The sequence below is a fragment of the Paenibacillus sp. OK003 genome (assembly GCF_900109515.1).
Classification (GTDB): domain Bacteria; phylum Bacillota; class Bacilli; order Paenibacillales; family Paenibacillaceae; genus Paenibacillus; species Paenibacillus marchantiae.
Genome location: NZ_FOBD01000030.1, coordinates 1 through 45,758, shown reverse-complemented (window position 1 = coordinate 45,758; position 45,758 = coordinate 1). Strand labels below are relative to the sequence as shown.

38 protein-coding genes, 9 tRNA genes and 1 rRNA gene are annotated in these 45,758 nt (G+C 47.0%); 46 read left to right on the top strand and 2 right to left on the bottom strand.

Annotation, left to right across the window (positions count from 1 at the left end; genetic code table 11):
• The 40 genes from BMW94_RS29020 to BMW94_RS28820 form a co-directional block, all read left to right on the top strand.
• Positions 1-88 (top strand): 23S ribosomal RNA (locus BMW94_RS29020); the annotation flags it as partial.
• 86 nt (positions 89-174) lie between these two features.
• Positions 175-266, top strand: a tRNA-Ser gene (locus BMW94_RS29015).
• A 47-nt stretch (positions 267-313) separates the two neighbouring features.
• A tRNA-Met gene (locus BMW94_RS29010) sits at positions 314-390 on the top strand.
• 9 nt (positions 391-399) lie between these two features.
• Positions 400-475, top strand: a tRNA-Val gene (locus BMW94_RS29005).
• Positions 476-480: 5 nt separating this feature from the next.
• Positions 481-556 (top strand) — tRNA-Thr (locus BMW94_RS29000).
• 9 nt (positions 557-565) lie between these two features.
• Positions 566-643, top strand: a tRNA-Asp gene (locus BMW94_RS28995).
• Between the two features lie 20 nt (positions 644-663).
• A tRNA-Phe gene (locus BMW94_RS28990) sits at positions 664-739 on the top strand.
• Positions 740-748: 9 nt separating this feature from the next.
• Positions 749-834, top strand: a tRNA-Tyr gene (locus BMW94_RS28985).
• Positions 835-841: 7 nt separating this feature from the next.
• Positions 842-914, top strand: a tRNA-Lys gene (locus BMW94_RS28980).
• Positions 915-1,079: 165 nt separating this feature from the next.
• Positions 1,080-2,276: a PucR family transcriptional regulator gene (locus BMW94_RS28975; RefSeq protein ID WP_254790406.1), complete on the top strand. Its 1,197-nt coding sequence runs from the start codon at positions 1,080-1,082 to the stop codon at positions 2,274-2,276.
• A gap of 103 nt (positions 2,277-2,379) precedes the next feature.
• Positions 2,380-3,504: an ABC transporter ATP-binding protein gene (locus BMW94_RS28970; RefSeq protein ID WP_091002082.1), complete on the top strand. Its 1,125-nt coding sequence runs from the start codon at positions 2,380-2,382 to the stop codon at positions 3,502-3,504.
• A 262-nt stretch (positions 3,505-3,766) separates the two neighbouring features.
• Positions 3,767-4,705, top strand: a complete 939-nt coding sequence (hprK, locus tag BMW94_RS28965) for an HPr(Ser) kinase/phosphatase (protein ID WP_063566521.1) — start codon at positions 3,767-3,769, stop codon at positions 4,703-4,705.
• A gap of 126 nt (positions 4,706-4,831) precedes the next feature.
• Positions 4,832-5,869 carry a prolipoprotein diacylglyceryl transferase gene (gene lgt / locus BMW94_RS28960; protein WP_091002080.1) on the top strand — a complete coding sequence of 346 codons (1,038 nt, stop codon included), beginning with the start codon at positions 4,832-4,834 and terminating at the stop codon, positions 5,867-5,869.
• Positions 5,870-5,875: 6 nt separating this feature from the next.
• Positions 5,876-6,526, top strand: a complete 651-nt coding sequence (ppaX, locus tag BMW94_RS28955) for a pyrophosphatase PpaX (RefSeq protein ID WP_091002078.1) — start codon at positions 5,876-5,878, stop codon at positions 6,524-6,526.
• Positions 6,523-7,113: an acyltransferase gene (locus BMW94_RS28950; protein WP_254790405.1), complete on the top strand. Its 591-nt coding sequence runs from the start codon at positions 6,523-6,525 to the stop codon at positions 7,111-7,113. The genes ppaX and BMW94_RS28950 overlap by 4 nt, the downstream gene beginning before the upstream one ends.
• Before the next feature lie 416 nt (positions 7,114-7,529).
• The gene (locus BMW94_RS28940; RefSeq protein ID WP_091002075.1) at positions 7,530-8,744 is read left to right on the top strand and encodes an ATP phosphoribosyltransferase regulatory subunit; all 1,215 of its coding nucleotides are present in this window, start codon (positions 7,530-7,532) and stop codon (positions 8,742-8,744) included.
• Position 8,745: 1 nt separating this feature from the next.
• Positions 8,746-9,405: an ATP phosphoribosyltransferase gene (hisG, locus tag BMW94_RS28935; RefSeq protein WP_063566516.1), complete on the top strand. Its 660-nt coding sequence runs from the start codon at positions 8,746-8,748 to the stop codon at positions 9,403-9,405.
• A 125-nt stretch (positions 9,406-9,530) separates the two neighbouring features.
• Positions 9,531-10,835 carry a histidinol dehydrogenase gene (gene hisD / locus BMW94_RS28930; RefSeq protein ID WP_091002073.1) on the top strand — a complete coding sequence of 435 codons (1,305 nt, stop codon included), beginning with the start codon at positions 9,531-9,533 and terminating at the stop codon, positions 10,833-10,835.
• Positions 10,828-11,457 carry an imidazoleglycerol-phosphate dehydratase HisB gene (hisB, locus tag BMW94_RS28925; protein WP_091002072.1) on the top strand — a complete coding sequence of 210 codons (630 nt, stop codon included), beginning with the start codon at positions 10,828-10,830 and terminating at the stop codon, positions 11,455-11,457. Before hisD ends, hisB begins: the two co-directional genes overlap by 8 nt.
• A 3-nt stretch (positions 11,458-11,460) precedes the next feature.
• Positions 11,461-12,081, top strand: coding sequence for an imidazole glycerol phosphate synthase subunit HisH (hisH, locus tag BMW94_RS28920; RefSeq protein WP_091002070.1), 621 nt, complete (start codon positions 11,461-11,463; stop codon positions 12,079-12,081).
• Positions 12,082-12,427: 346 nt separating this feature from the next.
• Positions 12,428-13,162, top strand: a complete 735-nt coding sequence (gene hisA, locus BMW94_RS28915) for a 1-(5-phosphoribosyl)-5-[(5-phosphoribosylamino)methylideneamino]imidazole-4-carboxamide isomerase (RefSeq protein ID WP_091002068.1) — start codon at positions 12,428-12,430, stop codon at positions 13,160-13,162.
• A 190-nt stretch (positions 13,163-13,352) separates the two neighbouring features.
• Complete coding sequence (hisF, locus tag BMW94_RS28910; RefSeq protein WP_091002067.1) at positions 13,353-14,114, top strand: imidazole glycerol phosphate synthase subunit HisF; 762 nt, start codon at positions 13,353-13,355, stop codon at positions 14,112-14,114.
• Positions 14,107-14,835 (top strand): bifunctional phosphoribosyl-AMP cyclohydrolase/phosphoribosyl-ATP diphosphatase HisIE, encoded by a 729-nt coding sequence (gene hisIE, locus BMW94_RS28905; RefSeq protein WP_091002065.1) that lies wholly within the window; start codon positions 14,107-14,109, stop codon positions 14,833-14,835. The genes hisF and hisIE overlap by 8 nt, the downstream gene beginning before the upstream one ends.
• An 11-nt stretch (positions 14,836-14,846) precedes the next feature.
• Entirely contained in the window at positions 14,847-15,671 is an 825-nt protein-coding gene (hisJ, locus tag BMW94_RS28900) for a histidinol-phosphatase HisJ (RefSeq protein WP_091002063.1), read from the top strand.
• A gap of 136 nt (positions 15,672-15,807) precedes the next feature.
• Positions 15,808-16,755 carry a ribose-phosphate diphosphokinase gene (locus tag BMW94_RS28895; protein ID WP_090904967.1) on the top strand — a complete coding sequence of 316 codons (948 nt, stop codon included), beginning with the start codon at positions 15,808-15,810 and terminating at the stop codon, positions 16,753-16,755.
• Between the two features lie 294 nt (positions 16,756-17,049).
• Positions 17,050-19,302 (top strand): helix-turn-helix domain-containing protein, encoded by a 2,253-nt coding sequence (locus BMW94_RS28890; RefSeq protein ID WP_091002062.1) that lies wholly within the window; start codon positions 17,050-17,052, stop codon positions 19,300-19,302.
• A gap of 334 nt (positions 19,303-19,636) precedes the next feature.
• On the top strand, positions 19,637-21,223 hold the full coding sequence (locus BMW94_RS28885) for an extracellular solute-binding protein (RefSeq protein WP_091002061.1): 1,587 nt from the start codon (positions 19,637-19,639) through the stop codon (positions 21,221-21,223).
• Between the two features lie 140 nt (positions 21,224-21,363).
• Positions 21,364-22,263, top strand: a complete 900-nt coding sequence (locus BMW94_RS28880) for an ABC transporter permease (RefSeq protein WP_091002060.1) — start codon at positions 21,364-21,366, stop codon at positions 22,261-22,263.
• Between the two features lie 70 nt (positions 22,264-22,333).
• The gene (locus BMW94_RS28875; protein WP_091002059.1) at positions 22,334-23,206 is read left to right on the top strand and encodes a carbohydrate ABC transporter permease; all 873 of its coding nucleotides are present in this window, start codon (positions 22,334-22,336) and stop codon (positions 23,204-23,206) included.
• 96 nt (positions 23,207-23,302) lie between these two features.
• Positions 23,303-25,057, top strand: coding sequence for a hypothetical protein (locus BMW94_RS28870; RefSeq protein WP_091002058.1), 1,755 nt, complete (start codon positions 23,303-23,305; stop codon positions 25,055-25,057).
• Between the two features lie 201 nt (positions 25,058-25,258).
• A complete protein-coding gene (locus BMW94_RS28865) occupies positions 25,259-26,992 on the top strand; it encodes a tetratricopeptide repeat protein (protein ID WP_091002084.1) in 1,734 nt (577 codons plus the stop codon).
• Between the two features lie 170 nt (positions 26,993-27,162).
• Positions 27,163-28,122: a thioredoxin-disulfide reductase gene (gene trxB, locus BMW94_RS28860; RefSeq protein ID WP_091002056.1), complete on the top strand. Its 960-nt coding sequence runs from the start codon at positions 27,163-27,165 to the stop codon at positions 28,120-28,122.
• Between the two features lie 160 nt (positions 28,123-28,282).
• Positions 28,283-29,314: an AI-2E family transporter gene (locus BMW94_RS28855; RefSeq protein WP_091002083.1), complete on the top strand. Its 1,032-nt coding sequence runs from the start codon at positions 28,283-28,285 to the stop codon at positions 29,312-29,314.
• Between the two features lie 494 nt (positions 29,315-29,808).
• Positions 29,809-30,759 carry an ROK family glucokinase gene (locus BMW94_RS28850; RefSeq protein ID WP_063566497.1) on the top strand — a complete coding sequence of 317 codons (951 nt, stop codon included), beginning with the start codon at positions 29,809-29,811 and terminating at the stop codon, positions 30,757-30,759.
• Between the two features lie 51 nt (positions 30,760-30,810).
• The gene (gene rapZ, locus BMW94_RS28845; protein ID WP_090955391.1) at positions 30,811-31,710 is read left to right on the top strand and encodes an RNase adapter RapZ; all 900 of its coding nucleotides are present in this window, start codon (positions 30,811-30,813) and stop codon (positions 31,708-31,710) included.
• A gap of 13 nt (positions 31,711-31,723) precedes the next feature.
• Entirely contained in the window at positions 31,724-32,710 is a 987-nt protein-coding gene (yvcK, locus tag BMW94_RS28840) for a gluconeogenesis factor YvcK family protein (RefSeq protein WP_091002055.1), read from the top strand.
• Positions 32,711-32,716: 6 nt separating this feature from the next.
• On the top strand, positions 32,717-33,655 hold the full coding sequence (whiA, locus tag BMW94_RS28835) for a DNA-binding protein WhiA (protein WP_063566495.1): 939 nt from the start codon (positions 32,717-32,719) through the stop codon (positions 33,653-33,655).
• A 260-nt stretch (positions 33,656-33,915) separates the two neighbouring features.
• The gene (locus tag BMW94_RS28830; protein WP_017691248.1) at positions 33,916-34,185 is read left to right on the top strand and encodes an HPr family phosphocarrier protein; all 270 of its coding nucleotides are present in this window, start codon (positions 33,916-33,918) and stop codon (positions 34,183-34,185) included.
• Between the two features lie 147 nt (positions 34,186-34,332).
• Positions 34,333-35,088, top strand: a complete 756-nt coding sequence (locus BMW94_RS28825) for an SIMPL domain-containing protein (protein ID WP_091002054.1) — start codon at positions 34,333-34,335, stop codon at positions 35,086-35,088.
• A gap of 371 nt (positions 35,089-35,459) precedes the next feature.
• Positions 35,460-36,557: a PdaC/SigV domain-containing protein gene (locus BMW94_RS28820; protein ID WP_091002053.1), complete on the top strand. Its 1,098-nt coding sequence runs from the start codon at positions 35,460-35,462 to the stop codon at positions 36,555-36,557.
• 398 nt (positions 36,558-36,955) lie between these two features.
• On the opposite strand, the gene clpP is transcribed toward BMW94_RS28820, so the two are convergent.
• Both clpP and BMW94_RS28810 read right to left on the bottom strand, forming a co-directional pair.
• Entirely contained in the window at positions 36,956-37,552 is a 597-nt protein-coding gene (clpP, locus tag BMW94_RS28815) for an ATP-dependent Clp endopeptidase proteolytic subunit ClpP (RefSeq protein WP_072735760.1), read from the bottom strand.
• Positions 37,553-37,731: 179 nt separating this feature from the next.
• A tRNA-Arg gene (locus BMW94_RS28810) sits at positions 37,732-37,806 on the bottom strand.
• A 483-nt stretch (positions 37,807-38,289) separates the two neighbouring features.
• On the opposite strand from BMW94_RS28810, the gene BMW94_RS28805 reads away from it, so the two are divergent.
• From BMW94_RS28805 to eno, 6 genes are all read left to right on the top strand, one after another.
• Positions 38,290-39,315, top strand: a complete 1,026-nt coding sequence (locus tag BMW94_RS28805; protein ID WP_091002051.1) for a sugar-binding transcriptional regulator — start codon at positions 38,290-38,292, stop codon at positions 39,313-39,315.
• 107 nt (positions 39,316-39,422) lie between these two features.
• Positions 39,423-40,430 carry a type I glyceraldehyde-3-phosphate dehydrogenase gene (gene gap / locus BMW94_RS28800; protein ID WP_056695277.1) on the top strand — a complete coding sequence of 336 codons (1,008 nt, stop codon included), beginning with the start codon at positions 39,423-39,425 and terminating at the stop codon, positions 40,428-40,430.
• A gap of 149 nt (positions 40,431-40,579) precedes the next feature.
• Entirely contained in the window at positions 40,580-41,761 is a 1,182-nt protein-coding gene (pgk, locus tag BMW94_RS28795) for a phosphoglycerate kinase (RefSeq protein WP_091002049.1), read from the top strand.
• Between the two features lie 33 nt (positions 41,762-41,794).
• Positions 41,795-42,547: a triose-phosphate isomerase gene (gene tpiA / locus BMW94_RS28790; protein WP_091002048.1), complete on the top strand. Its 753-nt coding sequence runs from the start codon at positions 41,795-41,797 to the stop codon at positions 42,545-42,547.
• Positions 42,547-44,091, top strand: a complete 1,545-nt coding sequence (gpmI, locus tag BMW94_RS28785; protein WP_091002047.1) for a 2,3-bisphosphoglycerate-independent phosphoglycerate mutase — start codon at positions 42,547-42,549, stop codon at positions 44,089-44,091. Before tpiA ends, gpmI begins: the two co-directional genes overlap by 1 nt.
• A gap of 242 nt (positions 44,092-44,333) precedes the next feature.
• Positions 44,334-45,620 carry a phosphopyruvate hydratase gene (gene eno / locus BMW94_RS28780; protein WP_024629499.1) on the top strand — a complete coding sequence of 429 codons (1,287 nt, stop codon included), beginning with the start codon at positions 44,334-44,336 and terminating at the stop codon, positions 45,618-45,620.
• Positions 45,621-45,758: the final 138 nt, after the last annotated feature.

Genomic DNA, 45,758 nt, shown 5'->3' with positions numbered 1-45,758 from the left:
CTTGAAGACGACGAGGTAGATAGGCTGGGGGTGGAAGTGCAGCAATGCATGGAGCTGACCAGTACTAATCGGTCGAGGGCTTATCCAAATATGCAAGTTATAAATCGCGAATTTTGTTTCGGATCTAGTTTTCAGGGAGCAATCCTTGTAAGCATTGTTCATGATTGTCTATTTGGAGAGATACCCAAGTGGCTATAAGGGGACCCTCTGCTAAGGGGTTAGACTGCGTAAGCGGTGCGAGGGTTCGAATCCCTCTCTCTCCGCCATCTTTATCTTAAGATGGACAAGCAATCAAGTACAATATTATTAATATGGCGGTGTAGCTCAGCTGGCTAGAGCGTACGGTTCATACCCGTGAGGTCGGGGGTTCGATCCCCTCCGCCGCTACCATATTACCCAGGAGGCTTAGCTCAGCTGGGAGAGCATCTGCCTTACAAGCAGAGGGTCGGGGGTTCGATCCCCTCAGCCTCCACCATATACGCCGGTGTAGCTCAACTGGTAGAGCAACTGACTTGTAATCAGTAGGTTGGGGGTTCAAGTCCTCTCGCCGGCACCATTAATGCCTGGAACCGTGGTGTAGTTGGCCTAACATGCCTGCCTGTCACGCAGGAGATCGCGGGTTCGAATCCCGTCGGTTCCGCCATTAATCTAAAAATTAAATAAGGCTCGGTAGCTCAGTCGGTAGAGCAGAGGACTGAAAATCCTCGTGTCGGCGGTTCGATTCCGTCCCGAGCCACCATGTAATCCTGGAGGATTAGCGAAGTGGCCAAACGCATCAGACTGTAAATCTGCTCCCGTACGGGTTCGGTGGTTCGAATCCATCATCCTCCACCAGTTTTTCGAGTCATTAGCTCAGTTGGTAGAGCACCTGACTTTTAATCAGGGTGTCGAAGGTTCGAGCCCTTCATGACTCATCTTTTGAAAAAGAGTGATTGATCATTAATTTGATTAGTCGCTCTTTTTTTGTTATAGATAAATAAATTCATAATGCGGAAACTCAGGGTAAGGACTGAAAAAGGCGATGCTGCGCAAGATATGATAAGATAATAGAAAAAAAGCAGAGTGGTGGCGTTCATTATATGAAGCTCATACCTGATTTAAAACAACAAATCGAAGCAATTATAGGTACTACATTGGACGAATCCGTGATAACTATAAAAGAATGGAATCAATATGGATTAAGCTCAGCTCAACATAGAACTGTTCCAGAGGCTCATAATACAGTTATAAAAGAAGCCGAAGATCTCATACGGGATGATGAGATGATGGATGGTTTGGCTACGGATGTAAGCAGTTGGCGTACAGAAGACCATATATATTTTAAAGTCGGGATCAACGAGGAAGAAGGGACTGTTGTATATTGGGGATGCTCTGTTGAAGCCGTTACGCTGGAAGTGCAGCGTTTAATTGAACTTCTCATTAGTAGTCATAGGGAATTGCTAGATGAAGAACAGCCTGTGATATATGAAAATGATAGAGAACAACAGCTTGCTGAACTGGGACAGTGGCTTCGCAAGCAGGTTGAGCAAAATATCCAGCAGGAACCTATTCCAGATCATTTTTTACTGGATGGAGAATTGAACACAGAGAAAATCCCTTTTTTGCTGCAATGTGAGACACCTGATGCTCATCGCATTCGTTCGAAGGAATTGAACAAGTTACTCGAAAGTTACTTCGGTGAAGAGATTATACTGATTCCTGTAGGAGAGCAGGAGTGGGTTTTTCTAGGTGATGAACAGATTGTCACTGGCGAAGCTGAAGAGGATACGATGGAAGCCAGAAAGGATTTACTGAATGCCTTTTGTCAGGGGCTCTATGAATTGGTAGCCAGTGAATGGGCGGGTGTATTTCATTTGTCCGCATCCTTACCGTGTGTCCCTGCAAAGCAGCTATCTCCTGTCACAGCACTTCTTCAAGAGAGTGTTCACTTGGGCAGGGCTTTCCATGTCGTGCAACACATTCATCTTCCTTGGGATCTGCACCTCGAGCGTTTGGTAGATAGTATTCCTGTGCAACAGCGACTTCGTTTTATACAGGAAACGGGCAAAGACACTGTGTTGTTTAGTGATAGTGAGACACTGGCTACACTGGAGACTTTCTTCAATCTCGATTGTAATGTCAGCGAGACGGCAAAGCGACTCTTCATTCATCGAAATACCTTGGTATATCGTTTGGATAAGATCAAACAGGAGATCGGATATGATGTCAGAAACTTCGAAAGTGCTGTTCTGGTACGACTTTTATTGCTTATGTACAAAGTGACGAAAAAGCTTTGATATTTTTGTGCAGTTTGCGAATAGTCAAACATCATGCAAATGGGTTAATATAAAACTACAAAATGTATTCGATTACAAAATGATCTCTGAGGAGGCAACAATCATGGCTGGTGTACGTTTAGAGCATATTTTCAAAAAATACCCGGGTTCTGATAAAGCAACAGTAGTTGATATTAACCTGGACATTAAAGATAAAGAGTTTCTGGTACTGGTAGGTCCGTCCGGTTGTGGTAAATCAACAACACTGCGTATGATCGCAGGCCTTGAGGAAATTTCTGAAGGTAAACTCTATATCGGTGACCGTGTCGTTAATGATGTTGCTCCTAAAGACCGCGATATCGCGATGGTATTCCAATCCTATGCCTTGTATCCGCATATGAGCGTATACCAAAACATGGCGTTTGGTCTGAAATTGCGTAAAGTGAAAAAAGATGAGATCGACAAACGTGTACGTGAAGCAGCTAGAATCCTGGATATCGAGCATTTGCTTGAGCGTAAACCTAAGGCATTGTCCGGTGGTCAACGTCAGCGTGTCGCTCTGGGACGTGCGATCGTCCGTGATCCACAAGTGTTCTTGATGGATGAGCCTCTCTCCAACTTGGATGCGAAACTGCGTGGTCAAATGCGTGCTGAGATCACTAAACTTGCGAAACGTTTGGAAACAACTGTTATCTACGTAACGCATGACCAAATCGAAGCAATGACAATGGGTGATCGGATCGTTGTTATGAAGGATGGTATCATCCAACAAGCAGCTTCTCCGGAAGAGCTTTACAATCACCCTGCTAACCTGTTCGTAGCTGGTTTCATCGGTTCCCCGACAATGAACTTCATCTCGGGTAAGTTGGCTGAGCAAGGTACTAGCCTGCATTTCGTAGCTCCTGGTGTGGACGTTGAAATCCCACAAGGTAAAGCACAAGTGCTGAAATCAAGAGGATACATTGGTAAAGAAGTGATTCTGGGTGTTCGTCCAGAAGACATTCACGAAGAGCCAGTATTCCTGGAAGCATCCCCGAACTCTGTATTCTCTACACACGTAGACGTAACAGAGAACCTGGGTCACGAAATGCTCCTCTACTTGAGCGGTGTAGGTAACGACACTACAATCGCACGTGTAGACGGACGTTCCAACACTCGTGATGGTTCCACAGTTAAAATGGCAATTGACATGAACAAAGTTCATATCTTTGACAAAGAGACTGAAGCAAACGTTCTTCTTCAAGACTAATAGTACTGAGATTCATCGTTAACGATGGAATCTGCAGTTAACGCAATTATACATTGTAATCTGAGCCCCTTCCGTTATTGCTGGAAGGGGCTTTTTTACTCTTACACGGGTGGAAGCCAAGATTGCATTCATTCCGGAATTCATTTAAGATTATTTGAAGGTTAGATGCTGTAACAAACAACATGAATGCGCTATTAATACAATGGAATGACGCTAATGCTGATGTACATAGAGGGCAGCGAATGCTGAAAGGAAGAGACAAATGGCGAAAAAAGTGAAAGTATCTGAATTGGTACAACAGTTCCAGTTGGAGGTTGTTTCTGGATCTCACGGACTGAAGAGAGTCATTACTGTAGACGATTTGAACCGTCCTGGCCTGGAAATGGCCGGTTATTTTGAATATCATCCACAAGAACGGGTACAGCTGCTTGGTCGAACAGAGCTGGCCTTTTTTGCAATGTTGCCGGAAGATGAGCGCCGAGATCGGATGCAGCGTCTTTGTACGGAGGAAACGCCATGTATCGTAGTAACTCGTGGACTTGAAGTGCCACAGGAACTGATTGACATCAGTGAAGAACAGAACCTGGCTGTGCTTCGCAGCAACATGGCTACAACGATTCTGTCCAGCCGGATTACTGGATTTCTGGAGAAGAAACTGGCGCCTACAGCAACGATTCATGGTGTACTCTGTGATGTGTATGGAGTAGGGATGTTGATCACCGGAAGCAGTGGCATTGGTAAGAGTGAAACTGCACTGGAACTGGTGAAACGTGGTCACCGATTGATCGCCGATGATGCGGTAGAAATTCGTCAGACATCAGACTTCCAGCTGCACGGAACTGCGCCAGAATTAATCCGTCACCTGCTTGAGATCCGTGGTGTCGGGATCATCAACGTAATGACATTGTTCGGTGCGGGTGCGGTTCGTAATAACAAACGGATTACACTGGTTGTTCGTCTGGAAGCTTGGCAGCAGGATAAACAATATGATCGTCTTGGTCTGGATGAAGAGACGACACGCATCATTGACACAGATGTACCGCTTGTAACGATTCCTGTTCGTCCGGGGCGGAACTTGGCTGTTATCATTGAAGTAGCGGGAATGAACTATCGCTTGAAACAGATGGGGCTGAATGCTGCGTTGCAATTTACGAACAAGCTGACAGCAACGATCTCTGAAGATATGGAAGACATGGACTAAGAAGAGAAGGACCTATTATATGATTAAAGGCCAATTGATGATGTGTTCTACTTCTGTATAGCGTGTTGGAGACATGCAGCAATTGGTCATGCTTGTGAATGAGTCAATTTATAGGAGTGTGAATGAATGGATACATTATTACTGTTGAACCCGATTGCGTTCTCCATCGGAGCGTTAAAGGTTCACTGGTACGGGCTTATACTCGGTACAGCGGCACTTGTAGGTTTGCTGCTTGTCATCCGGGAAGGCAAACGGTATAACATTCCGCAGGAAGTGTTCATGGACATGGTTCTGCTTGGTGTGCCTTCTGCCATTATCGGTGCCCGCATATACTACGTGGCGTTTCGATGGGACGATTATAAGGATAATTTGTGGGATGTCTTTAAAATATGGAATGGTGGTATCGCCATATATGGCGCACTGATTGGTGCGATCATATGTGCAGTCATTTTCTTCCGTCGTAAAGGGTATAATTTCTGGCGCATGGCCGACATCTGTGCACCTGGATTGATCGTTGGACAAATGATCGGACGCTGGGGTAACTTTGTAAACCAAGAGGCCTATGGCGGCCCTGTAGAAGAATCATTTTTGAGAGACAAGCTTCATTTGCCAGACTTTATCGTTAATCAGATGAATGTGGAAGGTGTATTCCATCATCCTGCATTTTTGTATGAATCGATGTGGAGTCTTGTTGGTCTGGTCATCTTGCTGGTGCTTCGTCGTCAGAAGTTCCTGCGTGCTGGTGAGCTGTTTATGTCCTATTTTATCTGGTACTCGATCGGTCGATTCTTTATCGAAGCGCTGCGTACCGACAGTCTGGGATTCCAGGCTCCGCAATGGCTTGCCTCCATGGTAAATGGGTTGTGGTCGCCGATGACAGCTATGGGCTTCGAGCAAGGATATCTTGATCCAGCCTATGGTAACGTAAGAATTTCGCAGCTGCTGGCTATTGGCATCATTATTGTTGCGGTGGTATTCATCGTCGTGAGAAGAATGACAGGCAAGGCAGATGTACGGTATAGCGATCCAATTGTATCTTCCAAGGTTCCTTCAGAATCATCGGATGATATGGTGCACACAGGCCCGGTTGCTGGCAAAGAGGACACGGTAACTCCAGTCTCGACCAAAGAGGATCTGAAGCAAGCTGAAGAGAAAAAGGAGTAATGTAACATGATTGACACGGTTTTGTTTGATCTGGATGGAACGATTATCGACACGAATGAACTAATTATTAACTCTTTCCTTCATGTAATGGAGGATTTGCAGTTATCTACCCCTTGGACACGCGAACAGATCATTCCTCATATGGGGGGAACACTGGAGAATCAGATGCGTACGTTTTCTGGGAAAGAGGATGTTGCGGAGTATGTCAAAGGATATCGGGCGTACAACGACGTTCATCATGAGGCGATGGTTCAGCCGTTTCCTCACGTGATTGAGGTTGTTGAGGCTCTTCATGAGGCAGGAATTGTGATGGGTGTTGTCACGACAAAGATCCGTCCATCTACTCTTAAGGTGCTGGAGCGTTTCGACCTGTTGAAGTATATGAAATCGATTGTGACGGTTACCGATGTAACCCATCCCAAACCGCATGCTGAACCGGTGCTAAAGGCGATCGAAGAGTTGGGTGCAGATCCGTCCAAAACATTGATGGTGGGTGACAGCCCTGTCGATATTCAATCGGCACAGAACGCGGGTGCGCTTGCGGCAGGCGTAGCCTGGTCCCTTAAGGGAGAGGCCGTATTGAGCGGCTATAACCCGGATTACATTTTGCACGACATGAAGGACTTGCTTAAGCTGATTGAAACGGAACGTTCATGAGAAAAGTAACCCGCTATCCCGTAGAAGGTCATAACGCACTTTGGCATATCTACAAGACAGTGAGTCCGTGGAAAGGCGTGCGTAACTTTATCTGGATTCAGTTATCACGGTACTGCCCGATTCTATCGGTCAAGAACTGGATCTATCGTCGCATGCTTGGCATGAAGGTGGGTAAACATACGGCATTTGGGTTGATGGTGATGGTTGATGTGTTCTTTCCGGAGAAAATTACGGTAGGCGAAAATTCTGTGATTGGTTACAACACCACGATCTTGGCTCACGAGTATCTTATTAAAGAGTACAGACTCGGTGAGGTGATTATTGGGGAAAATGTACTGATCGGTGCTAATTCAACCATCCTGCCGGGTGTGACCATCGGAGACGGTGCGGTTGTAGCTGCAGGAGCAGTTGTCCATAAGGATGTAGCTCCGGGGGCTTTTGTAGGCGGGAATCCACTCCGTGATCTGTCTCGCTCCAATGCTTCAGCAGAGGAGATTGTCATAAAGGCGGATGAACCTGCTTCTGGGAGACGGCCTACGGACATATTTGCAAAAGATCATCACAAAGAATATACGGACGAAAATTAACCTGAATTGATTCAGTCAGGGGAAGAGCAATAAGTCGAATGGACTGGAGTAAGGAAGCTGCTGATAGCAGCTTTTTTCGTATACACATAATTAGACTAATCTCCAGCAATAGGATCAAAATGGAGGATGTAGTACAAGCACCCCAAAGGGGCGGTATTGTTGACGATGGATGGTCATTCATGTTATCATATCCCATATCCTTTAGTTTGTTAGCACTTTACCATGTTAAAGAAACAAGACGGAAGTTAAGTATAATTAAGCATAAATGAACACGTACTAAACATTTTCTAAAGGCTGCCTGGCAGCAGCAATAAGAACTCAGGCTACAAGATAGAATGGGGATTTACACTACATAAATCCTGTTGAAATAGAACGTCTACCAATCTTAAATTACTGACTCGGGGTGAATAATACCAATGTCCAAACCAAAAGGCTTTGAAAAACCGACAGGTTTTCGTGACTATACACCACATGTGGTGACCAAGCTGCGAACCATTGAGCGGAATGTATTGGAATGCATGGAACGCTGGGGTTACCGTCAAATCATTACGCCAACGATCGAATACTACGATACCGTAGGTGTAGCGAGTTCCACATCGGATCGCAAGTTGTTTAAATTATTGAACAGTCGCGGGACTACGCTCGTACTAAGATCAGATCTGACAGCTCCGATTGCACGGGTGGTCTCTTCTCTATTGAAGGATGAGCAGCTTCCTCTGCGTCTGTCCTATCATGCAAATGTGTTTCGTTCCATTGAAGAGGAAGCGGGGCGTGAGGCGGAATTTTTCCAAACAGGTGTAGAGCTTGTCGGTGATGATTCGCCAGAAGCAGATGCAGAAGTTGTAGCACTAGCGATTGCTTCTTTGCAGGCAGCGGGTGTGTCTTCCTTTAAAATTGCGATGGGTCATATGGGGTTTCTGAACGGGTTACTGGAAGAAGTCATTCCGGGTCAAACGGTACAACAGGAACAGTTGAAAGAAGGATTGCTGGGACGTGATTATGTCGGCTATCGCCAATCCATTGAAGCATTGAATCTGGAACCGAAACTGAAGGAGCAGCTTGAAGCCATTTTGCGTCTGCGTGGCGGTAAAGAGGTATGTACACACGCAGCAGAGCTGAGTTCAAGTACTGAAGCGGCAAGGTCCATTGCACATCTCTGTGCAGTATTCGAAGTGTTGGAAGCGTACGGTGTCTCAGAGCATGTATTGATTGATCTGACGATGATTGGTGATTTCTCCTATTATACAGGCATGACGTTTGAAGGGTATGCGGCAGAGCTCGGATCCCCGGTATGCAGTGGTGGACGATATGATAATCTTTTACAGCAGTTTGGCCGTTCCTTACCCGCTACAGGGTTTGCACTCAAAACAAACCGGATTATCGATGGTGTTCATGGAATTACGATGGAAGAGAAGAAGCCTATACTTATTCAATATACTTCGGAATGCCGGGCTGAGGCTCTAACAGAGGCGGCGAGACTACGCAGCATCGGTCAAAATGTAGTCACATCTCTGCTTTCCGAAGATGAGGCAGAGGTAAGTGTAGCAAAAGTTGGTGCCACAACTGGTAGAAAGACGATTCAGGCTGAGCAGGTTATCACGTACGGACATGAAAATGGAGGGGGACGCTGAGATGTCGGATATTTTGAAGGTAGCTATGCCGAAGGGCCGAATCTATAAGAAAGCCTCCAAACTGTTCCGTGAAGCAGGGCTTGATATTCCGGAAGACGTGGACGATACGCGCAAGCTGGTCATCGAAGTGCCGGAAGCGGGGATGGAGTTCATCATGGCGAAGCCCGTAGACGTGCCAACGTATGTGGAGTATGGAGTAGCGGATATTGGCATAGTGGGTAAAGACGTTCTGCTTGAGGAAAATCGGGACGTATACGAATTGTTGAACCTGGGAATCGCCCAGTGCCGCATGTCTGTTATTGGACTACCCGACTGGACGCCTGGCATTCAGCAGAGGGTAGCAACAAAGTACCCAAGGATTGCCTCCCAATATTTCCGTGAGCAGGGACAGCAGGTAGAAGTGATCAAACTGAACGGGTCCATCGAACTGGCGCCGCTGATCGGTCTGGCTGATCGAATCGTCGATCTTGTGGAGACAGGTCAGACGTTGCGTGAGAACGGACTCGTGGAGATGACGGGTATTCTGGATATCACCAGCCGCCTTATTGCCAATCGGGTCAGCTATCGGATGAAGAATGCACGGATTCAAGCATTATGCGATGCTCTTCAGCAGGTCATTCCAGCCTCGAATGAGGTGTCTTCGGGGATCTTTCGGGGATAAATCAAGCATGTAAGATGGAGCAGAAGCAACTAATCAATGATTGATCATATAGAACATATGGGCATTAGTGGCTATTACAGATATTAAAGTATCACAGGCACTACAGAGATAGGGAGGTTGTACTCATGAAAATTGTACCTGCACGGGAGTTTGATTTGAAGCGGGAAGTGGAATACGGTACACCTGAGCAAAATGAAGCGGTACGGCGCATTGTCAGCGACATTCGCCGGGAAGGAGATGCGGCACTGCTGCGTTACACAGAGCAGCTGGATCGCACGAAGCTGACGGCTGCGGAGCTTCGCGTGCCGCAGGAAGAGCTGCAAGCAGCCTATGCAGCTGTGGAGCCTTCCTTCGTGACGGCGATCCGTCAGGCCGCCGCTAACATTCGTGCGTTTCATGAGAAGCAGAAGCGCAACTCATGGATGGATTGGCAGCCGGACGGCAGTCTGCTGGGCCAGGTAATCCGACCGCTGAAGCGGGTCGGCGTTTATGTACCTGGCGGCAAAGCAGCGTACCCTTCGTCAGTGCTGATGAATGTGATTCCGGCACAGGTGGCTGGCGTGCCGGAGATTGTTTTGGTGACGCCGCCGTCAACAAACGGCGGCGAAGGCATTAACCCGTACATTCTCGTGGCTGCTGCGGAAGCAGGCGTGAGCGAGATGTATCGGGTTGGCGGCGCTCAGGCGATCGCCGCCCTCGCTTACGGCACGGAGAGTATTGCCCCGGTCGACAAGATCTGTGGACCGGGCAATATTTACGTGGCGCTCGCGAAGCGCGAGGTGTACGGCGCAGTCGATATCGATAGTATCGCCGGGCCGAGTGAGATTGTGGTGCTCGCCGATGATACGGCGAATCCGGTGTATGTCGCCGCCGACCTGTTGTCGCAGGCGGAGCATGACGAGATGGCATCGGCCATTCTCGTCACAACCTCGGCCGTGCTGGCGGAAGCCGTGCAGGCCGAAGTGCGGCAGCAGCTGGAAGTGCTGCCGCGGCGCGATATCGCTGCTGCTTCCGTGGAGCAGCATGGCGCGATTATTGTGGTCGATTCCATCGATGAGGGAATCGATGTGGTGAACCGGCTCGCACCGGAGCATCTGGAGATCATGGTGCAGGAGCCCATGGCTTACGCTGGCCGGATCGAGAATGCCGGAGCAGTCTTCCTCGGCCCGTATAGCTCGGAGCCGGTAGGGGATTATTTTGCCGGACCGAATCACATCATCCCGACAAATGGAACGGCACGATTCAGCTCACCCGTGGACGTGGATGATTTTATCAAAAAATCGAGTTTGATCTATTACAGCAAGGAAGCGTTACTCCAAAATGGAGCGGCTATTATAGAGCTGGCCCGGCATGAAGGGCTCGAAGGACACGCCCGTGCGATCGCTGTACGGTTAGAACAGGAAGGAAAGGCGGAATCGGATAATGGATAAGCAGGATAATGGTTTGGACCTTCAGAATAAGGGTGCTGTACGTCAGGCAGAGGTAGACCGCAAAACAAATGAAACGAACATTCAGCTTTCTTTTGCCGTAGATGGAACTGGGCAATCCGAGATTGAAACGGACGTACCTTTCCTGAATCATATGCTCGATCTGTTCACGAAGCATGGACAATTCGATCTGAACGTACAGGCGCGCGGCGATGTTGATATTGATGACCACCACACGGTAGAGGATATCGGGATCTGTCTGGGACAGACTCTTCGTGAAGCATTGGGTGACAAGCGGGGCATCAAACGTTATGCCAGTGTATTTGTGCCGATGGATGAGGCTCTCGCTCAGGTAGTCATCGATGTCAGCAACCGCCCTCACTTTGAGTACCGCGCACAATATCCTTCTCAGCAAGTGGGCAGCTTCTCGACCGAGCTGGTACATGAGTTCCTGTGGAAACTGGCGCTGGAAGCGCGCATTACCTTGCACGTTATCGTGCACTACGGACAAAATACACACCACATGATCGAGGCGATCTTCAAAGCACTGGGACGTGCACTGGATGAGGCAACAACGATTGATCCACGTGTAACAGGTGTGCCTTCCACGAAGGGAGTGCTGTAGACGATGACGATTGCAATTGTCGATTACGGTATGGGGAACCTGCACAGCGTCGGCAAAGCGGTCGAACGTCTTGGCTACGAAGCGCTGGTCACAGGTGACCGGGATGCGATTCTTGGTGCAGATGGTGTGATTCTGCCAGGTGTAGGTGCATTTGGCGATGCCATGGTGCACTTGCGAGAGAGTGGATTGGACGCTGTGGTGAAGGAAGCGGCAGCTGGACCAACACCGCTGCTCGGGATCTGTCTGGGCATGCAGCTGTTGTTCAGCTCAAGTGAGGAGCATGGGGAGCATGATGGATTGAATATTTTGCCGGGTAAAGTCGTGCGATTCGCACCGGGAGAATTAAAGGTTCCACATATGGGCTGGAATCGATTGCAGTTCCTGCACCCGGAAAATCCGCTATTCGCGGGGCTTGAGGCAAGTCATGTCTATTTTGTCCATTCATATCATGCACGTACGGACGTAGAGAGCGATCTATTGGCAGTAACGGATTACGGACATCCGGTTACGGCGATTGTTGGCAGAGGCTCCAATTTCGGCATGCAGTTCCACCCGGAGAAGAGCGGAGAGCTGGGTATGAAGCTGCTTGGAAACTTCCTGGCGTTGACTGGATCAAAGGCGTAATCATAATCAGCGATCATATGATTTTTTAATTCCATCCTTATAAAATAATACGTAGCTAATCTTTTATAGAATCTAATCTATATAAATTGAACTAAACATTTACACGATAACGGAGAGGACAGAAATAACCTGAAGAAGCGGAGCTAAAAGCTTTCTGAAAGAAAGCTGCATCGGAAGCATACGCTTCGCCTTTATCCCTGGATTTTCCCCTTTAAATAAGGGATTCAAAAAAAATCTGGGGATAACAGCGATCGGAAGGTTGTTCTGTCATCGCAGTGGCAAGTGTAAATATTCTTTAGTTTCAATTTATATAGAGACAAATATGAATATATTCAGGAGGTCTTGTATGTCATCTTTTATCATATATCCGGCAATTGATATCCGGGACGGCAAATGTGTAAGACTGGTGCAGGGAGATTACAATCAGGAGACGGTATATAACGATGACCCGGTTCAAGTTGCTCTTTCCTGGGAGAAGCAAGGTGGTACATACGTTCATCTAGTGGATCTAGACGGTGCAAAAGCAGGTTATCCCGTGAATGATGAGCTGATCGGGCGTATTGCTTCGGCCGTTAACGTGCCTGTTCAGGTAGGTGGAGGTCTTCGTACAGTGGCTGATGTAGAACGTTTGCTCGGTCTCGGTGTGAGTCGTCTGATTATCGGAACAGCTGCGATTGAAGATCGCGCTTTTACAGAAGAAGTACTGGGACGGTATGGAGACAAAGTAGCTATTGGTATCGATGCACGCAACGGCTATGTAGCGACACGTGGATGGCTGGAGACATCGGAGGTTCAGGCTGAGGTACTGGCGAAGGAGCTGGCGGCATTCGGTGCAGAAACCTTCATCTTCACAGATATCTCTCGTGATGGCATGATGCAGGGTCCTAACGTTGAAGCGATCGTGTCTCTTGCGAAGGCAAGTGGCCGTACAGTGATTGCTTCCGGTGGAGTTAGTGTCATGGATGATCTGCTTCGTTTAAGCAAACATGCGGAAGATGGTATCGGAGGAGCAATCGTAGGAAAAGCGCTGTATACTGGCAGTATTGATCTGTCTGAAGCGGTACGTGCGGTAAATAAATAATAGCGGTACTATATAAGCTCAAATAAACATTTGCACGATAACGGAGAGGACAGAAATAACCTGAAGAAGTGAAACGTTCGCCTTTATCCCAAGCGATCGGAAGGTTGTTCTGTCATCGGAGTGGCTAGTGTAAATATTCTATGGTTGAACTTATACAGGTATCGATAATCGGATAGAGAGGAAGAGGAGCATGCTGGCAAAAAGAATCATTCCTTGTCTGGACGTAAAGGACGGCCGGGTTGTCAAAGGCGTTAACTTCGTCAATCTCCGGGATGCGGGTGATCCCGTGGAGCTGGCGGCGCTGTATGACCGCGAGGGTGCGGACGAACTGGTGTTTCTCGATATCTCCGCTTCGGTGGAAGGCCGCGAGACGATGGAAGAAGTGGTGCGGCAAACCGCAGGCGAGATCGCCATTCCTTTTACCGTAGGTGGTGGGATTTCCAAGGTGGAAGACATGAAGCGCATTCTGCGTGCAGGGGCGGATAAGATTGCGGTAAATACGGCAGCCGTGCTTAATCCTCAGCTGATTGCAGACGGAGCGCGCCGCTTTGGTTCCCAGTGTATCGTCGTTGCCATAGACGCCAAGTTTAATGAGGCTTGGGGCGAATGGGAAGTGTATACGCATGGTGGACGTAAACCTTCAGGGATTAAGGCGCTGGACTGGGTTAAACAGGCGGAGACCTTAGGCGCTGGTGAAATTCTGCTGACAAGCATGGACGCGGACGGAACGAAGGACGGATTCGATCTGAAGCTGACCGCAGCGGTATCTGAGTCGGTACGTATTCCGGTCATTGCTTCAGGTGGTGCGGGCAAGGAATCGCATTTCTATGATGTGTTCACAACAGGCAAAGCGGACGCAGGCCTAGCTGCAACGATATTCCATTACAAAGAAATCGCCGTTCCGGCGTTAAAACAACATTTGAGAGAGCAAGGAGTGGAGATCCGTGACTAACGTTAGCAATGAGATCAAGGAGCAGTTATCCTTGGAGCAGGTTGTGGAACACATTCGCTGGAGCGATGGTTTGGTACCTGCCATTGTGCAGGATGCAGAGACACGCCAAGTTCTGATGATGGCTTATATGAATCGGGAATCCCTAAAATTGTCGCTGGAATCCGGTGAAACGTGGTTCTGGTCACGCTCGCGTCAAGAGTTGTGGCACAAGGGTGCAACTTCAGGCAACATACAGACGATTACTTCATTGAAATATGATTGTGATGGTGACACCTTGCTGGTTGAAGTGAAGCCGAACGGACCTGCTTGCCACACCGGAGCAGTGACCTGTTTCCATAATGAAATCGTGGGCTTGCCAGAGCAATCCGCAGACCAGGCTTCAGGCGATTCTAGTGCAACGACTTCAAGTGCGAGCTCCGAAAGCCGTTTTGAAGTACTGGCTGAACTGGAATCGGTCATTGCAGAGCGTGAACGCGAGCGTCCGGAAGGCGCATATACGACGTATCTGTTCGATAAAGGCGTTGATAAAATTCTGAAAAAAATCGGTGAAGAAGCGTCCGAGACGATCATCGCCGCCAAAAATAAAGACAATGACGAGCTTCGTCTTGAGGTCAGTGACCTGATGTATCACTTGCTCGTTCTGTTGCAAGAGCGCAAGCTACCGCTGGACGACATCATGTCAGAGCTGAGCCGTCGCCACGAGCGGCCTCGCCGCGATTAGGAGGCGAGCCTGTGCTTATAGACTATCATACACACCATGAGCGGTGTGGTCATGCGGTTGGCAAGCTGGAGGCTTATGTGCAGCGTGGGGTGGAGATTGGACTGTCGCAGATCGGGCTGTCGGATCACATGCCTTTGCTACATGTAGACCCTGCTCACTATTATCCTGAGATGGCGATGCCCATGGACGAGCTGCCGCGTTATGTGGAAGAGTGTTTTTCTCTGAAAGAGCGGTACCGTGGTCAGATTGATGTACGTGTCGGCCTTGAAGGCGACTATATTGAAGGCTGGGAGACCGAAATTCGGGCCATTATTGAGCGGTACCCATGGGACTATGTGATTGGATCGGTTCATTTTCTCGGGGAATGGGACATTACGGATTTTCGCCAGACCCATCATTGGGAAGGCAAAGACGTACTGGAAGTCTATCGTCAGTACTATGATGCTGTTAGCAAAGCGGCAGCGACGGGGATGTACGATATTATGGGTCATACGGATGTAATCAAACGCTTTGGCTTCACTCCGGCACCAGAACAGACTGAAGAGCGTATAGCTCTGGAGAATGCAGCGCTGCAAGCTATTGCGAAAAGTGGCTGTGCCATGGAGCTCAATGCATCCGGATTATCGAAGCCCTGCGCAGAGATGTTCCCTGGTCGCCGGATGTTAACGGAGGCCGTTCAATTGGGGATTCCGCTGACCCTTGGCTCCGATGCACATGATCCGCTGAAGCTAGGCGATTATCTGCCTGAGGCCGAGGCGCTCCTGCGTGAGCTGGGCTGTACGGAGGTCGCCGTTTTTGAAGGCCGACAGCGCTCGTTCCTTTCTTTAAATGTATAAGGCAGTGGAGTATAATGAGGGTAGGAAATAACCTTTTTAGAGGTAGTTCAAAAGGTACTGAAAACCGGACTTTTTGAACATTCACTTTTAGACTGATAAAGGATTATATTGGGACTTCAACCCTCGGGAGGGCATTATGCAGCATTCGTTACGTATTTTTTCCGGTTCATCGAACCCTAAGCTGGCAGAACAGGTATGCGACAAGCTGGGTGTACAACTAGGCAAGATCAAACTGTCCCGGTTCAAGAGCGGAGAAATATACGTTCACTACGAAGAGACGATCCGCAACTGTGATGTGTTTCTGGTTCAATCATTATCACATCCGATCAATGAGTTGTTCGTAGAACTGCTCGTTATGATTGATGCAGCCAAAAGGGCTTCTGCCCGTACGGTAAATATTATTGTTCCCTACTACGGATATGCTCGTCAGGAACGCAAATCTGCTCCACGTGAGCCGATTTCAGCCAAGATGGTTGCGGATGTGTTAACTACCGCCGGAGCGAACCGGGTAGTGACCATTGATCTGCATGCAGCAGCAATTCAGGGATTCTTCAATATTCCAGTGGACCATATGACATCATTGGACCTTATTAGTGATTATTTGCTGAGTAAAGGGATTGAAAATCCGGTGGTTGTCTCCCCTGATGCGGGACGAGCCTCGATGGCAGAGAAACTGGCGAATCGTCTGGATTCACCTTTTGCCATTATGATCAAGAAGCGGCCAAGCCACAACGAATCGATCATTACACACGTCATTGGGGATGTTGAGGGTCGAACTCCGATTATTATTGAGGATCTGATCGATACCGGAACGACAATTCTCAATGTTGTTGAAGGGTTGAAGGAGCGAGGCTCCAAAAACGTATATGTATGCGCAACACATGGTCTGTTCTCGGACGGAGCGCTAAGTAAGCTCAATCACCCGTCTATAGCCGAGGTGGTGGTCACAGACTCCATCGCACTGCCGGATGATCATCCCGAATGCTTCAAAGTGTTGCCCGTAGCTCCAATGCTTGCTCGTGCTATTCGCATTATTGTGGATGGCGGGTCTATGGCGACGTTGTTCAAAGACTCAGGGATTTAATCATGCAGCACAGATTAGTGCGAATCCAGGTGTACTGTACCGTGTTTGAGTGGTTTGCTGCTCAGCACGGTTTTTGTTTTTTTATGATGGATTAGGGTAAAGATGCGGATGAGTTAAGGAGAAGGAGAGAATCGATTACTCATTTGCTGCCTGGGGGCTTGTGTTATAATAACTTAAAATTGATCTTATGGCTGTGTTTATGGGGGAATTGAATCCCAGAGATGTAACTGATGTGATGAACAGTAGAACCACGGCTAGTATACAACGGTGTCGTGGAGTGAGGAGTGGGGTCTATTGTCCCGGACTTGGTATTATCGTTTACTGTTTTCTTATTTTCCTATTTTTTTTCTTACCATGACCGTACTCATTTTTATCGCTTTTGTTTTCATTAATGACATCTCCAGGGAAGAAACAAGGAAAGCAGACCGCATCTCCTCCAGCTATTTGGTGGACAGTCTGGACCGGACGATCCGGGATATTGAACTATCCGTGATGGAAGCGGTGCAGAGTGAGCAGGCCTATAAGTATTATTTTAATAGCCAGAACCAGGTAGGCAAAGAGACCGTGTATAGCATTGCACAAAGCTTGCGTGAGATAACGAGTTCCAACCCTTGGATCCAATCGATTTATTTATATGACAAGAAAAATGAAAGCGTTTTAACCTCAAGCGGCTCCAAGGATTTAGACAGCTTTTCAGACAAGGCGTGGATTGATCGGATCGAGTCCAATTCTCTTTCTTCAGGCTGGCAGCCTGTAAGGGAATACGATGCAGGAATTAATCAGCGTATGCCTATTCGGGTGCTGACGGTGGATAAAGACATGCCCCTACCATTTGGCTCGGATGGGGTGCTTGTCATTAATATCAAGATGAGCAGTATCGAGCAGAGTATTGATAGTATGGTCAATGGACAGCTTTCTTTCATGAGCATTCTTGACCGTGACGGTCAGGTTGTATACGATGCGCATTCAGATCGTGAAGGTGCCGTAGAAGGACAAGAGCTGAACAACCTTTCGCTGGAAAGATTGGGATGGACGATCTCCAGTGGGATCAAGAAGGGGAACTTATATGGTTGGGTCTCGGTGGTTTCCTATGTATGGGTGATTATTGCGGTTGTTACCGTCATTTGTGCAATCGTCTATATTATCTACATCACTCGCCGCAACTATAAACCCATTCAGATTATTATGAATCGGATTGAGGCTCATCAGATTCGGGTGCTGGAACAATCAGGCTCTGGGACAGATGAGATGAAATTGATTGATGGCGTGTTGGAAAACCTGATTAACCATATGATGGATTCAGACAAAAAGAGCAGGGAAAACGTGCTGCTGCAGCGCAGCAAACTTTTTAACGATCTGCTGAATGGGGAGAATCTGGATCACGCTGTAGAGCGCTTAAAGGAACTTTCCCCGTTAACTGGCGTGGATACTTCGTCATGCTTCGCTGTTGTGGTTGGCGAAATCAACCGATATGAGAAGGGATTCCAGGAACGGTTTACGAGAGGTGAACAGAATACGCTCAAATTTGCGTTAATGAATGTGCTGCAGGAGCTCTCACGCAATGCGGGCATGCAATGCTGGACGGAATGGGTCAGCTCGGATCAGATTGCGATCCTTTTCCTATCTACTGACGGCAGCCCGGATATGACTGAGCAGATTCGCTTAGTTGCGGAGGAATGCCGATCCTGGGTTGAGCAGAATCTGCGTATATCATTGAGTTTCGGTATCGGACCGATCGCAGAGGGCATCAAGGCCATTCGTGGATCATACGTGGCGGCTGAGACTGTGATGCATCGAAGATTGCTGAGGGACGGTAATGTGGCGCTGGCCGGGTATGGGGAAAGCCAGCAGCAGCTGCTTGATACCTATACTTATTTGCAGATGATAGCTGATTTTGTTAAACGGTTTCGGATGTCGAGCAGTCAGTGGCGTGATCAACTGGAGGAGATCTTCACGGCTTTTGAACGTGATAAGCTGCCAGATGATGAGATTCACTCCTTGATTCAGGCGATGCTACAGATGCTCAGCCGGGAAGTAGCGGTCATGTCTGAACAGCTGCAGGAGAAATTATCGGAGGAGAACATAAACAAGTGGTTGATGCTGATGAAAGAAGCGGAGACACTTGAGGGTGTCAAAGACATTCTTTTTGATGACCTGACGGACCTGTTCAGAACTTATGTGTCGGTAACTGAAACCAAGAGCTACAAAGCGATGGTCAATGAAATGAAAAACTATATCGAAGAACAGTTTGCGAATCCTGATCTTTCGCTGAAACATCTGAGCGATCGATTCCAGATTACCGGCAAACATGCGAGTTATTTGTTCAAGACCGAGTTCAATATGAAGTTTGTAGATTTCCTTACTGAATTGCGGATGAAGGAAACAGAACGTCTTCTACGGAAGACGGATCTTTCATTGCAGGACATTGCCCTGAAGGTGGGGTATGCCAATGGAATTACCTTGGGACGTGTATTCAAACGGGTTGCGGGTATTACACCGGGAGATTATCGCCGTATGAAACGTGAACATCGCGACAACGAGTCGTAAATCAAAGGCTCATGCTGCGCATTAAATCATGCTAAGCACAGGGTGGAATTCATGCAGGTTTCTCTCAGGAGAAGCCATGCAGAAGTCCGCCTTTTTTGCTGCTGGTATAAACCTGTATTCCATTTGGAAGCCTGCGCTTTATGCAAGAAACCCTTGAGTTACGCCTGTTTTTGGTCCCTTTACGAATATAGTCAGTCTGCGAAAATCGTCACAGGGGATAAACCATTATCCTTATGTAAGCGTTTCCGAAACGAGTTTATTGCCAGGGCGCGGAAAGATGTGGAATACTCTGGGCAAGCTTTAAACATTCACGCAATGCTAAGGAGATGACAAAATGACAGGAAAAGCAACCAAAGGGAGTCTAAAGAAATGGATGGGATTGGCGCTTACTATGGTAATGGGAGTTTCCTTGCTAGCCGGCTGTTCATCTGCATCGAATCAGGAATCAGAAGGCAGTGCATCAGGCAATGGCGAGCGTGTCACTTTAAAAGTGGAGGTGTTTGACCGCGGTAATAGTCCCTCTCCGTACACCATTACGAATAACTATATGACTAAATGGATTCAGGAACAGTTCGGTGATCCAAATAACATTGATGTGCAATTCGTGCCTGTTCAGCGGTCAGAGGAAACGACCAAGCTTAATGTGTTGATGGCTAGCGCCAGCGACGTTCCGGACATTGTATTTGTATATGACTCAAGTGTATTTTATCGGTATGCTCAGCAGGGGGGGCTTACTGACGTAGGTGAGCTTATTAATGAACATGCACCTAATTTAAAGGAATATCTGGGTGAAGACTTGTTGAAGTTCGGTCAGCTTGAAGGTCAGCAATTCGCGATTCCGGGTAAGCGTGCCATTACTGCCCGCTATAATTCTTATATCCGCCAGGATTGGCTCGACAAAGTTGGAATGAAGGCTCCAACGACAACAGATGAACTTTACGAAACGTTAAAAGCGTTTAAAGAGAAAGATCCGGGTAATCTGGGTAGCAAAAACATCCCAATGGGTATGGCGCTTGCACCAGCTCAGTATGAGACACTGATTTATTCCTTTATCAAGCCGATTCAGGATGGACTGACGTACAGCCAACGATACGAATTACCGTTGCATGAAGGCTTTAAGGACGCGATGCAGTTCCTTAACAAATTGTACAATGAAGGTCTGATCAGCAAAGATTTCAGTCTCGACGAAGAGAAAGCACAATTGGTTAAGGACTTCCAGAACGGCAACATTGGTTACATGTCGGAAGATGTAGGTCAGATTCTGTACGCAGACGGTATGCTGGATAATTTGTACAAGAACGTGCCGGGTAGTAAGGTTGCAGCAATCGATGCTTATACGAACGCCAATGTTGACAATAAACATATCAAATCACGTTACGGTAGCAATGGAATGTATATCATGATTCCGAAGAGTAGCAAACGAGCTGTGGAGGCAGTGAAATATTTGGATTGGATGGCTTCTGGAAATAATCTGCTTGATATATACAGCGGCGTCGAAGGCGAAAATTACAATATGGTCGATGGAATTCCGGTTGTCAATGATGATGCAACACAGGAAATGAAAGATCGTATCTACAATTCTGGTGACATGGCTATTATCGCCAACGGCAAAGTGATCGGAGACCAGACGGTGAATGAAGGAGCATGGATTGCGGGCTTCCCGAAAAACAATCAGGATTTGATGAGACAATCGATTGATATCGCTAATACCGACACCATTGGTCCGATTATTTTTGACAAACCGATTGAAGCGGAATCCAAATATGGGACGGTGCTGAATGATAAGCTAAAAGTGCTTATCGTAAAAACAGCCATGGCTAAGCCGGCAGAATTCGAAGCGGTTTATGAAAAGGAAATGAATGATTTCATGTCGCTGGGGGGCACAGAATTGAAGAAAGAGCTTGAAGAAGCACTTCAGTGAGCAACCTCTATCCCATAAATAAGCTTTACACATCATGGCTTCAAGATAGATACGTATGTTACCGCATAACTTTGGAAGGGATATGTGCCGTGCCGCTCGTTGCGGCACAGCCGTTTCTCTGTTGATAGGAGGAAACCGAGTTGACCACCACATACTTGAAAAGGTATTGGCAATTGTATGCACTGATCTCACTGCCCCTGATCTACTTTTTGATCTTTCGCTACGGACCGATGTACGGTGTTCAGATCGCTTTTAAGGATTTCAACTTGTTTCAGGGCATTAACGGTAGTGAGTGGATCGGTTTCGATGCTTTCCGTGAGGTATTTGGGATGCGTGACTTCTACACCACATTACGCAATACCTTTTTGCTGAATTTTCTTGATCTGATTGTTTCGTTCCCTGCGCCAATTATATTAGCCATCATGCTATATGAAGTTCGATTTAAATGGTTCAAAAAAATATCGCAGACGATTCTGTACATTCCTCACTTTATCTCATGGGTTATCATCGGGGGAATTGTGTACCAATTATTCGGCAATCAATCCGGTATGGTTAACGGTATATTGGAGAGCATGGGCTTAAATTCGATCCCATTTTTGACAGAGAAAAACCCTTGGCTCGTGACCTATCTGTTCACAGGTGTCTGGCAAAGTGCAGGTTGGGGAACCATTCTGTATCTGGCTGCGTTGACGGGTGTTAACAAGGAATTGTTCGAAGCGGCAGAGATTGATGGAGCAACACGGCTGAAGAGAATCTGGCATATTACGCTGCCAAGTATTAAACCCACGATTGTAACCTTGCTTATTCTCAATCTCGGACATATGGTTAGCATCGGCTTTGATCGGCCTTATATTATCGGTAACACGGCAGTGCGAGAATATTCCGATGTACTCAGTACCTTTGTATACAGAATTGGTCTTGAATCAGGACAATACACACTGGCAACCGTCGTTGGGCTTTTTCAGGCAGTGGTGGGACTCATATTCGTGCTAGGATCCAACTATATTTCGAAGAAAGCAACGGGTGAAGGTATTTTGTAGGTTGTAGATGAACGGAAGTTATGCCAATCGGCTTGTTTGTATAGACCATCAGTAAAGGAGCTGTGCGCATATGAGTGAACGCACCTCAAACCGGATTTTTGATATCGTTAATATCTGCTTTATCACCTTGTTTGTTATATTCTGTCTGGCTCCTTTTCTGCACACGATTGCAATATCGCTCAGCTCTAACCGAGCGATTACATCTGGTGAGGTAACTATATTCCCTAAAGAATTCAATTGGGATGCATATGTGCAGGTGTTCTCTGATCAATCAATGCTCTATTCACTGGGCTTCACGACGGTTCTGACGATCGTAACCACAGTATTATGCATGTTGTTCACACTTGCAGCTGCATATCCGTTAACCAAGAAAAAACTGAAAGGGCGTAAGCTCTTTATGTATGTCATTATTATTACGATGTTCTTTAGTGGCGGGATGATCCCTGAGTATTTGCTCATTCGTGATCTCAACTTGCTTAATTCGGTTTGGGCCTTGATTCTGCCTGGTCTGGTGAGTCCGTTTAACCTGATTATCCTGATTTCGTTCTTCAGGGGCATACCGGAAAGTTTGGAGGAGTCGGCAGAGATTGACGGCAGTTCGCATGTACACACGCTCTTTAAGATTATATTGCCACTATCCATGCCTGTATTGGCTACTTTGGCCCTTTTCTATGCAGTTGGACGATGGAATGGATTTCAGGATTCTCTTTTGTATATTAATGATCCTCATCTGTATCCGCTACAGCTCAAGCTCTTCCAAATGGTACAAAACAATATGGTGAGTGAACTTACGCTGATGGAGGGTGCCAATCGCGCTCCATTAACCCCGGAAAGTCTCAAGGCAGCCACCGTTATTTTTGCGACTGTACCGATTCTGCTCGTCTATCCATGGCTGCAAAAATATTTTGTTAGTGGTGCTATGCTTGGAGCAGTTAAGGGCTGATCACAGGTTTTCTTAAGCCAATCGCGTGATTAAACAGATGACAGAATTACTGCGCCGAATATTCCGCATAACGGCATTTGTTTGGAGGGAATAGACATGTACAGACAACTGGTGGAAAGCAACGACAGAGCAGTGAAACAAGGGATATCCCGGCAAATGCTTGATCCGGAAAGTCGTTATTTTGGAGGAACGATTGACCCCTCTACAGGTATCGCCTGGGTCAACCACACGACCGGAACACCTACAGACATGTGTTACTGGGGAGCGGCAATCGCCAATCCGGATTCGATCTATTATCAGAATGAAGAACTGTTAAATCGTCTGCAGCTTGCATCGGAGTACGTACTCCGCAATCAGCATGCAGACGGCTCCATCTCCCCCGGCTGGACCAATTCCCATTCTCCGCCGGATACTGCATTTCTTGTCGTGGGATATGCTCAGTTATATCAACTTCTTCAGCAGCAAGACTGGGAGCAATTGCAACCTGTGCTGGACAATATGCGCCTGTTTCTGGAACGAACTGCTCCTGTCTTGCTGACTGGAGGCTGTCATACGCCGAATCATCGCTGGGTGCTATGCGCGGCGCTCGGTTTCCTGCATCAATTGTTTGATCTGGAGGAAGCTGTGCAGCGTGCAGAGCAATGGCTGGCTGAAGGCATGGACATTACGCCTGATGGAGAGTGGACTGAACGAAGCAACGGAATCTACAGCGCGGTTAGCGACATCATGCTGATTCACGCGGCACGCCTGTTGAACCGTCCCGAATTGCTGAACCCGGTGAGACTCAATCTTCGTATGATGGTATATCTTGTACATCCAACAGGCGAGGTTGTTACGGATTACTCAGGTCGTCAGGATCTGGGGAGCATGCATGATTTATCTCCGTATTACTTGCCGTATGCCATCTTGGCCCGGTTGGACGGTGATCCGATCTTTGCCGGCATGGCCGATTGGGCGGGAGAAATGTTAACAGATCCCGGCGTCTGCTCGGTCAATGCGCTCGTTCGGCTGCTGCTGGAGCCTGAGCTTCAGCAGCAGGCAGGTAAGGCACGTGAACAGCTGCCTGAGCTGTACGAGATCATACTAAACGAACGATTTGTGCGGGAGAACTATTTACAGCGAATGGATTCGGCAGGTCATCATGGACGCATCTCACACAGCCGGTTGCATACGGACTTCGGCGCACCTGTAGCACGTATTCGTTCCGGTAATACAAGTGCAACTGTAATGACGGAGGTGCCTTCATTCTTTGCCCTTCGTCATGGTGCCGTACGTCTGCTGGCCGTTCAGTTGGCCTCTTATTTTAATCCAGGGTATGTGCCGATGCAGCAGATGTCTCGATTGCCAGCAGGTTACCGCCTGACGGGCGAACAGAAGAAAGGTTATTACGGTCCGATCCCGGATAGCCAACTGCCTGAGACGGCGGGAACAGACATCAGTCCGTGGTATTTGTTGCCCCATCAAAGTCGAGCGCTCACCCATGAGCAGACATTCCATGTACAGACGGAAGTACTACGAACGGAAAATGGCTGGACCCTGAAACTGGCAGGAGATCAACCAGAGCAGATCATGGTGCAGTTGTCTTTCGTGTTTGGAAGCGAGGGCGAGCTTTTCCATGGGGAATTGCTTGAGACGGATGAAGGCCATTATCTGTGGAAGAGCGGCACATTGCGTTATTCCTGTGGAGATGACTGGATTGAGCTGACCGGAGGCGAGGTAGGGCATTTGGCGGCAACTGTACGTGAGGCGAAGCTGCCTGATAAGTGTAAGGTTGTGTTAGTTAACTTTATGACCCCTTTCCACAAGACGGTTGATATCTCTCTTTCGCCATCCATGGCGTTAAAGCTGTAATTCTGATGAATCTCTTTATAATTGATAAGGAAGAGTAATATGAAGCAAAAAGATGACATTTCATTCGAACGGGATGAGGGAGTGTCATCTTTTTTGCGCATTTTTGGCATAAACGACATGAAACTACATATTGAGAAGTGGGCCTTAAGATGTGGTATACTGGAGAGTATGAATGAAAGCAAAGAGGAGGTGCCTTGGAAGATGAAGGGCAAGCTACTGCGGGCTGAGGGACACCTTGCCAATGTTATACCGATTCACTTGGATGCTTCTTTCTTTTTTGAGAGAGCTGTCCGCTCGCTGGACCGTAATCACGTCGACAAGGCATTAAAATATTTTCGTAAAGCTGTTGAATATGAACCGGAAAATCCGGTGAATCATTGTAATATGGCGGGTATATTATCAGAGAAGGGGGATTACGAGGCTTCCAATGCCGTTCTTGCGCATGTGCTCGACGTGGTAGATCCGTCCATGACGGAATGTTATTTCTACATGGCGAACAATTATGCGAATATGGATCGGTTTGAAGAAGCTGAGCAAGCGCTTGTTACGTATTTGGAGGAGGATACCCAGGGGCAGTTTATGACGGAAGCCGAAGAAATGATGGAGCTTCTGTACTACGAGCTGGATCGACCAGCCAAACTGAACCGGATCAAATCACGTAAAGGTGTCGTTGAGCACGATCAGGCGCGGGAATTGTTGGAACAAGGGAAGTTTGCACAGGCGGCTGAGCTGTTGGAAGGCATGTCACCCGATTATCCGGATTATTTGGCTGCTCGCAACAACTTGGCGCTTGCCTATTATTATATGGGGCTGTTTCCCAAAGCGAAAGAGACGATTGCCGAGGTGCTGGAGCAGGAGCCTGGTAATTTGCATGCACTGTGTAATCTGGCGATCTTTCATCAGAACGAGAATCGAGCCGACCAAGTGCTGCTTCTGATCAAAAAATTGCGTGTCATCGTGCCTTTCCAGCACGAACAGGTCTACAAGCTGGCTACCACGATGGGTATCCTGGGTCAACATGATACGGCTTATGTACATTTCCGTCGCCTGTTGAAGGATGAAGAAACCGCTGCGGACCCAGCTCTCGCACATTATGCGGCAGTCGCAGCTTATAATACCGAACGTTACGATTCCGCTGAACGTCTGTGGCGTCATGTAGGCAAGCTGGATCCAGGTTCGGAAGTATCCCGGTACTATCTGTCGGGTCTTGAGGCTGTGAGACAGGGAGAGAAAGATCCGGAGAAACTCAGTTATCACTATCATCTGCCATTTGACGAGCAATTCAGACAATGGGAGAACTATGGCAACGGCATACCTGAAGAGATGAAAAATGATCCCTTGATCCGTTCCTCCTTCTTCTGGGCGTTGCGACATGGGGACCGGGCAACCAAGCTTCAGGTCATTCATGCTCTTGGCATGATCGGTGATTATGAGGTGCAGCAGGCACTGCAATCCTTTATCCAGGAACCTGGAGAAGATCTGGAACTGGTGCAAGCCGCTAGTTCCGTATTAAACGGTCTGAATGCAGAAGGAGCTAAGCAGGATGAATCTTTTGTTCTGCGACCGCTAACTGCATTGAGCAAACGCACCATTCCGAAGATGGAGTCGGTGACGGAACAAACGGAGACGAAACCTTCATCGCATTGGCAGGCGGTCGTGGACCGTGCTTTACAAATGTCTGAAGCCAAAGCCGAATTGCAGCAAGAAATGGAGCGGCTGTGGACCGACTATGTATCTCGTGTACACCCTGAGGTGCCCGGCACGAAGCAAATTGAAGGCTTGGCTGCGGGATTGGAATATCTGGCTGCCAAAATTCACAGTCGTCCAGTGACCTACCAAAGCATAGCCGACCGGTATGGCATATCAGCTGCCACAGTCAGCAAATATGCGCGGCAAATCAATAAAGTGTGCAATTCCAACCCACCGGTCCAGTAAATGTTCCTTGAAATTCTCGCTTTGGGATAGACTTCATTGCGGGAAGGATACATAAGCCTGGAAAACGGGTAAACTTAACGAATAGGTCTCGATATGCCTGTAGGATATCAACATAGCAAGTTAATCGCCACTCAACACACTCTCAACCTTATTAAGGAGGCTGTATCTATATGTCTAAATACAGAACGATTGTGATCGGAACCGGACCTGCGGGTCTGACAGCAGCGATATATCTGGCTCGTGCTAATCTAAACCCACTGGTTATCGAAGGTCTTCAGCCGGGTGGTCAATTGACGACGACAACGGAAGTTGAGAATTTCCCTGGTTTTCCGCAAGGCATTATGGGTCCGGAACTGATGGACAATATGCGCAAGCAAGCGGAGCGTTTTGGAGCTGAGTTCAAAAATGGATGGGTGGAAGAAGTGGATTTCAGCAAACCGCCCTTCAAGGTTAAAGTTGGAGGCATCGGTGAACTGGAAGCCGAATCGATCATCATCTCTACCGGTGCTTCGGCCCGTTATCTCGGCATTCCGGGAGAGCAGGAAAATGTGGGACGTGGAGTAAGTACATGTGCCACCTGTGACGGATTCTTTTTCCGTGGTAAAAAGATCGTCGTTGTTGGCGGTGGAGACTCCGCGATGGAGGAAGCCAGCTTCCTGACCCGTTTTGCAACAGACGTTACCTTGGTTCACCGCCGCGACGAACTACGTGCATCGAAAATTATGCAGGATCGGGCTCGCAACAACGAGAAGGTGAAATGGGCCCTGAACCGTACACCGCTCGAAGTTGTGCCTGAGGCTCTTGGCGTCAAAGGGCTTAAGGTCCGCAATAACGAAACCGGACTGGAAGAATTGCTTGAGGCGGATGGCGTATTCATTGCCATTGGACACACACCGAATACGGGTTTCTTGAGCAACCAGATTACTTTGGATGAACACGGTTATGTTGTCGTTAAACCGGGTACAACCGAGACCAACATTCCAGGTGTATTCGCCTGTGGTGACGTTCAGGATACGAAGTATCGTCAAGCTATTACAGCAGCAGGTTCAGGATGTATGGCCGCAATGGATTGCGAGAAATTCCTTGAAGGCAGCATTGTGCATGACTGGAGCGAAACACTGGATAAGTAAGCATGAAAAGGGTATGTTTTCGCATAAATTAAGTATAAGAGACAACGGGAAGTCTCATGATGTGAGAAGCCGGAAGGCTTCTCTTTTTTTGAAACCAAAGTGGGCATGAGATCGTATACATAATGGGCATATTAGCTGTGAGGTGAAGACTTTGGGGGAAATGATAAAAGATTGGTTACAGAATGCAACAGTGCGGCGATTTTTGATCCTGCTGTTGTTTTGTTTGGTGCTTTTCAGCATGGGGAGTATGCTGCACATGATTTTGTTGTTATTCCTGGTGACGTATGTCATGAACAGGCTGCAGCATTTTATCACAGAGAAGTTGAATCGTATATTTCCGGTTAACTATAAAGTTGTAGTCATCCTGCTCTATCTTATCGTTATTGCAGCCATCGTACTGGGTATCTCCAAGTATTCACCACGGATCGTGGATCAGGTTGTTCAGTTAACGAATGAGATCATGAAGTTTCTCGATACCGCTGACGGGGATAATTTTGCTTCCAAAATTGCAGGTTATCTTCAATCATTCGATATCAAAAACTATACCAACGATGCATTGAAGTATATTTTTGCGTTAAGCAAATGGTTGGAGTTCATTCTGCTGGTCATTATCCTGAGTCTGTTTTTCTTGTTGCAGAAGCGGGAGATTTCCAAGTTCACCTCCAAGTTCAAAACGAGCAAGATCGGCTGGTTCTATAATGAAGTGGCATACCTTGGAGATAAATTTGTATCTTCCTTTGGTAAAGTGATCGAGGCACAATTGTTGATTGCGGTCTTCAATACAGCTTTGACGATTCTGGGATTATGGATACTCGGTTTCCCGTATTTGTTCGCCTTGACTATTCTAGTATTCATGCTGAGTCTGGTACCCGTTGCGGGGGTTATCATCTCACTGATTCCGCTGTGTCTAATTGGTTATCAACTGGGCGGGTTACAGCTTAGTGTGATCGTGATCATTATGATCATCATCATTCATGCGTTGGAGACGTATTTCCTGAATCCGAAGCTGATGGCGCACAAAACCAAGTTGCCGATGTTCTACACGTTTATCGTACTGATTCTGTCTCAACATTTCCTGGGGATCTGGGGGCTTATCATCGGTATTCCGATCTTTGTCTTCCTGCTCGATATTCTGGACGTCAACAAGATGGAAAAGACGGAAGAGCCCGTACGTGTGGAAACGAAGCTGTGACCAGTAGCTGAATAGCTGCTGAAGAATAGGTTTAGGGAATGTTAAAATTAGAGAAACGCCTCCTGTTATGGGAAGGCGTTTTTTGCGCCGTTAGAGCTAAGGGTTGCAACAACTGAACCACTAGTGAGCTCATCTTGAGTCGCGTCCTTATTCTGTTCTATAAGATATTTCCATCTTACTGAACTGTCTTAGACGTGATTAGTAAGGATTGTCATGAAATTTGGATGACAATTGTCATCTTTTACGCATGGAACGAGTGCATATGCAATATCATGAGTTGAGGCTTCCTCCTCTATGGAGGAAGGAATGAAGCCTGCGTTTTGATAGAGACAAATGAGATTGTATACGTATTCAAAAATAGCCTGTGATGTTGTTCACAATAGCGAGGAAGCTAATCACAGCAAAGGTCTTATCGTCTTGACCCAGGCGTATCCTTCAATTATAGTTGGTACGTAGGATTAAACTATTATAGATAGATAAAGGTGGCTTGTAGCATGTCTGAGAAAATCTACGTTGGGGTCGATCTCGGCGGAACAGCAATCAAGGTCGGTATATGTGATGAACACGGTCAGCTTATGCATACGTATGAAGGACCGACTGAAGTGGATAAGGGCGTTGACACGGTCATTGCCAACATCGAGAAGTATGTCCGTCATATCGTTGCCGAATCGCCTTACAGCTGGGAACAGCTTGAAGGTGTGGGAGCGGGAGTGGCTGGGTTCACCAATGTACGCGAGGGAATTATCGTTCTTGCCCCTAACATTGGATTTCGGAATGTAGCCATTCGTTCGATTTTGGAAGAACGTCTGGGCAAGCCAGTCAAAATAGATAACGATGCAAACGTGGCTGCACTGGGTGAAGCTTGGGCAGGTGCCGGCAAGGGCGTGGACAACTGTGTATGCTATACGCTTGGTACAGGCGTAGGTGGCGGACTGATCCTGAACGGCAAGATCTATCAAGGTTTCTCCGGTATGGCTGGTGAGCTTGGTCATGTCAGTGTTGTTCCTGATCTGGAAGCCATTCAGTGCGGATGCGGCAAAATGGGCTGCGTGGAAACGGTATCTTCAGCAACCGGAATTATTCGTATGGCCAAAGACGCTGTAGAGCGTGGGGACCATACATCACTGGCACTCGTGGACAAGATTGCAGCCAAGGAAGTGTTTGATGCAGCCAAGGCGGGCGATGAAGTTGCGCTTCGTATTGTCAATCGTGCAGCGTTCTATCTGGGCAAATCGATGGCGGCTGTAGCGGCTGTGATTAACCCTGAGATGTTCATTATCGGTGGCGGTGTATCCAAAGCGGGTAATATTTTGTTTGATGAAGTACGGACTGTATTTGCGAAACTGACACCTGAACCGCTGCAAGAAGGGGTTAAAATTCTTGAAGCAACGCTTGGCAATAATGCAGGGATTGTTGGCGCGGCTGGTCTTCTCTTGCGTTCCTAGTAACCTCGTAACAGTATAATCCGACAGCAATATGATAAGGAGGGGACATTTATGCTTGAAGGTGAAGTTTCACCGGGCACAGGCGCCACGCTCATTATCATTACGGGCATGTCCGGAGCAGGCAAGACGATTGCAGTACAAAGCCTGGAGGATCTTGGTTTCTTCTGTGTGGATAATCTTCCACCGGTATTGATTCCAAAATTTGCGGAGTTAATTGAGCAGTCGAACGGCAAAATTGGCAAGGTCGCACTGGTTATCGACCTTCGCGGTCGTGAGTTCTTTACGGCTTTGTCCGAGTCACTGAACTATATTAAAGATCATTTTACCATTCATTGTGAAATACTATTCCTGGACGCGATAGACTCTGTATTAGTCCAGCGCTATAAGGAGAGCAGGCGCAGACATCCACTGGCTCCTGAGGGCATGCCGCTGGACGGCATCCGGCTGGAACGTAAGATGCTGGAGGAGCTCAAAAATTCCGCCACTCAGGTATTGAATACGAGTACGATGAAGCCTGCTCAACTGAAAGAGCGCATCATATCCCGCTTTTCTCATCTGGAAAGCCATATGCTGTCGGTAAATATTACGTCGTTTGGGTTCAAATACGGTATTCCAATCGATGCGGATCTGGTGTTTGACGTTCGTTTCTTGCCAAATCCGCATTATATTGAACATTTACGTCCGAATACGGGACAGAATAGTGATGTGTACGAATATGTTATGAAATGGCCGGAGACGCAGGCGTTTCTGACCAAGCTGCTGGATATGCTGCATTTTCTGATTCCGCAATACCGGAAGGAAGGCAAAAGCCAGGTTATTATTGGAATCGGCTGTACCGGAGGCAAGCATCGTTCGGTAGCAATATCGGAATATTTGGGCAAAATGTTGGGAAGCAGCGAAACTGAGGCTGTCACCGTGAGCCATCGCGACGCCGACCGGGACCGTCATTGAAGAGGGTGAAGGGATGAAAGAAGCCGGACCACGAAGAGAACGTCCGAGAATTGTAGTCATGGGCGGCGGAACCGGATTATCCGTGATGCTGCGCGGTTTGAAGGAAAAGCCGCTGGACATCACGGCCATCGTGACGGTGGCGGATGACGGAGGAAGTTCGGGCATCTTGCGTAATGAGTTGCAAATGCCGCCTCCGGGCGACATTCGTAACGTACTCACAGCGCTGGCAGATGTAGAACCGTTGTTGTCGGATATGCTGAATTATCGCTTCAATACAGGCGCGGGGCTTGCAGGCCACAGCCTGGGTAACTTGATTTTGGCTGCAATGACGGATATATCGGGCGACTTCGTGACCGCTGTGCGGGAACTTAGCCGCGTGTTTGCCGTTCGGGGTGAGGTATTGCCCGCAGCCGGGCAGGCCGTTATACTGCATGCAGAGATGGAGGACGGCTCGATTGTTACGGGCGAGTCCAAGATCCCTGAAGCTGGCTTACGGATCAAACGCGTTTTCCTTGAACCGGATCACGTGGAGCCGTTGCCAGAGGCTGTTGAAGCTATTCGTCAGGCAGACGCCATCCTGATTGGGCCTGGTAGTCTCTACACGAGTATTCTGCCCAATCTGCTTGTACCTAAGCTGGCTGAAGCTGTCGTTGAGGCGGACGCAGTAAAAATGTTTATTTGTAATGTGATGACACAGCCGGGAGAGACGGATAATTACACGGTGAGTGACCACCTCAAGGCGGTACATGAACATGTAGGACACCAACTTTTCGACTATGTCATTGTAAATAATGGTGATATTCCGCTGCAGGTGCAGAATAAGTATGCGGAAAAAGGAGCTAAACCAGTTGTGCTGGATATGAATGTGCTGAAGAGTGCCGGCTATCAAGTGGTTGCGGATACTTTGGTCCTATTCCGGACTTATCTGCGTCATGATGCCGACAAGCTGAGCCATCACATCTATCAACTTGTACAAAATTGGATGTTACGGAAGAGGTGAAGTCCCATGTCGTTTGCAGCACAGACCAAAAAAGAACTAACGATGATCGAAAGCGAACCGTGCTGCGAAAAGGCGGAACTTTCAGCCCTCATCCGTATGCTTGGTGCGGTGCAGTTATCGAATAAAAAAGTCATCTTGGATATTTCGACGGAGAATGCCGCCATTGCAAGACGGGCATACTCTCTGCTTAAAAAGCATTTTCAAGTGCATACGGAATTGCTTGTCCGCAAAAAAATGCGGCTGAAAAAGAACAATGTATATATTGTTCGGATTCCAACCATGGTACAGGTGATTTTAAAAGATCTGTACATTGTTTCCGAAGGATTTCTGTTTACTCCCGGGATTAGTGGAGAGCTGTTCAAAAATAACTGCTGTAAACGTGCTTATCTTCGAGGCGCATTTATGGCAGGAGGCTCGGTCAACAATCCCGAAGGTTCGTCCTACCACCTGGAGATTGCGTCCATGTATGAGGAGCACTGTCAGGCCCTGGTGGACCTGGCTAATGAATTTCATCTCAATGCCCGGTGTATAGAACGCAAAAAAGGATTCATCCTATACATTAAGGAAGGCGAGAAAATCATTGAACTGCTCAGTATCATTGGTGCACATCAGGCTCTTTTCAAGTTCGAGGATGTGCGTATCATGCGAGATATGCGTAATTCCGTCAACCGAATTGTCAATTGTGAGACGGCGAACCTCAACAAAACGATTGGAGCAGCCGTCAGACAGATCGATAACATCAGATTGTTGCAAAAGGAAGTTGGTCTGGAGTCGTTGCCCGAAAAGCTTCGTGAAGTGGCGGAAGTCAGACTCGCCCATCCGGATATCAACTTGAAGGAAGTAGGCGAACTGCTTAAGGGTACAGTCAGCAAGTCCGGAGTGAATCACCGGCTCCGCAAGATTGATGAACTGGCAGAGAAGGTTCGTACTGAGCGTTACGGTTAAATGAAGAATAGGGTAGACCGGCAAAGCGGATGGTTTTGGTTTTCGCCAAAAGGTCAACTTAAAGTCAGCCGCCTATAAGCATGTTGGAGAACTGCTCAGGTGTAATGAGGTGATGTAAAAAGGCTAAAATGGGTCATAATAATGACATCCCAATCACCCTGAGTTTTTTCTTCTAGTGTCCTGCTCTGGTTATATGGTATAATGTTATAAATATAATTGTGTATTTAATGTCCAGATTTCATAATAGGGGGTAAGTTTCCATGACAAAGCACCCGGTAGTTGTCCGTTTGAAAACGGGTCTCCATGCCAGACCTGCGGCACTGTTCGTTCAAGAAGCGAATAAGTACTCATCTGAAGTGTTCGTCGAGAAGGACGACAAAAAAGTAAATGCAAAAAGTATCATGGGGATCATGAGCCTTGCAATCAGTACTGGTACGGAAATCCAGATTAGTGCAGAGGGCGCGGACGCCGAACAGGCTGTAAACGCTTTAGTTAGTCTGGTAAGCAAGGAAGAGCTTGAGAACCAATAAGATATGATTTGAACCCAATGAAGAAGTCCCGAAAGGGGCTTTTTTGCGTTTTAAGACTGTCAAGTGCAACATTATGGAATTAAGCCCGTCTGTTAGGTATCAAATCGATTTGAGTTTGAGATGTTAAAACTTAAGGAGGCTAACGTAATGGGTAAATTATGGATGAAACCGCTGGGCGCGGTGATGGTCGCAGGTACATTGCTAGTAGGAGGTACTGCGTGGGTGTCACCTAGCAATTATGCGTATGCAGCTGAGGTACAGGGGGTACAGCAAAACGTGATTAACGTTGTGGGTACAGGTGAGATTCAGGTGAAGCCTGACATCGCTTATCTTTCCATCGGAGTGAACAGTACGGCAGACACAGCAGCCTCTGCTCAAAAAGCGAATGCAGCGAAAATTCAAAAGGTTAGCAATCTGCTGAAAAGTACGTGGAAAATCAGTGCGGATGATATTCAAACCAGCCAGTTCTATGTACAGCCTGACTACACGTATAGTGAAAAAGACGGACAGAAGATCAAAGGGTACACAGCTCATCACACATTGACTGTAACTTACCGGGAGATGGACAAGATTGGTGAACTCCTGGATGCTGCATCCCAAGCTGGTGCCAACAATATTGAAAATGTACGTTTTACGGTAGAAAAACCGGAGAGCTTTGAAGCTCAGGTGATTGAAAAAGCTGTTGCTAATGCTGATGTAAAAGCTGGAGCTATTGCAAAAGCGGTTAAACGTCAACTGGGTGCTGTTCTCTCCGTGAGCCAAGGTGACGCCAATGTACCTGTGTTCTATGCAAGTGAGGCTCAGATGTCCAAATCGTTAGCTGATTCTAATGGAGGCACGGCCATTGAAACGGGACAGGTTAAAGTAAGCACATCGCTGAATATTACTTATGAAATGAAATAAGTGAAATAAAGTAAATAAAGGCTGGATGTCCGTTTAAGATATGCTTGAGCGGGCAAAAGGCAATAATGACAAAGACGTTGTCCGATGGACAGCGTCTTTTTTGTTATAAAGGCGGACTTTGATGAAGTTTGAAAAGAAGAGGTGAAATATGACGAAATAAATTGCTGGTTATTGGTATCTTTTTTGTCTATTTGTTCGTAACAAAACCTTCATTATAGGCATCTGGATCGAACAACATTGTAACTGGAGCTGTAAACCTTTCCGGAATCGGGTTAATTATAATAAAGAGGTGAGCGTATGAGGCATACGATCAAATCAGGATACATACGTAATGACACTCAAAATTTGAATTCGAGAGAGGAGTTTTATATATGACATCATGGAAAAAATGGACAAGTGCACTATTGGCGGCAGGAATTATTGTGGGGAGCGGAGCTGTATGGCAGGATAGTTCTATACAGGCAGCTTCAGTATCCACGAAAGTGACAACACCTACTGAGGTAACTCTGAAATCGGGTGGGAAAACTCTTACTCAAAAAGGACTCCTTCAAGGTGGCTCAACTTGGGTATCGCTTACCGCAGTGAAAGATGTTGCAGGTGGAAGCTTGAAATATGATGCGAAAACCAAAGAGTATGCTCTGACAGCAGCCAATAACACGATGACGATCAATCTTTTGGATGGCGATCCAATGCTGAGAATAAATGGATATTACCCAGGGGTAGAAGCGAAGTTGATCAATGGCCGATTGTATATTCCGTTTTCTGCTATGAGAGATTATTTGGGAGTGCAGGGCAACTGGGATGGGAAAGCCAAGACACTGACGCTGAGCAAAGTGAAGCAAAATAACGTGGCAGTCAAAGCGGCAACAATGAAAGTCAGCATCAAGAACGCTGAGGTCGATATTCAATATCCTCAGGTGAGCGGACTGTCTAATGATAAAGCAGAGGCAGCTATTAATAAGGTGCTGAAAGATGAAGTCGATGCTTTTGTAGCTGATTTCAAAAAACAAACCAAGGAATTTGGCGCCGCAACAGCGAATCGTCCATATGCATTTGAGAGCACTTATGTGGTGACATACAACGAAAATGGTGTACTTGGGCTCATTACGCAAAGTTATCAGGACTATGCAGGCGCACATGGCATGACGTTCCGTAAAGGTCACACCTTTGCCCTGGATTCCGGTAAGCAATTGAGTCTGGATGATGTGATCCAAAATAACAAAACCGTACGTGAGACAGTAAGCAAAAAAGTGGGAGATCAGCTTAAAGCTCGGGGCGGGTACCTTGAAGGCTATAAAGGTCTGAATAAAGATCAGGATTTCTATGTAACCCCAACAGGTGTAGTTGTATTCTTCCAGTTGTATGAGTACACAGCTTATGCGGAAGGTTTCCCGGAATTCCCGTTCACATACAAAGAGTTGCTTCCTAAAGGCATAGAGCCGTTCAGTGGCTTGACTGCCAACAAATAAATTATAATCGGAATTCTTAAGTAATTCATTTGGATATCTGGAACTCTAACGAACCTGTTTCATCTTATAAGGCTAGATATGAGGCTTTGTATATTGTAACGAATCGTAGAGAGGCTATGGAGTGAAGAAACGGGGAAATTGAAAGAAAACGGGCACATTTAGCAACGATAACATTCCTGTGATTCGTTAGAATTCCATTTCGTTGAAATGATGGCCAATAGCTTGTGCTCAGTTCGTTAGATGCCCTTTAATATCATGCACTTTTAAATTATCTTCAAAAAAAGGACGCCCTCGTCATATTGACGAGAGCGTCCTTTTTTCATATAGCCAACTCAACTGGGCGCTGCCGTTTGAGTTGGCTATATGGTATATCCGTTTAATTGGAGATTCGCCTCGGCTTAGATGCCTTGGGAACCTACGTTTTCAATAACTTTATCGATGATACCGTAATCGGCAGCTTCAGCAGCACTCATAAAGTAGTCACGATCTGTATCTTTCTCGATACGCTCCAGCGGTTGGCCTGAGCGCTCAGCGATGATGCGGTTCAAGGTATCACGCATTTTCAGGATGCGGCGGGCACGAATTTCGATGTCCGAAGCTTGACCTTGCGCACCACCAAGTGGTTGGTGAATCATGATTTCGCTGTTAGGCAATGCAAAACGTTTACCTTTGGCACCTGCGTTCAACAGGAATGCACCCATCGAAGCCGCCATACCTACACAGATGGTAGATACATCCGGTTTGATGAATTGCATTGTATCGTAAATGGCCATACCGGCTGTAATGGATCCGCCTGGGCTATTGATGTATAAGTGAATGTCTTTCTCCGGATCTTCCGCAGCTAGGAACAACATCTGTGCCATGATGGCATTCGCCACAACGTCATTTACATCACTGCCAAGGAAGATGATACGATCCTTCAGCAATCTGGAATAGATGTCATAGGCGCGCTCACCGCGGTTGCTCTGTTCAACGACCATTGGAATATAACTCACGTGAAAAACCTCCTCAGAAATGTAAATGTTAAATTGGTGTTTATATATAAACTGTTACCGTATTACCCACATCATAAACAATTCCAAACAAAAAGTCAAAGAAAGTCAAACTAAGTTTGAAAAAAAAGAAACCTATCCGGTTTCATTGGTTAAAAGGGTTATGAGCTACTAATTAAGAATGGCGCGCCCGCCAAGAATCGAACTTGGATCTCAGGCTTCGGAGGCCTACGTCATATCCATTGGACCACGGGCGCACATTGATTATTGCTGCAAACATAGTTGCATAAAATCACTTTTGAATTAGAAGTTTCAAAGATGTGACAGCAATAGTGATTATAGCTCATGAGTAATTGAATTGCAAGCAGATGTTCGCTGTTTTGGTTTGGATTACCCTGAAATTGATCATGATGAAGATAAGTGGATAAAGAGCGTAAATAGGTAAATGCTAAAAAAGGTTTTGGATATGCCATATGAAAAACAACAGCAAGCAATATGTAGATGAGAAATTTACTTTGCTTCTATATATGGTATAGAACAGGTTGTTCTCGATCAGAGTAGTATGACATTGTGAAAATAGGCGCGTACAAACGCCTGAAACGTGTCGAATCATCGCTTCGAAACACTTGCATGTCGCGTCAGTTTTAGGTAGAATAGACGTGGGACTTAAAAAGTTAAACCGGGACGTTTTAGGGCCATGAAAGAGAGCTTGGAACGAGAAGCTTGCGGGAGTGGAAAGCATGCGAACGATTTTAGAAGTGCAAAAGCAGCTTCTGCCTGATCTCATGGATGTCTTGAAGAAGAGGTATACGATTCTGCACCAGATCATGTTATCGGATGTGATCGGACGAAGAACGTTAGCTAATTCCATGCAGATGACCGAGCGGGTTCTGAGGGCTGAGACCGATTTGTTAAAGGCTCAGGGACTTATTGAAATTGACAGTGCAGGGATGAAGATCAGTGAGGCAGGGCATGAATTGCTGCAGCAGTTGGAACCCGTCGCCAAAGAGCTGTTTGGATTATCCGAACTGGAAGAGCGCATCAAGCAAGCCTACGGTCTGCAAAAGGTAGTTGTGGTTCCCGGCGATTCGGACATTTCTCCATTTGCCAAACGGGAACTGGGCAGAGCCGGAGCGAAGGCTCTGGGTAATATTATGACTGATAACGATGTTGTCGCTGTTACTGGCGGTTCAACAACGGCTGGAGTGGCAGAGCAACTGACTCCGCCAACATCGCTGAAAGGTGTCTGGTTTGTACCGGCACGCGGTGGGCTAGGCGAAAGCCTTGAAATTCAGGCCAATACGATTGCATCCACGATGGCAAAACGGGTAGGAGCTCAATACAAACTCCTGCATGTACCGGATTTGCTTAGTGATCATGCCTACGAATCACTAATCCAGGACCCGAGTGTTCAGGAGATTCTGCAGCTGATCCGAAAATCACGGATCGTCATTCATGGAATCGGTGATGCCGTTGAGATGGCGCGGCGCCGCAAACTTGCGACAGAGATCATAGATGAACTTCAGGAGCAAGGGGCCGTATCTGAATCCTTCGGTTATTACTTTAATGATCAGGGTGAGGTGGTACATACCATGCTTACGCTGGGCATGCGACTCCAGGATATTGAACGCACCGATGTGGTGATTGGGATTGCAGGCGGCAAGAGCAAGGCTGCTGCCATACATTCGGTCCTGCGATTTGGTCAGGAAGATATTCTGATTATTGATGAGGCTGCTGCTGAAGTCATCGTCGCCGAAATGGAATAAGGTTTTATTTTGCATCACAACCATTGTTGTCTTGACGGACTTCACCGTCTGTCTTGAATATATAAGCTTCATAAAAAAATCAATCAAAACTTGGGAGGAACTTACTCATGATTAAAGTAGGTATTAACGGTTTTGGACGTATTGGTCGTTTGGCATTCCGCCGTATTCAAAATGTAGAGGGCATTGAAGTTGTAGCAATCAACGACTTGACTGATGCTAAAATGCTGGCTCATTTGCTCAAATATGATACAACTCAAGGTCGCTTCGATGGCGATGTTGAAGTACACGATGGCTTCTTCAAAGTGAACGGTAAAGAAGTTAAAGTATTGGCTAACCGTAACCCAGAAGAACTTCCTTGGGGCGACCTGGGCGTAGATATCGTTCTGGAATGTACTGGTTTCTTCACAACGAAAGAAGCAGCTGAGAAACACTTGAAAGGTGGAGCTAAGAAAGTTGTTATCTCCGCACCAGCTACTGGCGACATGAAAACCATCGTTTACAACGTAAACCATGAAATCCTCGACGGTACTGAAACTGTAATCTCCGGCGCATCTTGCACAACAAACTGCCTGGCACCTATGGCAAAAACTCTGCAAGACAAATTCGGAATCGTTCAAGGTTTGATGACTACAATTCACGCTTACACTGGCGACCAAAACACATTGGATGCTCCACACCCTAAAGGTGACTTCCGTCGTGCTCGCGCAGCAGCTGAAAACATCATCCCTAACACAACTGGTGCTGCTAAAGCAATCGGTTTGGTTATTCCAGAACTGCAAGGTAAACTCGACGGTGCAGCTCAACGTGTACCAGTAGCTACTGGTTCCCTGACTGAGCTCGTAACTGTATTAGGTAAAAAAGTTACTGCTGAAGAAGTTAACGCAGTAATGAAAGAAGCTTCCGATCCACAAACTTTCGGATACACAGAAGACGAAATCGTATCTTCCGATATCCAAGGTATCACTTTCGGTTCCCTGTTTGATGCAACTCAAACTAAAGTTCTGACTGTTGGCGACCAACAATTGGTTAAAACTGTAGCTTGGTATGACAATGAAATGTCCTACACTGCTCAACTGGTTCGCACTTTGGAGCACTTTGCAAAAATGATCAAGTAATATCTGCAATAACATAGAGCGGAAACAGATGCTATTGTTTCCGCTCTTTATATATCAACATTTTGCAAATTTCTCAAAAACACCAGGATTGACAAGGGATTTGGGCCCTTGATTGGTCCGACAAATACATGGGTGCGGAGGAAATACAGATGAACAAAAAAAGTGTACGCGATATCGAATTGACAGGAAAACGGGCATTTGTCCGTGTAGATTTTAATGTGCCGCTCGAAGATGGTAAAATTACAGATGACAAACGTATTCGTGCCACGCTTCCTACGATCAACTACTTGATCGAAAAAGGCGCTAAAGTTATTTTGGCAAGCCACATGGGCCGTCCAAAAGGCGAAGTGGTTGAATCCATGCGTTTGACTCCAGCTGCTGAGCGCTTGTCCGAATTGCTCGGTAAAAAAGTCGTTAAAGCGGATGATTCCGTTGGCGAAACAGTAAAAGCTCAAATCGCTGAACTGAACAACGGCGACGTATTGTTGCTTGAGAACGTTCGTTTCCATGCAGGCGAAGAGAAAAACGATCCGGAACTCGCAAAACAATTTGCTGAACTGGCTGACGTATTCGTTAACGATGCATTCGGCGCAGCTCACAGAGCACACGCTTCGACAGAAGGTATCGCTCACTTGTTGCCAGCAGTATCCGGTCTGTTGATGGAGAAAGAACTTGAAGTGTTGGGCAAAGCCATCTCCAACCCTGAGCGTCCTTTCACAGCAATCATCGGTGGTTCCAAAGTTAAAGACAAAATCGATGTGATCGACAACCTGTTGAACATTGCAGACAACGTAATCATCGGTGGTGGTCTTTCCTACACATTCATGAAGGCTCAAGGTTATGAAGTAGGTCAATCCCTGCTGGATGAGTCCAAACTGGATGTAGCTCTGGGCTTTATCGAAAAAGCGAAAAAACTGGGTAAAAACTTCTATCTGCCAGTTGATATCGTTATCTCCGACGACTTCAGCGCGAACGCAAACACGAAGATTGTTGAAGTTGGCGACATTCCTGCAGATTGGGAAGGTATCGACATCGGTCCTAAAACACGTGAGATTTATGCTGACGTTGTTAAAAACTCCAAACTCGTTGTATGGAATGGACCAATGGGCGTATTTGAAATCGAGCCTTTCTCCCACGGCACTCGTGCAGTAGCGGAAGCTTGCGCTGAGACAGAAGCATACACCATCATTGGTGGCGGTGACTCCGCAGCAGCAGCTGAGAAGTTCAAATTGGCTGACAAAATGGACCACATCTCTACAGGTGGCGGTGCATCGCTCGAGTTCATGGAAGGCAAAGTGCTTCCTGGCGTAGTTGCATTGAATGACAAGTAAGCTTTAAGCTATAGCATGAAGGAGTTGAAAACCATGAGAACACCGATTATCGCAGGTAACTGGAAAATGTTCAAAACGGTTTCCGAATCCAATGACTTCATTCAGGAAGTTAAAGGAAAAGCGGAAGTTGAAGGCGTAGAGACTGTTATTTGCGCACCGTTTACGAATCTGCCATCTCTGGTAGAAGCCGTTAAAGGCACAAACATCAAAATTGGTGCACAAAATCTTCATTTTGAAGACAACGGTGCATTCACAGGTGAAATCAGCGGCGTGATGCTGAAAGACCTGGGTGTGGATTATGTCATTATTGGTCACTCGGAGCGCCGTCAATATTTTGCGGAAACCGATGAGACTGTCAATAAAAAGTTGCATGCAGCATTCCGTCACGGATTGACTCCAATCTTTTGTCTTGGTGAGACGCTTGAAGAGCGCGAAGCTGATCAAACAAAAGACGTGTGCAAAGTGCAAACGGAAGCTGCTTTTGCAGGTCTGTCTGCAGAGCAAGCAGCACAAGTGGTTATCGCTTATGAGCCAATCTGGGCGATTGGTACAGGTAAATCCTCCACTTCCCAAGATGCGAATGAAGTTATTGCTTACATCCGTACGCTGGTGAAGGATCTGTACGACCAAAAGGTAGCAGATGCAGTTCGTATTCAATACGGCGGCAGTGTTAAACCTGAGAACGTAACAGAATACCTCGGACAAAGCGACATCGACGGCGCGCTTGTTGGCGGTGCCAGCTTGCAGCCGGCTTCGTTCATCGCGCTTGTTGAGGGGGCGAAGTAATGACAGCTCCAAAACCTGTAGCACTGATCATTATGGACGGCTTTGGTCTTCGTAACACGGAGGAAGGCAACGCGGTAGCGCAAGCCAAGAAACCGAATTATGACCGTTTTATGAGCCAATTCCCACACACAACGCTCACTGCTTGCGGTGAAGCTGTAGGTTTGCCGGAAGGGCAAATGGGGAACTCCGAGGTAGGTCACCTGAACATTGGTGCCGGCCGGATCGTATACCAGGATTTGACTCGTATCTCCAAATCGATTCGTGACGGTGAGTTCTACGACAATGAAACACTTGTCAAAGCTGTTCGCGAAGCGAAACAAAACGGTAAAAAGCTTCACTTGTATGGTTTGTTGTCCGATGGCGGCGTACATAGTCACATCGACCACTTGTTCGCTATGCTGGATCTCGCCAAAAAAGAAGAAATGAATGACGTATACATTCATGCCTTCATGGATGGCCGTGATGTTATGCCAGATAGCGGTAAAGAGTTCATGCAGAAGCTGATTGCCAAAATTGAGGAAGTCGGTGTAGGGCAAATCGCAACGGTTCAAGGTCGCTACTATGCGATGGACCGTGACAAACGTTGGGAACGTGTTGAGAAATCATATCGTGCCATCGTTTATGGTGATGGACCTAAATACACTGATCCTATCAAAGCGGTTGAAGAATCGTATGAAAAATCCGTATTTGACGAATTCGTTGAACCAACGGTTATCGTTAAAGCAGATGGCCAGCCGGTAGGATTGGTGGAGAGCGGCGATTCCGTCATTTTCCTCAACTTCCGTCCTGACCGTGCGATCCAACTGTCGCAAGTATTCACGAACCAGGATTTCCGTGGTTTCGACCGCGGTCCGAAGTTCCCTGTGGGCTTGCACTTCGTGTGCCTGACCTTGTTCAGCGAGACCGTTGAAGGTTATGTGGCTTACTCGCCTAAAAACCTCGACAACACGCTGGGTGAAGTTCTGGTACAGAACAACAAGAAACAATTGCGCATTGCAGAAACTGAGAAATACCCGCACGTAACCTTCTTCTTCAGCGGCGGTCGTGATGTTGAGCTTCCGGGCGAAACACGCGTGCTGATCAACTCACCAAAAGTTGCAACGTACGACTTGCAGCCGGAGATGAGCGCGTATGAAGTAGCTGACGCATGTGTTCGCGAGATTGAAGCAGACAAACATGACGCCATCATTCTGAACTTCGCTAACCCTGATATGGTTGGACACTCCGGCATGCTGGAGCCTACGATTAAGGCAGTAGAAGTAACGGACGAATGCATGGGCCGTGTTGTGGATGCAGTTCTCGCTAAAGGCGGCGTTGTGCTGATTACTGCGGATCATGGTAACGCGGATATGGTGTTTGATGAGCAAGGACGTCCGTTCACGGCTCATACAACGAACCCGGTTCCATTCATCGTTACAGATGCTAATGTTACCCTGCGTGAAGGCGGAATCCTCGCGGATATCGCTCCAACGATTCTTGACCTGATGCAATTGCCTAAACCGGCTGAAATGACAGGTACATCTGTCATCGCTACCCGTAAATAAGTTACGCAACAACATATATGAAATTGGGAAGTTTGGAGTTTACCCCCGAACGAAGGCAGCAGAAATAGTCTGAAGAAGCAATGCGTTCGCCTTTATCACATGATTTCAACTTTTTAATAATAAGTTCAATGAAATCATGGGATAACAGCGATCGGAAGACGATTCTGCTGACGTAGTGGAAAAGGGAAAACACAAGTGGTCCTAATTTTTAATAAATTTAAATTTAAAGGAGATTATCACTCATGACTATTATTTCTGACGTGTACGCTCGCGAAGTCCTCGACTCCCGCGGTAACCCTACAGTTGAAGTTGAAGTATACCTGGAGTCCGGCGCAATCGGACGCGCAATCGTTCCATCTGGTGCATCTACTGGTGCCCACGAAGCAGTTGAGCTTCGCGATGGCGACAAATCCCGTTACCTGGGTAAAGGCGTTCTGCAAGCTGTTAAAAACGTAAACGAAACAATCGCTCCAGAAGTAATCGGTATGGATGCATTGGATCAACTGGGTATCGATAAATTGATGATTACTTTGGATGGTACGCCAAACAAAGGTAAACTGGGTGCTAACGCAATCCTGGCTGTATCCATGGCAGTAGCTCGCGCAGCTGCTGACGCTCTGGATCTGCCATTGTACGTTTACCTGGGCGGATTCAACGCTAAAGTACTGCCAGTACCAATGATGAACATCATCAACGGTGGTGAGCATGCTGACAACAACATCGACGTTCAAGAGTTCATGGTTCTTCCAGTTGGAGCACCAAGCTTCAAAGAAGCTCTTCGCGTAGGTGCGGAAATCTTCCACAACCTGAAATCCGTATTGAGCTCCAAAGGCTTGAACACAGCTGTAGGTGACGAAGGTGGTTTCGCACCGAACCTTGGTTCAAACGAAGAAGCAATCACTACAATCATCGAAGCGATTGAAAAAGCAGGTTACAAACCAGGCGTTGATGTATTCCTGGGTATGGACGTTGCTTCCACTGAGTTCTACAAAGATGGTAAGTACACACTTGCTGGCGAAGGTAAATCTTACACTTCCGCTGAGTATGTTGACCTTCTGGCTTCATGGGTTGAGAAATACCCAATCATCACAATCGAAGACGGTATGTCCGAAGATGACTGGGATGGTTGGAAATTGCTCACTGAGAAATTGGGAGACAAAGTACAACTCGTTGGTGATGACCTGTTCGTAACGAACACAGAACGTCTGGGTAGAGGTATCGAAGAAGGTATCGGTAACTCCATCCTGATCAAAGTGAACCAAATCGGTACATTGACTGAAACATTCGATGCAATCGAAATGGCTAAACGTGCAGGATACACTGCTGTAATCTCCCACCGTTCCGGTGAGTCCGAAGACAGCACAATCGCTGACATCGCTGTTGCAACAAACGCAGGTCAAATCAAAACGGGTGCTCCTTCCCGTACAGACCGTATTGCGAAGTACAACCAATTGCTCCGCATCGAGGATCAACTGGGCGAACTGGCTCAATACAATGGTCTCAAAGGTTTCTACAACCTCAAAAAATAAGTTGTCTTACGACAACGTTAGGCAAGCCGGGTAACCGGCTTGTCTTTTTTATTATGGCTTTAGCCAGTTGAGTGCGTGAAACGCGCGAAACAAAAAACCACCCGCTATGCGGGTGGAGGGATTGAAGGTTTGACCACT

What these genes read in the sequence shown, in the direction of transcription:
- BMW94_RS28975 (WP_254790406.1), top strand. Translation starts at nt 1,080, where the DNA reads ATGAAGCTCATACCTGATTTAAAACAACAAATCGAAGCAATTATAGGT.
- BMW94_RS28970 (WP_091002082.1), top strand. Translation starts at nt 2,380, where the DNA reads ATGGCTGGTGTACGTTTAGAGCATATTTTCAAAAAATACCCGGGTTCT.
- hprK (WP_063566521.1), top strand. Translation starts at nt 3,767, where the DNA reads ATGGCGAAAAAAGTGAAAGTATCTGAATTGGTACAACAGTTCCAGTTG.
- lgt (WP_091002080.1), top strand. Translation starts at nt 4,832, where the DNA reads ATGGATACATTATTACTGTTGAACCCGATTGCGTTCTCCATCGGAGCG.
- ppaX (WP_091002078.1), top strand. Translation starts at nt 5,876, where the DNA reads ATGATTGACACGGTTTTGTTTGATCTGGATGGAACGATTATCGACACG.
- BMW94_RS28950 (WP_254790405.1), top strand. Translation starts at nt 6,523, where the DNA reads ATGAGAAAAGTAACCCGCTATCCCGTAGAAGGTCATAACGCACTTTGG.
- BMW94_RS28940 (WP_091002075.1), top strand. Translation starts at nt 7,530, where the DNA reads ATGTCCAAACCAAAAGGCTTTGAAAAACCGACAGGTTTTCGTGACTAT.
- hisG (WP_063566516.1), top strand. Translation starts at nt 8,746, where the DNA reads ATGTCGGATATTTTGAAGGTAGCTATGCCGAAGGGCCGAATCTATAAG.
- hisD (WP_091002073.1), top strand. Translation starts at nt 9,531, where the DNA reads ATGAAAATTGTACCTGCACGGGAGTTTGATTTGAAGCGGGAAGTGGAA.
- hisB (WP_091002072.1), top strand. Translation starts at nt 10,828, where the DNA reads ATGGATAAGCAGGATAATGGTTTGGACCTTCAGAATAAGGGTGCTGTA.
- hisH (WP_091002070.1), top strand. Translation starts at nt 11,461, where the DNA reads ATGACGATTGCAATTGTCGATTACGGTATGGGGAACCTGCACAGCGTC.
- hisA (WP_091002068.1), top strand. Translation starts at nt 12,428, where the DNA reads ATGTCATCTTTTATCATATATCCGGCAATTGATATCCGGGACGGCAAA.
- hisF (WP_091002067.1), top strand. Translation starts at nt 13,353, where the DNA reads ATGCTGGCAAAAAGAATCATTCCTTGTCTGGACGTAAAGGACGGCCGG.
- BMW94_RS28895 (WP_090904967.1), top strand. Translation starts at nt 15,808, where the DNA reads ATGCAGCATTCGTTACGTATTTTTTCCGGTTCATCGAACCCTAAGCTG.
- BMW94_RS28885 (WP_091002061.1), top strand. Translation starts at nt 19,637, where the DNA reads ATGACAGGAAAAGCAACCAAAGGGAGTCTAAAGAAATGGATGGGATTG.
- BMW94_RS28875 (WP_091002059.1), top strand. Translation starts at nt 22,334, where the DNA reads ATGAGTGAACGCACCTCAAACCGGATTTTTGATATCGTTAATATCTGC.
- BMW94_RS28870 (WP_091002058.1), top strand. Translation starts at nt 23,303, where the DNA reads ATGTACAGACAACTGGTGGAAAGCAACGACAGAGCAGTGAAACAAGGG.
- BMW94_RS28865 (WP_091002084.1), top strand. Translation starts at nt 25,259, where the DNA reads ATGAAGGGCAAGCTACTGCGGGCTGAGGGACACCTTGCCAATGTTATA.
- trxB (WP_091002056.1), top strand. Translation starts at nt 27,163, where the DNA reads ATGTCTAAATACAGAACGATTGTGATCGGAACCGGACCTGCGGGTCTG.
- BMW94_RS28855 (WP_091002083.1), top strand. Translation starts at nt 28,283, where the DNA reads ATGATAAAAGATTGGTTACAGAATGCAACAGTGCGGCGATTTTTGATC.
- BMW94_RS28850 (WP_063566497.1), top strand. Translation starts at nt 29,809, where the DNA reads ATGTCTGAGAAAATCTACGTTGGGGTCGATCTCGGCGGAACAGCAATC.
- rapZ (WP_090955391.1), top strand. Translation starts at nt 30,811, where the DNA reads ATGCTTGAAGGTGAAGTTTCACCGGGCACAGGCGCCACGCTCATTATC.
- yvcK (WP_091002055.1), top strand. Translation starts at nt 31,724, where the DNA reads ATGAAAGAAGCCGGACCACGAAGAGAACGTCCGAGAATTGTAGTCATG.
- whiA (WP_063566495.1), top strand. Translation starts at nt 32,717, where the DNA reads ATGTCGTTTGCAGCACAGACCAAAAAAGAACTAACGATGATCGAAAGC.
- BMW94_RS28830 (WP_017691248.1), top strand. Translation starts at nt 33,916, where the DNA reads ATGACAAAGCACCCGGTAGTTGTCCGTTTGAAAACGGGTCTCCATGCC.
- BMW94_RS28825 (WP_091002054.1), top strand. Translation starts at nt 34,333, where the DNA reads ATGGGTAAATTATGGATGAAACCGCTGGGCGCGGTGATGGTCGCAGGT.
- BMW94_RS28820 (WP_091002053.1), top strand. Translation starts at nt 35,460, where the DNA reads ATGACATCATGGAAAAAATGGACAAGTGCACTATTGGCGGCAGGAATT.
- BMW94_RS28805 (WP_091002051.1), top strand. Translation starts at nt 38,290, where the DNA reads ATGCGAACGATTTTAGAAGTGCAAAAGCAGCTTCTGCCTGATCTCATG.
- gap (WP_056695277.1), top strand. Translation starts at nt 39,423, where the DNA reads ATGATTAAAGTAGGTATTAACGGTTTTGGACGTATTGGTCGTTTGGCA.
- pgk (WP_091002049.1), top strand. Translation starts at nt 40,580, where the DNA reads ATGAACAAAAAAAGTGTACGCGATATCGAATTGACAGGAAAACGGGCA.
- tpiA (WP_091002048.1), top strand. Translation starts at nt 41,795, where the DNA reads ATGAGAACACCGATTATCGCAGGTAACTGGAAAATGTTCAAAACGGTT.
- gpmI (WP_091002047.1), top strand. Translation starts at nt 42,547, where the DNA reads ATGACAGCTCCAAAACCTGTAGCACTGATCATTATGGACGGCTTTGGT.
- eno (WP_024629499.1), top strand. Translation starts at nt 44,334, where the DNA reads ATGACTATTATTTCTGACGTGTACGCTCGCGAAGTCCTCGACTCCCGC.